The organism is Aeromonas sanarellii (genome assembly GCF_000820085.1).
Taxonomy (GTDB): domain Bacteria; phylum Pseudomonadota; class Gammaproteobacteria; order Enterobacterales; family Aeromonadaceae; genus Aeromonas; species Aeromonas sanarellii.
This window is the reverse complement of record NZ_CDBN01000077.1, coordinates 57,367-107,187: the sequence shown is the minus strand read 5'-3', so window position 1 is coordinate 107,187 and position 49,821 is coordinate 57,367. Positions and strand designations below refer to the sequence as shown.

Sequence of the window (49,821 nt, the reverse complement as noted above, 5' to 3'; positions counted from 1 at the left end):
GGGGAGGGGGCCTTGATGCGGCGCCAAGGGGGCAGCCTTTGTCGCAGCCGGCGAGGGCCCCCTCCGATGGGGGGCGTCCCCCATATGGAGGGATGGGGGCGCCGAGCTTCTGCTCTAGGGTGGATGAGCCCCAAAGAGGGCCACATGGAAGCAAACCGCCTGATGGCGCCACTCAATGAATGAGGAAACACGATGAAAGCGACTCCCATCGCCCTGCTGCTGGCAGGCTCCCTGATCTCTCCGCTCTGCGCCGCCGGGCTCGATGCCAGGCTCACCCTGGTGGAGGGCGGCACCGACGACGTGCGGGTCAACCTGACCCTGACCAACACGGGGGACAAGCCGGTGCGTCTGCTCAAGTGGCAGTTGCCTGGCAGCGAGGATGCCCCCCTGTTCCAGGTGGAGCGTGACGGTCAGCCGGTTGGCTACGAGGGGGCCCTGATCAAGCGGGCGGCCCCGACCGACAAGGACTTCCAGCTGCTCAAGGCCGGCCAGAGCCTGACGGTGCAGGCGGAGGTCTCAGGTCTCTACGACATGAGCGTCCAGGGGCAGTACAGCATCCGCTACCTGCTGCCGACCGTGGCGCAGGAGGGGAAAACCGCCAAGGCCAGGCAGGCCCGGGGGAGCGAATCCAATGCCGTGACCCTCTGGGTGGAAGGGGTAGCCGACGATAGGGTGCTGGCCAAGGCGGCCCTGGCCGAGCCCCAGGCGGTGACCGCCTCGGTCAGCTTCAGCGGCCGCTGCACCAACACCCAGAAGAGCGACATCCTGGCCGCGCTCGATGCCGCCAGCGGCATCACCAACAACTCCAGCAGCTATCTGGCGGTGGACAAGCCCGATGGCCAGCGCTATCGCAGCTGGTTCGGCGCCTATGACGCCGCCCGCTGGAACCAGGCCGAGGCGAACTTCAGCAAGATCAAGGATGCCATCGACAACAAGCCGCTCACCTTCGACTGTGGTTGCAAGCAGAGCTACTTCGCCTACGTCTATCCGGACCAGCCCTACAAGGTCTATCTGTGCAAGAGCTTCTGGACGGCACCCGTCACCGGGACCGATTCCCGCGCCGGCACCATAGTCCACGAGCTGAGCCACTTCAACGTGGTGGCGGGCACCGACGATCTGGGATACGGTCAGGCCAATGCCCGCAATCTGGCGAGCACGGATCCCCAGAAGGCGCTGAACAACGCCGACAACCACGAGTACTTTGCCGAGAATACCCCGAGCGAAAATTAATCCGTGAAGGGGCCGCGAGGCCCCTTCCCGTTGTTGAAGGAGCACCCATGATGACTCTCTTGCTCACCACCCTGGCGCTGGCCCCCCTGCAGTGCGAACTGTCGGTCAACGCCGAGAGCGGGGTGAACGAGCCCCTGCCCCTGGTGATGACCCTGACCAACCGGGGGGAGACCCCCCTTGAGGTATTGACCTGGTTCACCCCCTTCGAGGGGTGGTTTGCCGATGCCATCGACCTCACCCGCGATGGCCGGCCGCTGGCCTACCGGGGACCGCTGGCCAAGCGTGGTGAACCCGGAGATGGCGACTTCCTCCTGCTGGCACCGGGGGAACATAGCCAGGCCGATGCGGATCTGGCGCAGGCCTACGATCTGTCGCAGCCGGGCAGCTACCGGCTCAGCTATCGTGCCCAGCCCCTGGCGCTGACCCGGGGCGTGGTGCCAAGCTGCCCCGCCATCGACTTTACCCGGGTGGCGGCGCCCTAGGAGGTCGGTGGCTTGCTCTTCGCATCCAGCAGCCCGACGGCGCGGGCGGCCACCACCAGATAGCGCTTCGCCAGGCGGGGTGACGCTTTCCCTTCCCGCCAGCAGCAGTGCACCAGCTTGATCACGTGGTCGTCCAGGCTGACGAGGGCTCGCGACAGCACCGGATCCCAATCCCATCCCGCCGCATCCGGCCAGTGTTGAGCATGCAGCGCGGGTGCCCCGACCGTGACATAGGCGGCGGCCACCGCCTGCCACATAAGGTTCTGCCAGGGGGCTTTCAGCTCATCCGGCAGGTGGCGGGCGACGATGGCGGCGGCCCGGCTGCCGGTCACCAGGTGCAGCACGGTGAAGTTGCGGGTCTGCCAATAGAGGGGCAGGGCGGCCTCGGCCAGCTGTGCCAGCACATCGTCTCCGCCAGCCAGGCTGCGCGGCAGCGAGATCGGCCAGTCGGGATCCGCCGCCACCCGCCGCAGGCGGGCGGTGATCCACTCTCCCTGCCAGCGTGAACCTTCCTCTACAACCCGGAGGACAGGGCTGCCGCCCGGGGAAGCGGCCCTCGCTATCTGCTGGGGGACGAGCCGCCGCAGGATGACAGGGTGAAGACATGATGAAGAGATGGGGACGGGCCACGCCGTGCGCCAGGCCGCCCCTTGATACCGCCAAGGAGGCAAGATGGTACTGGAATCATTGAAACGGGAGCTGGAGCGCTTTGGCGAGCAGCACGACGAGGCCCAGCCGTCCCGTGACGGCAAGATGCTCAATATCACCCGGGACACAGGTGAACTGCTGGCGCTGCTGGTACAGACGCGAGGGGCGGCGGATGTGCTGGAGATTGGTACCTCCAACGGCTATTCCACCCTCTGGCTGGCGGAGGCGGTGAAACGGCTGGGGGGCCGGGTCACCACCATAGAGCGGGATGCGGGCAAGCTGGCCATGGCCGCCGCCAACTTCCAGCGTGCCGGGCTCGGCCCCTGGATTGAACAGCTGGCGGGGGAGGCTGGCAGCTTGCTGCCTACCCTGCCGACGGCGGGTTATCAGCTGGTCTTCCTGGACTCCGATCGCCAGCAATATCAGCGCTGGTGGCCCGAGATCCGGCGCCTGCTCGCCCCTCGCGGCCTGCTGGTGGTGGACAACGCCATCTCTCACCGGGAGGAGATGAGCGACTGGATGGCGGAGGTGGTGCAGGATCCGGCCTTCATGACCGCCCTGGTGCCGGTGGGCAAGGGGGAGTGGCTGGTGGCGCGCCTGTGAGCCCATGGCTCTTGCCGCATGGGACGAGCACCATCCCGTGGTGCTCGCTCACCTCATGGGAGCCCCAGAGCCACTAGCTTTCCCGGAGCCGCCGTGCTCTCTTTCCTCATCTTCCGCCCCCTCGTTCTGCTCCCGCGGTCGGCTTGCTGCCATATCGGCAGCGCTGGCAGTGTCGCCCTCTTCTTGGCGTTATCCACTATTTCGCTAAATATCCCCGTATTTCATGGTTGGGAGAGGAAACGTCTCGCGATATGTTTTGTCCATGCCGATAGCCAGCCGAATTAATGTGTGGCACTGACGTGGAAATATTAATCGCTGTGCTGCGGCAGCAGGATTGGAAAATAACCATTGCATGGCGCCAACCTATTCTGGTTGGCAAGCGTTCCGGGTATTTATAAATATAACGAGGTGGTTCATGAAGAAAGTACGTTCGCTGTTGTTGCTGGCGGCATTGCCGCTGGCCCTGATGAACTCGGCCCAGGCCCAATCCAGCCTCGCCGCCATCCAGAGCGCCGGGGTGATCAAGATTGGCACCGAAGGGGCCTACCCCCCTTTTACCTACCACGACAAGAGCGGCAAGCTGGTGGGCTTTGACGTGGAGATTGGTGAACTTATCGCAAGCGGCCTCGGGGTGAAGCCCGAGTTCGTCGAGGGCAAGTGGGACGGCCTCATCGCCGGGGTGGACGCCAAACGCTACGATCTGGTGCTCAACGAGGTGGCCATCACGCCGGAGAGGCTGAAAAAGTATGATTTTTCAGATCCCTACATCACCTCCAAGGCGGTGGTCGTGGTGCACAGCGACAATGACAGCATCAAGAGCTTTGCGGATCTGAAGGGCAAGAAATCCTCCCAGTCCCTGACCAGCAACTTCGCCCAGCTGGCGAAGGCGTCGGGGGCCGAGGTGGTGGCCACCGAGGGCTTCAACCAGTCCCTGGAGCTGGTGCTGACCGGACGGGTGGATGCCACCATCAACGACAGCCTCTCCTTCCTGGATTTCAAGAAGCAGAAGCCGGACGCCAAGTTGAAGGTGGCAGCCACCGAGGCCAAGGGGGATCAATCCGCCGTGCTGCTGGCCAAGGGGCAACCGGAATTGCTGGCCGCCATCAATCAGGCGCTGCGCACGGCCAAGCAAGACGGCAGTTACCAGAAAATATCGGTCAAGTATTTCGGCACCGACGTCTCGAATTAATATTCAGGCCGAATAATAACAATAAAGGAGAATTAACGTGCCTCCCTGGTTGCAGTTAATGATCGACTCTTTTTGGCCCCTGCTCAGTGCGGGGCTTATTTTTACCGTGCCACTCACCCTTATCACCTTCGTGCTGGGAATATTGCTCGGCTTGCTGGTGGCCCTGGCCAGGCTCTATGGCCCGTCTCCCCTGGTGGCCCTGGCTCGCTTCTATGTGTGGCTTGTTCGGGGCACGCCGCTGCTGGTGCAGCTCTTTCTCATCTTCTACGGCTTGCCGAGCGCCGGCATAGTGCTGGATGCCTTCACCGCCGCCGTCATCGGCTTCACCCTCAACATCGGCGCCTACAGCTCGGAGACCATCCGCGCCACCCTGGCGGCGATCCCGAAAGGGCAGTGGGAGGCGGCTCACGCCATCGGCATGAACTGGCCCCAGGCCATGGGACGGGTGATCCTGCCGCAGGCGGCGCGCATCGCTGTACCGCCCCTCTCCAACACCTTCATCTCCCTGGTCAAAGACACCTCGCTGGCGGCGGCGGTGACTGTGCCCGAGCTGTTCCAGGCGGCCCAGCGCCTCGCCTCCGTCACCTATGAGCCGCTCATCCTCTATATCGAGACGGCCCTCATCTACCTGATGTTCAGCTCTGTGCTCAGCCTGTTGCAAGATCGGCTGGAGCGCAGATTGACCCACAAAGAGACCCGGGAGGTCGCCCTATGATCCGGTTGAGCGGTATCGAGAAGCAGTTTGGTGGCAGGCCCGTGCTCAAGGGGGTGGGGCTGGCGATGGCCGCCGGCACGGTGACGGCGCTGATCGGCCCCTCCGGCAGCGGCAAGAGCACCTTGCTGCGCTGCGTGAATCTGCTGGAGCGACCCGATGCAGGCCAGCTGGTGCTGGGGGGAAGCGAGCTCGACTTCTCCCATCACCTGTCACGGCAGCAGGTGCTGACTCTGCGCCAGCAGACCGGCATGGTGTTCCAGAACTTTCAGCTGTTCCCGCACATGACGGTGCTGGAGAACGTGATGGAGGGGCTGGTGACCGTCTTGAAGTGGCCCAGGGAGAAGGCGAGGGCGAGGGGCCTGGCCCTGCTGGACAAGGTGGGGCTCAGGCACAAGGCCGAGGCGGTGCCCGCCACCCTCTCCGGCGGCCAGCAGCAGCGGGTCGCCGTTGCCCGGGCGCTGGCGCCATCCCCCAAGGTGCTGCTCTGCGACGAGCCCACCTCGGCGCTGGATCCCGAGCTGGCGCTGGAGGTGCTGGCCGTGCTGCGCCAGCTGGCGCGCGAAGGTACCACCATGCTGATCGCCACCCACGACCTGCGCCTCGCGGCCCAGATAGCCCAGCAGGTGATCTTTCTGGAAGGGGGCGAGGTGGTGGAGGCGGGCAGCGCGCGCCAGATGTTCACGACCCCCAGGCGAGCCCGTACCTTCGAGTACATCTCCACCCTGACCGAACGGCAGCCGGAGAACTGGAGCATCTAGCCGCGACTGCCCACGAAGGCGAGATAAAGAAACAGCCCCGCACGAGCGGGGCTGTTTGCATGGCAGCTTGGTTGCGACGGCAGATCACACGGCCAGGTAGTCCATGATCCCTTCGGCGGCCTTGCGGCCCTCGTAGATGGCGGTCACCACCAGATCCGAGCCGCGCACAGCATCGCCACCGGCGAACACCTTGGGGTTGCTGGTCTGGAAGGCGTACTCCGCCTTCTCGGGGGCCTTGATGCGATCCCGGCTGTCGAGCTCGACACCGTGTTCCGCCATCCAGGGCTGGGGGTTGGGCTGGAAGCCGAACGCCATCACCACCGCATCGGCGGGCAGCACCTGCTCGGAGCCTTTGATGACTACCGGATTGCGGCGGCCGTTGGCATCGGGTTCGCCGAGCTCGGTGCTCACCACCTTGATGCCGCAGGTGCGGCCCTGGGCGTCCAGCTCCACCCCGACCGGCTGCAGGTTGAACATGAATTCCACCCCTTCCTCCTGGGCGTTCTTCACCTCCCGCTTGGAACCCGGCATGTTCTCGGCGTCGCGGCGGTAGGCGCAGATCACCCGATCGGCCCCCTGGCGGATGGCGGTGCGCACGCAGTCCATGGCGGTATCGCCCCCGCCGAGCACCACCACCTGCTTGCCGGCGAAGTCGATGTAATCGGCTTGCGCCTTCTCGAAGCCCAGCAAGCGATTGGCGTTGGAGATGAGGTAGGGCAGGGCGTCGTAGACCCCAGGCGCGCTCTCGTTCTCGAAGCCGCCCTTCATGTACTTGTAGGTGCCGACCCCGAGGAAGACCGCATCGAACTCGCCGAGCAGGTCTGCGAAGGTGACGTCACGGCCCACTTCGGTCTCGAGACGAAACTCCACCCCCATCCCCTCGAAGATCTCGCGGCGGCGCTGCATCACCTCCTTTTCCAGCTTGAAGGAGGGGATGCCGAAGGTCAGCAGGCCGCCGATCTCCGGGTACTTGTCGAACACCACAGGGGTCACGCCGTTGCGGGCCAGCACGTCGGCACAGGCAAGGCCGGCAGGGCCCGCGCCGATGACGGCGACCCGCTTGCCGGTCTTGACCACCTTGGAGAGATCCGGGCGCCAGCCCATCTCGAACGCCTTGTCGGTGATGTACTTTTCGATGTTGCCTATGGTCACGGCGCCGAAGCGATCGTTGAGGGTGCAGGCCCCCTCACACAGTCTGTCTTGCGGGCAGACGCGGCCGCACACCTCCGGCAGGCTGTTGGTCTGGTGGGAGAGCTCCACCGCCTCCAGGATGCGCCCCTCGTTGGCCAGTTTCAGCCAGTTGGGGATGTAGTTGTGGACCGGGCACTTCCACTCGCAATAGGGGTTGCCGCAGTCGAGGCAGCGATCCGCCTGCATGCCGACCTGGGCCTGGTTGAAGGGCTCGTAGATCTCCACAAACTGGATCTTGCGGATCTTGAGCGGCTTCTTGGGCGGGTCGACCCGCTGGACATCGATAAACTGGAATACGTTCTGGCTCATAGGGTTCCCTCCTTATTGCGCCTGGATTCTGAGTTCTGCACTGGAACGGCTGGTGTGGCCCAAGAGGGACTTGACGTCGCTGGACTTGGGTTTGATCAGCCTGAACTTGGGCACATAGGAGTCGAAGTTGGCCAGGATCTCCTCGGCGCGCGAGCTGCCTGTCTCGTTGAGGTGCGCCGTGATGATGCCGCGCAGGTGCTCCTGGTGGATGGCGAGATCCGCCACCTCCAGCAGTTCGACCAGCTCGGGGTTGGTGCGCTTGGCAAAGTTGCCGCACTCGTCGAGCACGTAGGCGAAGCCGCCTGTCATGCCCGCCGCGAAGTTGACGCCGGTCTTGCCGAGCACGGTGACGATGCCGCCTGTCATGTATTCACAGCCGTTGTCACCGATCCCCTCGACCACCGCCAGGGCCCCTGAGTTGCGCACCGCGAAACGCTCGCCGGCAGTGCCTGCGGCATAGAGCTTGCCGCCGGTGGCGCCGTAGAGGCAGGTGTTGCCGATGATGGCCGCCTCGTGGGATTTGAACGCCACGCCGACGTGGGGCTTGATCACCAGCTTGCCGCCGGTCATCCCCTTGCCCACGTAGTCGTTGGCGTCCCCGGTGAGGATCATCTCGAGGCCACCCGCGTTCCAGACGCCGAAGCTCTGACCGGCTGTGCCGTTGAAGTGCACCTTGACCGGATCGGCCGCCATGCCCTGGTTGCCGTGGCGTTTCACTATCTCGCCGGAGAGGCGCGCCCCCACGGAGCGGTCGGTGTTGCGGATGTCGTAGCGGAACTCGCCACCACTCATGTTCTCGACGGCATCCAGCAGGTCCTCCACCATCTTGAGGTTCAGCGGCCCCTTGTCGAAGGTGGGGTTGTGCTGCTGGCTGAACAGGCTGGAGCCTGCCGGTGCCACCGGGGTCGCCAGCACGCCGGACAAGTCCAGCTTGGCCTGACGGGCGGTGAGGCCGGGCAGGGCTTCCAGCAAGTCGGTGCGGCCGATAAGGTCGGTGAGCTGGGTGACGCCGAGCTCGGCCATCAGCTCGCGGGTCTCCTCGGCGATGAACTTGAAGTAGTTCATCACCATCTCCGGCAGGCCGGTGAAGTGTTCGCGGCGCAGCTTCTCATCCTGAGTGGCGACGCCGGTGGCGCAGTTGTTCAGGTGGCAGATACGCAGGTATTTGCAGCCGAGCGCCACCATGGGGCCGGTACCGAAGCCGAAGCTCTCGGCGCCGAGGATGGCCGCCTTGATGATGTCGAGACCGGTCTTGAGACCACCGTCCACCTGCAGCCGCACCTTGTGGCGCAGGCCGTTGGCGACCAGGGCCTGCTGGGTTTCGGCCAGCCCCAGCTCCCAGGGGGAACCGGCGTATTTGACCGAGGTGAGCGGGCTCGCGCCGGTGCCGCCGTCATAGCCGGAGACGGTGATGAAGTCCGCATAGGCCTTGGCCACGCCGCAGGCGATGGTGCCGACGCCGGGCTCGGAGACCAGTTTCACCGACACCAGGCAGTTCGGGTTGATCTGCTTGATGTCGAAGATGAGCTGGGCCAAGTCCTCGATGGAGTAGATGTCGTGGTGGGGCGGCGGCGAGATCAGGGTCACGCCGGGCACGGAGTAGCGCAGCTTGGCTATCTGGGCCGTCACCTTGTCACCGGGCAGCTGGCCACCCTCGCCGGGCTTGGCGCCCTGGGCCACCTTGATCTGCACCACGTCCGCGTTCATCAGGTAGTGGGGGGTGACCCCGAAGCGACCCGAGGCCACCTGCTTGATGCGCGAATTCTTCTCGGTGCCGAAGCGCTTGGGATCCTCGCCGCCTTCGCCGGAGTTGCTCTGACCGCCGAGGCGGTTCATGGCGATGGCCAGGGCCTCGTGGGCTTCAGGGCCGAGGGCGCCGATGGACATGGCGGCGGAGTCGAAGCGGGGGAACAGCTTGGCCGCAGGCTCGACCTGATCCAGCGCCACCGGGGTGGTCCCCTTCCTGAGCACCAGCAGGTCGCGCAGGGTCGCCACCGGGCGCTCGTTCACCAGGCGGGCGTACTCCTTGTATTCGGCGTAGTTGCCGGAGCGCACCGCCACTTGCAGGGTCTGCACCACGTCCGGGTTGTAGGTGTGGTACTCGCCGCCGTGGACGAATTTCAAGAGGCCACCCTGGGTCAGCGGCTTGCGTCCGAGCCAGGCCTGACGGGCCAGGTTCACCTGATCCTGCTGGATGTCGGCAAAGTCGGCCCCCTGGATGCGGCTCGACACGCCGCGGAAGCAGAGCTCCACCACGGAGCTGGACAGACCCACGGCCTCGAACAGCTGGGAGCAGCGGTAGCTCGCCACCGTGCTGATGCCCATCTTGGACATCACCTTGTAGAGGCCCTTGTTGATGCCGTTGCGGTAGTTCAGCATGGCCTGGCGCAGGCTCATCTTGAGCACGCCTTCTTCTACCTGCTTGGCGAGGGTCTCGTAGGCGAGATAGGGGTAGATGGCGGTGGCACCGAAGCCCAGCAGCACGGCGAAGTGATGCGGGTCGCGCACGCTCGCGGTTTCCACCAGGATGTTGGCGTCACAGCGCAGGTTGTTGTCCACCAGGGTACGCTGCACCGCCCCCACCGCCATGGCGGCCGGGATGGGCAGGGTATCCGGGCTGATGTCCCGGTCTGACAGTACCAGCAGCACGGTACCGCTGCGGGCCGCGGTCTTGGCCTCTTCGCACAGGCGCTCCAGGGCGGATTGCAGCCCCTCTTCGGGTTGGTAGTTGAGGCTCAGCACCGCATGGCGATAGTGCTCCCCTTCCAGGGCCAGCAGTTGGTGGAAGTCGGAGTAGAGCAGGATCGGCGACTGGAACAGCACCCGGTGGGCGTGACCGAAGGTCTCGTTGAACACGTTCTGCTCGCGGCCGATACAGGTGGCCAGGGACATGACGTGGTTTTCCCGCAGGGGATCGATGGGCGGGTTGGTCACCTGGGCGAACATCTGGCGGAAGTAGTCGTACAGGGTGCGCTGGCTGGAGGAGAGCACCGCCATGGGAGTGTCGTCCCCCATGGAGCCCACCGCCTCCTGGCCATTCTCGCCGAGCACGCGGATCACCTGGTCCAGTTCCTCATAGGAGTAGCCGAACAGCTTCTGATAGGTCTTGAGGCGGTCGTCCGGGAACTCGCGGGCACCGGTGCTGGCGTCGTCCATCTGCTCGAACGGCACCAGGCGCTTGCAGTGCTTGTCCATCCACTGCTTGTAGGTGTGGCGGCTCTTGAGGTCGTCGTCGATCTCGAAGCTGGTCCAGATCTTGCCGTTGCTGGTATCGACCACGAACAGCTCGCCCGGGCCGACCCGGCCCTTCTCCAGCACCTCGTCCGGGGTGTAGTCCCAGGTACCCACTTCGGAGGCGAGGGTGATGAACTTGTCCTTGGTGATGACGTAGCGGGCCGGACGCAGGCCGTTGCGGTCGAGCGCGCAGGTGGCGTAGCGGCCGTCGGTCATGACGATGCCGGCCGGGCCGTCCCAGGGCTCCATGTGCATGGAGTTGAAGTCGTAGAAGGCGCGCAGGTCGTCATCCATGTTCGGGTGCTTCTGCCACGCAGGCGGGATCAAGAGGCGCATGGCGCGGAACAGGTCCATGCCGCCGGCCAGGAAGAGATCCAGCATGTTGTCGAGACTGGAGGAATCCGATCCCGTGGTGTTGACGAAGGGGGCCGCCTCCTGCAGATCCGGGATCAGCGGGGTCGCGAACTTGTAGCTGCGCGCCTTGGCCCACTGGCGGTTGCCGGCGATGGTGTTGATCTCGCCGTTGTGGGCGAGGTAGCGGAACGGCTGCGCCAGCGGCCAGCGCGGGCTGGTGTTGGTGGAGAAACGCTGGTGGAACACGCAGATGGCCGCCTGCATGCGGATGTCGGCGAGATCCAGATAGAAGCGCGGCAAATCCACCGGCATGCACAGCCCTTTATAGACGGTGACCAGGTTGGAGAGGCTGACCACGTAGAAGTAGTCGTCGCTGATGCGCTTCTCGATGCGGCGGCGCACTATATAGAGGCGGCGCTCGAGATCCTTGTCGACCCAGCCCGGGGGGGCGTTGACAAAGACCTGTTCGATGCTGGGCAGGGAGGCCTTGGCGATGGTGCCGAGTACATTGGTATCGATGGGCACCTTGCGCCAACCGACCAGACTCAGGGTCTCTTTTTCCAGCTCCTCGTCGATGATGTCGCGGGTGGCCTGGGCCAGGACGGGGTCCGGGTTCAGGAACAGCATGCCGACCGCGTAGTTGCGGCCCAGGTGCCATCCCTTCTCTTCGGCGACGGCTCTGAAGAAGCTGTCGGGTTTTTGCAGCAACAGGCCGCAGCCGTCGCCGGTCTTGCCATCGGCGGAGATGCCGCCGCGGTGCTGCATGCGAGCCAAGGCTGACATCGCGAGACGGACAAGCTTGTGGCTGGCTTCCCCTTCCATGTGGGCCAACAGGCCGAAGCCACAGTTATCCCTCTCCAGCTTTGGATCATATAGTGACATTGCATTTCTCCCTTGCTCGGCCTTCCATCGCACTGTCATCAACAGATTGCATAAATTGCGATTGGCTCTTGTGGTTCCGTCCGCCTGAGGTGGCGAATCTCCAAACTAATGGGATTTTCGAGCAAGGTCAATTGGACATCCCGCCTGTTTGCAATGTTACATTGCCATAACAAAATGTGGGTTTTAGAGACTCAAACAGCATTTTTATGTATTTAATGCTGTGATATTTTTATTTATTAGTCATATATGCTGACGATGGTGACTTTGGTGGTTGACTGCATCGTGGCGCAGAACTGTAGTAATTTTACAAATTCCTTCTGCCTGGGCTTGGCGGGGATCACATTTCGAGATCCTGCATCTTGCATTTGCCCATATGCGAGCTAATCAAGATTTTTTCAGTGCTAACAGCCGGTTAGGGGAGTATGGTTTTCTCTTTTTTCCCGTTTTTCCTGGCAGGGGTGGTTTCCAAAAGTAGCCGCAAAAGCCTTTTGTTGGGTATTTATCGCACTCGACGTGAATATTTATATGATTTTAGGGAAGGGCCTGGCTTGATCCAGCTCAGCCTGCTCGGCGGTGCGTACCGCTAAAATGGCGCCTCATCTCGGAGGTGTCATGCAGTTACACGAACTCGTCAATACATTCGGCCAGGACCTCAAGCAGCGTCACGGCCAGAAGATCCACAAACTCTCCATTCACGGCGCCTTCACCTGCCCGAACCGGGACGGCACCCTGGGGCGCGGCGGCTGTACCTTCTGCAATGTCTCCTCCTTCGCCGACGAGTCGGCCCAGCAGCTCTCCGTGGTGCAGCAACTGCTGGCCCGCCGGGACGAAGTGACCCGCGCCAAGCGCTATCTCGCCTATTTTCAGGCCTATACCAGCACCTATGCCGAAGTGGAATATCTGCGGCGCATGTATGAAGAGGCGCTGTCGGTGAGCGACATGGTGGGACTCTGCGTCGGCACCCGCCCTGACTGCGTGCCGGATGCGGTGCTGGATCTGCTGGCGGACTACCAGGCCCGGGGTTACGAGGTATGGCTGGAGCTGGGGCTGCAGAGTGCCAACGACAAGACCCTGCAAAGGATCAACCGGGGACACGGTTACGCCGCCTATGCGGATGCGGTGCGGCGAGCCCATCTGCGCGGCATCAAGGTCTGCGCCCACCTTATCGTCGGTCTGCCGGGGGAGGCGGCCATGGAGAGCCTGGAAACCCTGCACCGCGTCGTGGAGACGGGGGTGGAGGGAATCAAGCTGCATCCGCTCCACGTGGTACAGGGCAGTACCCTCGGCAAGGCGTGGCAGGCGGGACGGCTGGATGTGCTCACTCTGGAGCAGTATGTGGCAGCGGCGGTCGCCATGATCCAGCACACGCCCCCCGAGGTGGTCTATCACCGCGTCTCGGCCTCGGCGCGCCGCCCGACCCTGTTGGCACCCGCCTGGTGCGAGAACCGCTGGACCGCCATGACCGAGATCGCCGCCGAACTGGCTCGCTTCGGTCCCCAGGGACAACGCCTGGGACGTCCCTTCTCTCTCCCGCTTTCAAATGAGCTGAGGCTCTAATTTCGTCAAAAAAACAGTGGGTTATTAGATGAAATTCAGTCTTTGCAGTATAGTTTCGTTCAAGTCACCTTGATAAGATGGTGGGCTTGAAAAAAGATATGTTTATCAATAACTCTTTGCGGTTTATGTACCGGGCGGGATCTCTTCGCACTGGGTGGCAGCTTCCCCGATGACACCGAGCGCCCTGCATGTCCATTCCTTCCCGGCATGACGATGTGGGAGTCTGGCCGTGGGCTGTGTGCCACTGCCCCGTGCGCTAATTGGGTTGTCGGTTTGTGGCGGGGTCGCTGCCTGCATTCATGAAACGCGCCAGATTCCGGGTGATGATGACCGACAACCTTCCGAATCATGTTTTGATGGGATGCTATGCAAGCAGAAACCAGCCATATAGATGAGCTATTGGAGTGCCTGGTCTTTTTGACCCGCTTTTATGGGGTGCCCAACAGCCAGGATGCCCTGACCACTGGCTTGCCGCTGGTCTCCGGTCGCCTGAGCACGGCACTCTTCAGCCGTGCCGCCGAGCGTGGCGGCCTCTCCGCCCGCGAGGTGATCCAGCCGCTCGATCAGATCTCCTCCCTGCTGTTGCCCTGCGTCCTGCAGACGCGTCATGGCGGCGCCTGCATCCTGCTGGAATGGAATGAAGACCGAAGCCAGGGCAAGGTGATCTTTCCCCAGGCCGGGGATGCAGCCCAGTGGGTCAGCACCGCCCAGCTGGGAGACGAGTACAGCGGTCGCCTGTTTTACGTCAAGCGGCAGTTCAAGTTCGACGAGCGCTCCCCCAAGGTGCTGGAAACCCGCGACGGTCACTGGTTCTGGAGCACGCTGTTCGAATCCCGGGGCATCTACCGAGACGTGCTGATCGCCTCCATCCTCATCAACCTGTTCGCGGTGGCCAGCCCCCTGTTCACCATGAACGTGTACGACAAGATAGTGCCGAATCTGGCATTCGATTCCCTCTGGGTATTGGCCGTCGGGGCCATGGTGGTATTTACCTTCGATTTCGTGATGCGCCAGCTGCGCAGCTACTTCATCGACATCGCCGGCAAGAAATCCGACGTGCTGCTGTCGGCCAAGATCTTCGCCAAGGTGATGGGGATGAAGATGGAATCCCGTCCTGCCTCGACCGGTGCCTTTGCCAAGCACCTCCAGGAGTTCGAGTCCGTGCGGGAGTTCTTCACGTCGGCCACCGTTTCCACCCTGATCGATCTGCCGTTCGCCATCTTCTTCCTGTTCATCATCTGGATCTTCGCCGGCGTCATGGTGGTGGTGCCCATCGTCGCCATCTTGATCCTGGTGGCGTACAGCTTCTATATCCAGGCACCGCTGAAGCAGTCCATCGAGGAGGGGTCACGCCTCGCCTCCCAGAAGAATGCCAACCTCATCGAGAGCATCTCTGGCCTCGAGACCGTGAAGATCTTCGGGGCCGAGAGCATGTTCCAGCATCGCTGGGAGCAGGCGGTATCCCATATTTCGACCTGGGGTGTGCAGACCCGGCGTATCACCAACTCCATGTCGTCGCTCGCGAGCTACATCCAGCAGGTGGTGACGGTGGGACTCGTCATCGTCGGCGTCTACCAGATCTCGGAAGGGCTGGTGACCATGGGGGGCATGATCGCGGCCGTGATGCTGTCGAGCCGCGCCATCGCCCCCATGGTACAGCTCTCCGTTCTCTCGACCCGCTATAACCAGGCCAAGTCTGCCCTGGAGATCCTGGAGAAGATCATGATGACGCCGGGCGAGCAGGAGGAGGGCAGGCAGTACATCCACCATCCTGTCATCCAGGGGCGCATCGAGTTCGAGAACGTCTCCTTCAAGTATCCGGGCATGGAGAGCAGCACCCTGCACAACATCAACCTGCGTATCGAGCCGGGCGAGAAGGTCGCCATCATAGGCCGGATAGGCGCGGGCAAGACCACCCTGGAGAAGTTGCTGATGGGGCTCTATCGCCCCACGGACGGGCTGGTGCGTCTCGACGGCTTCGAGCTGGATCAGCTGCCGCCGACCGCCATTCGCCGCAACATCGGCTGCGTACCGCAGGACGTGACCCTCTTCTTTGGCTCGGTGCGGGACAACATCATGCTGGGCAATCCCCTGGTGGACGACGCCCGTGTCCTGCGCGCGGCCAAGCGGGCCGGGGTGACCAACTTTACCAACCGGGATCCCAATGGCCTCGACAGGCAGATCGGCGAGGGGGGGCGTCAGCTCTCCGGCGGCCAGCGTCAGGCCATACTGCTGGCCCGGGCCCTGCTCAACGATCCCCCCATTCTGGTGATGGACGAACCGACGTCCAACATGGACAACCAGTCGGAGATGCACGTCAAGCAGGAGCTGGCGCGGCTGGGGCCCGAGACCACCCTGATCCTCATCACCCACAAGACCTCCATGCTGGACGTCGCCTCCCGGGTCATCGTCGTGGAGCAGGGCAAGATAGTGGCGGACGGCCCCAAAGAGGTGGTGCTGCAACAATTGAAGGAAGGCAAGGTGCGGGTGCAGGAGACGGCTCATGGCTAGCAACTGGTTCAAGAAGTCGGCTCCCGATACCGTCTTGCCCGCCCCCGAGCACCTGGAATACGTGGACGATGGCGCCGCGGCCGTCTTGCTGACGACGCCGACCCGCGCCAGGGTGCTGCTCTGGGCCTGCTTCCTGTTTTTCATGAGCGCCATCGTCTGGGCCGCCTGGGCCGAGCTTGACGAGGTCACCGTCGGCCAGGGCAAGGTGATCCCGTCTCGCCAGCTGCAGGTGATCCAGAACCTGGAAGGGGGGATCGTCAAGGAGATCTTCGTCAAGGAGGGGGACATCGTCGAGAAGGGGCAGCCTCTGCTGCGCATCGACGACACCCGCTTCAAGTCCGATTTTCGCGAACGGGAGCAGGAGCTGGTGACCCTGAAGGGGGACATCGCCCGTCTGCGTGCCGAGATCCGCAGCGTGGTGGTCAAGAGCGAGCCCAATCTGGGCTGGCGTGAGCAGGTGGTCATCGACAAGCAGCCCATCGAATTTCCCGAAGGGTACGAGAACGTGTTCGCCGAATATGCCGCCCGTGAAAAATCGGTGCAGGAGGCGAGGCTCAACAACCTCAAGAACCAGCTTTACATTCTGGGGCAGCAGATCGAGCAGAAAGAGCAGGAAACCATAGAGCTCAACGCCAAGATCAGGACGGTGGGCCGCAGCGTGGATCTCGCTCGTCAGGAGCTCAACATCAGCCGTCCCCTCGCAAAAGAGGGTATAGTTCCTCAAGTGGAGCTAATAAAGCTCGAGCGGCAGGTCAACGAGATGCAGGGTGAGCTGGAGGCGAACCGCCTGCTCATCCCCAAGCTCAACTCGGTGCTGCGGGAGACCATCTCCAAGCGCAACGATATCGCCCTGAAATTCAGAGCCGACTCCCAGACCGAGCTCAATGAGCGGCAGGGCAAGCTCAGTCAGTTGTCCGAGGGCCAGGTCGGCCTGCGGGACAGAGTCGATCGAACCAGTGTGATCGCGCCCCTCAAGGGCACCATCAAGAAACTCAAGATCAATACCCTGGGAGGCGTCGTCCAGCCCGGCATGGATCTGATGGAGATAGTACCGCTGGAAGATACCCTGCTGGTCGAAGCCAAGGTGTCGCCCAAGGATATCGCGTTCCTGAGACCCGGATTGGAGGCCGTGGTCAAGATAACCGCTTATGATTTCACTGTTTATGGAGGTTTACATGGAAAGGTTGAACAGATAAGCGCCGACTCGATCCAGGATGAGGAGGGCAACTCCTTCTATCTGGTGCGAGTACGAACCGAGAAGAGTTATCTGGGCGATGAGCTAAACGCACTTCCCATCATCCCCGGTATGTTAGCCAGTGCAGATATCATTACTGGTAAAAAAAGTGTCCTAGACTACTTGCTGAAACCCATCTTGAGGGCTAAGCAGTCGGCACTGAGAGAACGATAAGCCAACAATCTAAAAACAACATGACTGGAGATACCATGAAGAAGACGATTGTTGCCATGCTGGTTAGTGGCACCATACTGTTCCCGGGCCTGAGCCAGGCACAGACGCTGGAACAGTCAGTGGCACAGTCACTGGCTACCCATCCGAAAATCAAGGAAGCTTTTGATCTCTATCAGGCACGACTGTACCAGCATGATGGGGCCAAGGGCGGTTACTATCCCACCATCGATCTGCGTGGTGGCGTCGGTTACGAGAAGACCGACAGCCCCTCCACCCGCGCGGCGGGGGCCAACTCGCAGACGATCGATGACTCCATGACCCGTAAAGAGGCCGGGATCAGCCTGCGCCAGATGCTGTTTGACGGCTTCGATGTCAGCAGCAACGTGGCCCGGACCGATGCCGCTGCCCAGGCCCAGCGTCTCGCCCTGATCTCGGAGGCGGAAAACACGGCGTTGCGCGTGGCAGAGGTATACCTCAACATGCTGCGTCAGCAGGAGATCCTGGAGCTTTCCAAGCAGAACCTGGAAACCCACGAGCAGATCCGCAGCGACATCCAGAAGCGGACCGATTCCGGTCTGGGATCGACGGCGGATCAGACTCAGATCGACGGCCGGGTGGCGCGCGCCTACTCCAACCAGGCGGCGGCCGAGAACAACTATCGGGATGCCGAGAGCGAGTTCATCCGCGTCGTGAATGAGGTGCCCAAGGATCTCGTGCAGCCGGTGCCGAACGCCCAGCTTCTGCCAGCCACGCTGGAAGATGCGCTGAAGACGGCGACCGAGGTGCACCCGACCCTGCTTTCCTCCCTGCAAGACATCGAGGAGGCCAAGTACCAGCATGAGGGGTCCAAATCCGGGTTCTACCCGAACGTGGCCTTCGAGGTAGACCAGAACTGGAACGAGGACATCGATGCGGTCAAGGGGCGCAACGACGATCTCACCGCCATGGTCCGGATGCGTTACAACCTGTTCCGTGGCGGCTCCGATCTGGCCGAAAGCAAGGCCACCTCGGCACTCTATTCCCAGGCGAAAGACATTCACCTGAATGCCTTCCGTCAGGTGGAGGAGGGGACTCGTCTGGCCTGGAATGCCAAGGAGTCGCTGGCCAAGCAGAAAGTCTTCCTGAAAGAGCACGTGGACGCCAGCTATGACACCGTACAGGCGTACAAGAAACAGTTCGGTCTGGGCCAACGGACCTTGCTGGATGTGCTGAACACGGAAAACGAGCTGTTCGAGGCGCGTCGCAGCTACATCACGGCCGAGTATGACTCCCTGCTGGCGGATTATCGCATCCTCAATGCCACGGGTGGCCTGCTCAACGCCATGAATGTACAGCAGCCCGCCGAGTGGCAGGCCAACAACAACTGATGGCCATCGCGCTGATGCAATATCAGACAGGAGGAATGGCTGCAGCTTGCTGCAGTCATTCTTTTATGTGTTTGGCCCTGCGTTGAAGATTGCGATGGCATGCCACAGGGGAATCATGTGACATCGGTGGGCAAGAACGAGGGCCGTCTGTTGTGGCCTGCATGGCGCATTTGCTCGGCGCAGCGTTGGTTGCCTCGTCTGCTGTGGCTGGTGTTGCTCGCCATTCCCCTGTTGCTCAGCGCCAGTCAGCCCTTGTCATCGGAAGATCTCAAGCTGGTCAAGCGGGCGGAGGAAACTTATGGCCCTCGTGCAGGGAAACGGGTGACCAGCTGGCGTACCCTGGCGATGCAGAGCAGCGCCGCAGGTCTGACGGATCGACAGAAGCTGGAGAAGGTAAACCAGTTCTTCAACCAGATGCGTTTTATCGATGACATCAAGTTGTGGCACAAGAAGGATTATTGGGCGACGCCGCTGGAGTTTTTGGGGGCTGCGGGCGGAGACTGTGAAGACTTCAGCATTTCCAAGTATTTTACGCTGCTGGAGCTTGGCATTCCGGATGAAAAAATGCGAATGGTATATGTCAAGGCATTGGATTATAACCAGTTTCATATGGTCGTTGCCTATTATGAGACGCCTGCGTCAGTTCCTCTCATTCTGGACAATATTGTCGGAGCCATTCGTCCGGCCACGCAGCGTGCGGATCTGGTGCCAATTTACAGTTTTAACGGTAGTCACTTGTGGCTGATGAAAGCACGTGGTCAAGGGGAAATGGCCGGGCAGTCATCTCGCTTGGGATTATGGACGGATTTACGCAATCGCATGACGTCAGGGCGATTGGCTCGGCCTGCGGTGAATTTGGATGATTAACCTATGACGCTCTACAGACAACTATTGGCAACCATGCTGTTACTGTTCGGATTGCTGTTTGCCGCCACTTATTGGGTACAGTTCGATTCGACCCGCAGTTACCTGGCGCAGCAGCAGGAGACCACCGTCATCAATACCTCCACCGCGCTGGGTCTGGCATTGACGCCCTATCTGGAAAACGGTGACAAGGTGGGGGCCGAATCCGTCATCAAGGCGGTCTTTGACGGCGGCTACTACAAGCTGGTGCGCCTCGATCTGCTGGCATCCAAGAATGTCATCGAACTCGAGAACAGCAGCCAGATCGAGGGCGTTCCCCAGTGGTTCATCGGGCTGGACCTTTTTCCTGAGGTATCCAATGAATCCATCTTGACCTCGGGTTGGTTGCAACTGGGCAAGTTGAAGGTGGTGGGCCACCCGGGACAAGCCTACTACAAGCTTTGGCAGGGCATGAGCGAGCTGGCGACCTGGTTCCTGGTCGGATTCCTGATCACCACGCTCCTGTTGATGCGGGCGCTCAACTACCTGCTCAAGCCACTCAAGCTCATCTGCGAGCAGGCGGTCGAGATAGAGCTGCACCATTTCGGGCACGCCATTCCCGAACCCAGGACCCGTGAATTGAAGCAGGTGGTGCAGGCCATCAATACCCTCTCGAGCAAACTGGCGGTGCAATTCAAGGAGCAGGCGGACGAAGCCGAGAATCTGCGTGCCCGTGTCTATGTCGATGCCGTGTCCGGCCTCGGCAACCGCTCTTACTTCGTCGGGCAGGTCAATGCCTGGATTGCCGAGGCGGGCCAGGGGGGGGTCATGCTGGTGGCCGTCGACATGCTGGACGATCTCTATCGCGAAGAGGGCTTTGCCGCGCGAGACAACATGGTCAAGTCCATCGCCCAGGTGCTCAGGGAGCTGCTGGATGGTTGGAATGGGGCGGCCCTTGCCCGCATCTCAGCCACCGAATACGCCTTGCTCTGTCCGACCGACGAGCTGTCGCAGCTCAAGGATCTGGCGGAACTCATCAACAGCCGCATCGCCGATCTGGTGGTCAACCCCATGGGAGAACGAGGTGCACTTTCCGTGGTCGGTATCGCCGGTCGCGACGGGAGTGACGATCTCTCGGCTCTGCTGACCAAGGCGGACAATGCCCTTGGCAAGGCGCGCAACGAGCGGCGCGGTGCCGTCGTGATGGAAGGGGGAACAGAGCAGGGCCTGATGGGACGTCTGGCCTGGCGTGATCTGGTGCAGGACGCCATGGCCAGAAACCTCTGGCGCTTCAAGGCGCAGCCCGCCTGTCGCTTCGATGATGGCACGCGTCTGCATGCCGAGTTGTTTGCCGCCATCTCGCGAGACGGTACCGATTACTTCGCGGGCCAGTTCTTGCCGGCCATAGAGCAATTCAAGATGGGGGCCGAGTTTGACAAGGCGATACTGGACGCCTGCCTCCCCTTGTTCCAACAGCACTCCGATCTGGTGCTGGCGGTCAATATCACGGCTGGCTCTCTCTGTTCGGATGAGTTCCTGACCTGGCTGAAGGGCTATCTGGCGCAAAACGGCGAGCTGAAAGAGCGGCTGCTGTTCGAGATCCCTGAGGCGGCCATCATGAAACACAAAGAACAAGTGACCAGCCTGGCCGAGGTGCTTAGAGCACATGGATTCCTGTGGGGAGTCGATCATTATGGCCGCCACTTCCAATCCCTCGGCTACCTGGAGGAGCTGGCCCCCGCTTACGTCAAGGTGGACCATGGCTATACCAGCCAGGTGATGGAACCTGGTGCAGATACCTCCTTCCTGGCGGCGGTGTGTCGGGCTGCCCATAATGCGGGTGTGACGACGATTGCAACCCGGGTTGAAGATCAGCAACAGGTTGAGGTGTTGTCCAGCCTGCACATAGACGGTTATCAGGGCTTCGTTCATCCGGCCTTCCCACTGCCGTAAGTCACACAACGCGATAAAAACGGGCCCATTAAGGGCCCTTTTTTATATCTATTTAGAATATCTCAGTAGCCTTTGTGCGATGAAGAGACAAGAGAACGGAATGTGTAATTGTTACTTCATTGATTTATATGTGTAAAAAATATTCGTTCGATTTACTGCATCGGATGAAGCCAAAGAGATTCAATCCTGTACATTTTTGCAACGGAAGCAAGATGGGCGTGCATCTAGAGTGTAGGCATCAAGATCTGTCACCTTGGAGCAATGGATATGCGCACCCAAATCATCGACAAAACCGTCGTCGTCTCTTCCGTGGAAGGCAATGTTCAGATCCTGCTTGCCGATGGCAGCAGCCGTCCCCTCCAGCCTGGTGAGATATTGCAACCAGGCGCCAGGCTCAATATTGCCGATGATGCCAAGTTGATGCTGGCTCCCTACGATGACAGCCCGGCTCCGGCCAATGTCGCCCCTGCTGGTCCGGATGTTCCCGCCGATGGACAACCCTCCTCATCGGTTGCCACTCGTCAGCCGGGCTCGCCAGAGGTGTCGCCGGAAATTGCGGCACTGCAAGAATCCATCTTGCAAGGGGTCGACCCGACTCAGAACTTTGAAGCTGCGGCAGCTGGCGGAGCGCCCGCCGCAGGTGGTGGCGGTGGCATCGGCGGGGTGGCGGGAGCCAGTGGCAACGGTGGCTTTGTCGTCATCGATCGGACTGGTGATGCAACCATAGCGGCGGCCGGATTTGACACCAGCTATGCCACCCTGGCCCCACAAGATGTGCTGCAGGAAGATGACCTGCTGCCCGACAATGAGCTCGATGATCTGGATGAATCCTCCGTTACCCTGGAAGATCAGGCCGTCAGTGGCAACCTTCTGGACAACAGTACCAACCCGGACGGTCCCCTCGAGGCATCGATTGTCTCATATAGCTGGGGCAGCAACCTCGGCATCGAAGCGGGTGTCGAGAGCACACTGGATGGCATCGGCACACTCATCATCAATGCCGACGGCTCCTATACCTTTACGCCGGCCCCGAATTACTCAGGATCCGTGCCTCCGGTCAACTACGTTGTGACCGATGGTGCCGATACGGCTGTCTCCATATTGACGGTTACCATTACTCCCGTGGATGAGCCCGTTTCCCTAGAAGGGTTGCAAGTAGACGGTGGTGAGCTTGTCCTGGATGAGGCGGCATTGGCAGATGGCAGTAATCCCAATAGCTCGGCCCTGACCAAGAGCGGCACCTTCACCTTCAATGCGGCGGATGGCGTGCAAAGCCTGACGCTGGGCGGTGTGGTACTCGTCAACAACGGCCAGGTCATTACCGGCTTCCCTCAGACGATCCCCAGCCCGCTGGGCAACCAGCTGCTGGTCACCGGGATCAGCTACAACCCGGTCACCGGTATCGGCAGCGTGAGCTACAGCTATACCCTGAATGATAACGAAGTCCACAACCAGCCTGCCAATGACACGGCTCTGACAGAAAGCTTCAATGTCGTGTTGACGGACAGCGATGGCGACACGACCAGTGCTGGACTGGATGTGGTGTTCCTCGACGACGTGCCGACGGCGGTGAGCGACGTCAACCCGACGGCGGCGACGGAGAACAACCTGGTCCTCAATGGCAACGTCATGACCAACGACGTGCAGGGGGCGGACGGTGCGGCGGTGACCGCGGCCAACCTGAGCGGCACCTATGGCAGCCTGGTGCTCAATGCCGACGGCACCTACAGCTACACCCTCAACCCGAACGATGCGGACTTCAAGGCACTGACCGGGGGCGGGGTGGGCAGTGAAGTGTTCACCTACACCCTGACGGATGCGGACGGGGACGTGAGCACGGCGACCCTGACCCTGACCATCAGGAACGACGACGACGGGGTGACCATCACCAACCTGACGCCCAAGGGCGAGGGTGGGGATGCCATCGTGTACGAGGACGACCTGCTGGGCAATCGAGGCCTGAACGAATCGGCGGGGTCGGACAGCAGCAAGGAGTCGACCACGGTGACCGGCAGCTTCAACGTCAGTGCGCCGGACGGGGTGAAGAGCCTGAGCGTGGGTGGCATCAACCTGGTGGTGAACGGGGTGGTGGGGAGCTTCCCGCAGAGCGTGACGACACCGGAGGGGAATACCCTGACCATCACGGGGTACAACGCAGGCAGCGGGCTGGTGAGCTACAGCTACACCTTGCTGGACAACGAGGCGCACCCGACGGCGGGTGGCAACAACAGCGTGTACGAAGACTTCGCGGTGAGCCTGGTGGACAGCGATGGCGACTCGGCGACGAACACCCTGAGCGTGCAGATTGTGGATGACGTGCCTCTAGTGATGGCACCCGCCATGGGGGTCATGCTGAATCAATCTGGGGTAACCGGTACCTTCCTGCTGGATGGTGATGGCACTCTGTCCAACAACTATGGTGCTGATGGGGGGAACATCCGCTTTAACAGTGCACTAAATGGCAGCAACAGCGGGATGACATCGGGTGGCTTGCCCATTACCTATGTACTCTCTGCTGATGGCATCACCCTGACGGCCTCCACGGCCGCGGGAACTGTGTTCATCGCAACCTTGCAGCCGGGATCTGCCACCTACCAGATCCAGATGATAGGAGAGGTCGATGGCGGACAGACCACTATCGACTTCAATGGCGGCGGCTATAACTTCGTCGGTGGTAACGGGCCTTGGGCAGGCTTTACCTCGGTGGTGAATGACAGCAAGGATCTGTTACTGACGGCAATGACGGGCGGGGTGGATGGTGGCACCGTCAACACCACGGCCAATACAGGTGGGATCAGTGGTGGGGCATCGATTGGGCCTAATGAGGCGATGCGGATCGATTTCGTCGTCGACTTGACAGGCTCTCCGGGGAGTAGCGGGTCCTATGGCGATCCGGCCACTCATGCCTTCGAGGCACACTATGATGTTAATGGTGCTTCGGCCCTGTTTACCGCTATCAGTAGTGGTGGTTCCAGTGTGAAGATCATTGCCCGTCAGGATGTCGATAATGACAATGACATTGGCGATGGCAACAAAGAGTCGCTGACCGCAGTTGCTATCAGTTTCAATGGCGCGACTAGGATTGTCAGCATCGCAGCTGGCATGTCACAGACAGTCTCGGTAGGAGGGCGCAACTTTACGGTCAACTTTACCGATGATGATCCTGGCGCAGGAGTAGCCTATGTGGCGACCGTTGTGGGGGTTGTCTCAGACACCAAACTGGCTGCCTATACGGCCGATGGCTATAACAGCCTGGAATTCCATCATGCGGCAGGTAGTGACTTCAAAATTGGGGACTTTGGTTCCAGTGTTGCTACCCCCGGGATCCCGGTCAATCTGCAGTTGCCAATTACCTTGACCGACGGTGACGGGGATGCAGTTAACAGCAACATTAGCCTTAGTCTGTTGCCGGAGGCACCCTTAACTCTGGATTATGACTCCGCCGCCAGTGGCGTGGCTGTGACCTTCAACAGCACACAAGGACACGCCATAGGTTCAGACTTCGATGACAGCATCACGGGGAATAGCCTGGATAATATCTTGTCTGGTGGCTCTGGTGATGACCTGCTCTTCGGGTCGGATGGCAAGGATACCTTGGTCGGGGGAACCGGGAACGATCAGCTGAGTGGAGGTATTGGCAACGATACCCTGATCGGAGAGTCCGGCAACGACATCCTGCTGGGCGGTGATGACAACGATATTCTCGTAGGCGGAACGGGTAGTGATACTTTGACTGGTGGGGCCGGCAAGGACACCTTCAAGTGGCAGTCGGGTGAGTCTGGCGGTACCGACGTCATCAAGGATTTCACCACGGGCACCAATGGGGATGTGCTGGATCTGAGCGAACTGCTTAGTGGCGAGCATGCCAACGCAACCTCTCTGGATCAGTATCTGAACTTTGCCTCCGGTCCGGGAGCGAATAAATCGACCCTGACGATCGATCTGGATGGTTCGGCTGGGGGGACCACGACCCATACCATCTTCTTTGACAACGTGGATCTGACGGCCAATTCGACACGGACTGACCTGCAGATCATTCAGGACTTGTTGGACCAGGGCAATCTCAAGGTCGATCCTTAATCAAACCCAGGGGCCGGGCTTGCCCGGTCCCTGTTATTTGATGGAGAGGACGGCTAAGATAGCGGCAGTATCAGGAGAGCGTCACCATGCAGTCATTCAATTGGGTCGACATCGATGGCATTCGCTATAGCTGGGATGGGCAGGACAGCATCGTCTGCACCGGCCGTTTCGGCTATCAGGCCACGATGACGGGTGACAAGCTCAATGGTCTGGAGCTGGAAAGCGAGGATGGCGATCTGGCGGGTCTGCTCAATGTGGACTTCGCCGCCTCCAGCATCAGTTTCACACCGACAGAAGATGCTCCCTTGCCTCACATGGTGGTCTTGGTTGGCCATGAGTGGGGGCAGCAGGAGTATTCATTGCAGAGTCTGAGCGATACCTCTTTGCAGGGACTGCTCAGCCATGGGGAAGAGCTCGACTGGAGTGCCCTTGCCGTGGTGCCGGCTTCAGAGCCGGGCATGCCATCGCAAGGTCATGTTCTGTCGTGGGACTCATTTCATTTCGACGATGAGCCGCTGCTCGGGGCCGACGCTCCTCCGTCCGTGATCGCAAGTCATGACCACCTCTTTGGCGGCGAGATCAGCATCAACATCGACATGACCAATCAGGTACTGGATCAGATCCCCCCCTCGCACGATATATGAATCCCAATCGACGATGTGCATAATGACCTCCATCTAATCCTTGGAGGTTTTTTCTATGTGGCGTCCCCTTCTTACCCTGTCCGCACTGGTTGCCAGTGCCCCGCTGCTTGCCATCGAGGTGCCCCAGGCTCCCCATCTGGTGGTCAGCGGTTATGCCGAGCAGAAGGTCGAGCCCGACATGCTGACCCTTAATGTGGCGGTGACTGCACTGGAGAAACAGGGCATCAAGGCCAAGCAGAAGGTGGATACCAAGGTCGCCGCCTTCTTTGGCCAGCTGGAGGGACTCGGCATCAAGCGCAGCGATGTGGAGGCCGGCAACCTGGTGATCTCCCCCGAGTATCAGTATCCCCAGAACAAGCAGCCCGAGATGGTGGGTTATCGTGCCCAGCGCCAACTCTCCGTCAAACTCTATCAATTGGACAAGCTGAGTCAGCTGATGGATACCGCCCTCAAGGCGGGGCTGGAGTCCGTCTCCCAGATTGAATACGGTCTCAAGTCGCCGCAGACCATCAAGGAGCAGGCCCGTCTCGGTGCCGTGACCGATGCCACCAGCAAGGCGGAGTCTCTGGCCAAGGCGTTTGGCATGAAGCTTGGCAAGGTCTACAGCGTCGAGTATCGCAACAGCTCGCCGGTACCTGTCTACAGCCGGGCCATGAAGGCCGCCGCCCCTGCTGCCGACATGATGGAAAGCAGCTACCAGCAACAGCAGATCAGCATCACGGACAACGTGGAAGCCGTCTTCCTGCTGGAATAAGCCGCCGACCCCCATATCGTGTGCTTTCAAACCCGAGGCCAGGCCTCGGGTTTGTTGTTTTGGGGGAGAGGCATGGCTTTGCTCGGAGCAAGACAGCAACGGGGGGTTGATGATGCAAGCAGGAGCAGCACCGCAATGGAGGCCATATGGGGGCCGGTAAAAAGAAAAATGCCGGTCACAGACCGGCATTTTTTATGTCTACTTAATCCCATTAAATGCTACAAAACCGTTGACATATCAATGCATGGTGCCTAGCTTCAATCCAGTGAATTCCATCAAAATTGACCGTCATCCGGCGGGAAAGTGGGGGGATAAGTGGGGGGGTAGGATTTGTCCTCACTAGGCAGGAGAATAGGATGGGCAAGTTTGAACCTAATGAAGTAGGGCATTTGGTCGAACCAGGTACCTATGAAGATGGCGACGGTTTGCGGTTGGAGATCAAGGCGAGGGGCTCCAAATCCTGGACGTATCGCTATCAACTTAATGGCCGGCGTCGTGAGATGGGGCTGGGTAAATTCCCGACCGTGTCCCTGAAACATGCTCGTCTACTTGCCGCCGACGCGCGCAAGCAGTTGAGCATGGGAATCGACCCTTTAGCGGCCTGTGACACACAGCGCGCCGCTCAGCGCGAGGCGGAACGCCAAGCTGCAGCGCGTCGAATTAGCTTCCAACAAATAGCCTTAGACTATCATGCCGCCCATGGTGCTTCATGGTCCGACAAATGGCGCAAAGGCTGGCTGCGGAAGTTGGAGCTGCACGCCTTTCCCCTCATTGGCCACCTCTCAGCCGACGCTATCCAGACCGAGCATATCCTTAACGTGCTGCGCCCGATCTGGGCAATCAAGAACCGCACCGCTGACGAGGTCCGCGGGCAGATAGAGCAGATCCTGGATGCCGCCAAAACTCGTGGATTACGTGAGGGAGACAACCCCGCACGCTGGCGTGGCCACTTGTCAAATCTGCTGAGTAGGACGGAGAAAAAGAAAGCCCGGAAGCGCCAGCACTTCCCAGCCATGCACTGGTGCGATATTCCCAAACTCATGGCTGAATTGTCATTACTTACCAGCCGTGATGCTGTAGCGGCCCGTCTGTTGATCCTGACTGGCGCCCGCTCCAAAATGATCCGCTTCGCCCAGTGGTCAGAATTTAACTGGGAGACTAAAGTGTGGTCGCTATCCTCCAGCCGTATGAAGATGCGTGAGGCCTTTGTGATTCCCTTAGCGCGCGAAGTTATTACCCTGCTGCAGGGCATGGAACGAATGGAAGGAAGTCCCTATCTGTTTCCAGGCCAGGGTAAGAGTGGCGTGATGCATGCAAATGCCATCCGCACCTTATTGCACCGGATGGGTTACTCCAATATTACCCGGCACGGCTTTCGTTCCAGCTTCCGGGACTGGGCCAGCGATCTTACCGACTACCCGCGCGAAATTTGCGAGTTGGCACTGGACCACGATGAACGTGACGAGACTGAAAGTGCCTATTCCCGTTCAGTCCTTCTGGAAAAGCGCCGTCCGTTGATGGCGGACTGGGCACGCTATGCCACCACGGCACCCACCGATAACATTCTGCAGGGAGTATTCAAACGAGAATGAAGGGACGCGGTAAAAAACGAGTCGTGCGCGCATATCATCGCGGAGATTGGCTTACTCTCAATGAGGTCGCCACCCTACTGGCGCAACGCGACCAACGGTCGGGTGAAGAGCTGCGTCAGGGGAAAGACCGCTGGCGCAAACGAATCGAATACGCGGTGAAGGCTAATAAACTGATGAAGGTGGAGAAACTGTTCAAGATCGATGATTTGGCTGCTTGGGCACGGACGCTGAAAGTCAGTGGTGTGGACTGGTTAACCAAGCTTGATGATCTGCCTCGTCCCACACTGCGTGACAGTGTAGAGGAAATTGCTTCGGTCAACGATGAAGAGCAAGGTATTCGCCTTCCCGATAGTCTCGAGGATTGTCACGAAGAACTCCGAAGACTCCGTAGTGAGAATAGAGACCTGAAGCAAGAGATAGAACAATTGCGCGAACCGGCCGCAAAGTATGTGGCACTGTGTATCAACCATCAAGAGGCCGCACGCAAGCGCCAGAATTAGTTACTACTGCAAGACCGTTTCCCAAACTTCCCCTATCTCAGATGATCAATACCTCCGAGACGCTCTGACTGCATAGCCAGGGCGCTCTGCGCACGATTGGCAGACCGACTGTACCCATTCATCGGCTGGCCAGTTGTTCGTCGGTGTTGTCGGACTTTGCCCTTGCCTGCTCAATGACAAGCCAGGTGTGAACGCCACGGCTCATGTCCTCCTGCGATATCAACTGAGCCCCCCCAAAATCGGGCTGGTCTGGGAGGGTTGTTACCTGTTGGTATTAGAGAAGTGTGAGTACCCGTGTGCTGGATGCGCTACCACACATTCAGTTCGGATTACGTCGGTAGTTAGATAAAGAATGTAGAGAAACTAGCTTCACTTTGTAAGTGATTTTTCTCTACATATAATGAAAAAGCTAAGTCCACTCAGCCCTATCGGGCACCAAGGAGATTTAGCAATGTCTACTCATTCCCACACCCCCGAACGCCGCATCATGCGGCTTCCGCAGGTCAAAACCGCTACTGGTTTCGGTCGCGCCTGGATTTACGAGCTGATGAAGCGTGGCGAGTTCCCCCAGGCTCGCAAGATCGGCACCCGTGCCATTGGCTGGGATTCTGAGGAGATCCAGCAGTGGGTATCTCAGCGGTTGGATGGCGGGGCCAACTAGTATGCACCCCTGCCAATACATGCAACAGTGCAGCGAGGCTAACGACAGCCAGCGCTGCCTGTACCCACCACCCCACACCTGGTCTCTGAACAACTGGCAAGCCCAACGCAAGGCCACCAAAGACCATCACATCTTGATGTGTCACGCCTTGCTGCAGCATCGTACCCGGCTGGGCAAGGAAACCGCTGAACATCACTACATCAACGAGTCAAACATGATTAACCGTTTGGTGTTGGGGATGGAGAGCAAGCAATGGCTTACCGAGCAGGGACTGGAGGGGGAACTGCGCCGCCACCTGACGGCGTATCAGCTGGATCAACTCGCTTTTCTGGAGCGTAGCAATGTCATCCTCTTGGATGCTGATATGTCCTTCATTGAGCGCAAGGGACAGCTGACCGGGTTGTTAGTGCCCTGTACAGAGTTGGCACGTGATGTGCCTTTGAGCTCGCCCGATGCGGAGGCGTAAATCTGTCGCTGTGGTGGGGTCAGCCGATGATGGACTGGTTCCACCTACCTGCACACCTTACACCTCACACCTGCTCACCTGTACCCCGTTGTCCCCGTCCGACGTTGACCAATCCACCATAGCTAACCACTGCATGGTGGCCTCTATCGAATTCGCTCTCGCAATTAGCACGATTTGTGCTAATCCCGCCATGGTAATCCCGCCACAAAGAAAGGCAGGTTTCCAGCAATGGCGCGGGTTGACGGTGAGTGTTAATCATAAAAAAACAGCGGTTATTTATAATATCTATAAGGGGGTTATTAAGGTCTATTTCCACGAAGAAGCAGTAGTGCACGAATGGTATCTTTCTTGGTGGGCGGCACATGTCTGATGGCGATATGCTGCCGTCTGCAGTCGTAGCCAAGCTGACCGGTAGCCCCAAGCGCAAACAAGGCGAGCGCTATGACTATGTGACTCATCGGAATGCATACTCATTTGCCGGAAATCACTACCCGATCAACTCGGCCAAGTCAGGCTGCTATACCCTGATCTTGCGGCGAGCAATCGAGCAACTCACCACCATGGTCAGCATCTACCGGCGGGTGCTGTTTATCCGGCTTGATCTTCACCATCCCCAGCCAGCACCGACCAGCGAGCATGTCAGTGCGTTCATTGAGGCAGCACGCAAGCATGTCCTGCGCCGTTACCAAACGGAGCATATGGGGTTCCTGTGGGTGAGGGAGCAAGAGCATGTCCCGCGCCAGCATTACCACCTAGTCTTGATGCTGGATGGTGACAAGATAAGGCACACTGGCAAGTTGCTTAAGACGCTTGATGAGATCTGGGGACGAAAGGGGGGAACCACCTCAATACCCACGAAGCCATACCTCCTCATTAATCAACCTGAGTTGTTGGCTGAATCCGTCTACCGCGTCAGTTACCTCGCCAAGGCAAGGGGGAAGGGATTTCGGCCGAATGGTGCTCGTGATTTTGGCTGCTCGCGCATCAAATCAAGGGCTCCTTAGCAGACCTTAAAGAGCAATTACCCCTGTAGGTGCTGCGACGGAAACAATCTCTTGCGATGATGAGTGTGCCGGGATCAATACAGGTAATACGAGGCTATGAAGAATGCAGATCCAAACGTGTTCAATCCATTTTCTATCCAGAGAAAATTGGAAGTAGTCATCGGTACCGGACAAGACAGTCGAGAAAGTGGAGCAGTGAAGTTTGGGAGGATGCCCAATGAATTCGTTGATGAAAATGGGCACAAGCCCGCTGATGAACAGTGTGGAAATCGCTGAACTGACGGGTAAGCGGCATGACCATGTGCTGGTCGATATCCGCAAAATGCTGGCTGAAATACAATCTCCCGAAAAGTCGGGAGATTATAAAGACAAGATGGGGCGTATCCAGCCATGTCTGATGTTGGATAAAGAGGAGTCCCTTTGCCTAGTTGCGGGCTACAACGCTGACCTGCGGATGCGGATCATTCGCCGTTGGCAGCAGTTGGAGCAGTGGAGCCCCAAGGTCCCGCAGAACCTGCCCGATGCGTTGCGGTTAGCCGCTGAGCTGGCCGAGCAGAATATGGTACTTGAGCAGAAGTTGGCTGAAAATGTCCCCAAGGTGGAGTTCGCCGACATGGTTGCTGGGGTAGACAAGGGGATTCATCTCGGCAACTTTGCCAAGACGGTAGGCATCGGACCGAAGCGGATCTTCTCGCTGTTGCATGAGCTGGGGATCCTGATTAAGGGCGGCAACCGGCATAACTTGCCCTATCAGGAGTATCTGGAACGAGGCTATTTCACTGTGGTGGAGAGGCCTTATATGGTTTATGGGGAGATGCGATTAGGGTTTTCACCCTTGCTCACCGGCACAGGGCAGCAGTGGCTGGTCAAGAAATTGTTGGATAGCGGCTATCTGAAGGGGGTGGCAGCTTAACGCACAATTACAACCTGCATGCGGCGATTCGTGGCTGGGTTGCAGCTCTGCTTGCAATGCCACCGATTGTGTTCCACCACAGCACTATAGCGACAGTACACAAGCTCAAGGGGTAGAAAAGCGCGAGAAGCTGTCTGGGGGAAGATGGATTGATAGTCGCACATCTGTGCAACTATATCGTCCTCCCCCCTGTAGGGCTGGAACCAGTCTCCCCTCCTCGTAAATACTGGTCGCCTATGACCATTTCCCCTATGCCTACAACAGTTTCCCCCGACTGGCACCGCATCGAACTTGCATACTGTGCTGGCCGTCAGAGTGTGCGCCAAATAGCGATAGAGTACGGTGTTTCACATACCGCCATTAACAAGCGGGCCAAGACGCACGAATGGTCAAGAGTCACAAAACCAGGTAACGCGACCTCATCTTCAGGTATGCGTACGGCCCCTATAAGTGGCGCTGGTCATGTGAACGCCATAACTCAGGTTATGATCCCAGTTTTCGCTCCTCAGGTTTCCACTGTGGAAACCAATACGTCGAATACCAAATCGGTAACTAGAGGTCGTCGGAGTGCATACACGAACGAGTTGGGGGAGGCCATATGCAGCGCCATCGCTGATGGGGTCAGTCTACGAGCAGTGTTGGCTCGTCCGGGTATGCCGTCCAAATCCATGGTGATGCGTTGGTTGGCTGATGAACGCTACATGGCATTTAGGGACCAGTACGCGCGCGCGCGCGAGGATTTGGCCGACAAACTGGCCGACGAGATCCTCCAGATTGCCGATGACGGCAGCAATGACACCTTCCTCGACGCCAACGGGAACGTAAAAGTTAACCATGATGTGATTGCTCGAGCCCGCCTGCAGATCGATGCTCGTAAATGGCTGGCCTCAAAGCTGGCTCCAAAGAAGTACGGCGATGGGGGGCAGCGAGATAATTTGGGTGTTAACCACGGGAGCATGCAGGTGAAATCGATAGTCACGTTTGTGAATCCACCCAACTGGGACGAAGACGGCAAGGTTTTAAAGGATGACTGAATGTGCAAGAGTGAATGAAAGTTTAAGAGCCAGCGTTACAATCTCGTTCGGGACGAAGGAGTCGGAGGTTCGAATCCTCTCATACCGACCAAATTCAACAAGGGCTTAGCTTCGGCTAGGCCCTTGTGCTTTTCCGGTCCCCACAGTTCTGTGGGGCACTTGTGGGACATTTTTCTGGATACCCCTTTTGCGCCCTCATCTATGGCCAGCGCCAGGCCACTCACCAATAGCAGTTTTATCCCTCCGTTCAGCCGGAAAGGGTGTCACTTTTAGTTAACCCTCATAGTTGAAGCAACCCAGTCATCAGTGCCACTGCCTCATGCCATAAAGCGGCTAGCCAGCGGGCAGAGATTTCACGGGCTGGTCTGTGCTTGACGCACAACCGAGTTCTGTGTCGTTTCTGGGGTTGGTGGATCTGTATATTCGCTGGGGTCTGGATTGCTCACCCCTGCCTGAAATAGTGGCCAGAGGGCGAAAATCGCCCGAAAGCTGACCTCGCAAGCTCCGGCCCTCAAATGCCCCTCAATACGTCGCAAACTTTCAGCATGGAAACGCCCTGGTAGGGGTCGCAAAACGCGGCGCAGGCGGTTGATTTTCGACAGGGGGCTCGTTTTACCTAGTGAAGTCGGCCATTAAACATATAAGCGATTAGGCGATTATAGATTAGGGCGGGTTTCGGATCGCTTCAGCTCTGTTTTGAGATCCCCGAGGCACCCCGCTGGGGTCGCCTTCGGTACCATACAAGGCAGTATCCATAGGGAGATATCACAGTAATGAAAAAAGGGATGTTGGAACTGCTGATGATCGGGGCTTGTTTTTGGGAACCACTTCAGGCGCAAGAGTTGAAAGATGTTCCCATTGCCGAAGTGCTGAAGGTGGCAGAGCAGGGTGATGCCAATGTGCAATTCTACCTCGGCTGGAAATACGACAAGGGCGAAGGGGTGGCGCAGGACGAGAAACAGGCAGTGGCCTGGTACCGCAAGGCGGCCGAGCAAGGCGATGCCGATGCGCAGCTCATGCTTGGCTTGAAGTACGAATATGGCGAAGGGGTAGCGCAGGACCATAAACAGGCGGTGGCCTGGTACCGCAAGGCTGCCGAGCAAGGAAATGCCATGGCGCAAATCAACCTCAGCGTGATGTACGGTAATGGTCGTGGGGTAGCGCAGGACCATAAACAGGCGGTGGCCTGGATGCGCAAGGCCGCCGAGCAAGGCTTTGCCGATGCGCAATTCAGACTCGGTGCGACGTACGCGGATGGCCAAGACCATAAACAGGCGGTGGCCTGGATGCGCAAGGCCGCCGAACAGGGTCATGCCAAGGCGCAATTCTATCTCAGTCTGATGTACAGCCTAGGTCATGGGGTGGCGCAGGATGACAAGTTGGCTTACGTCTGGAGTTCTGTGGCAGCGGCCAATGGACTGGCCGAGGCAGTAAAAAAACGTGACACCTACGCAAAGCGTTTGCTGCCAGCGGCATTGGCAGAGGCACAGGCACTGGCTGGCCAATATTTTGAGCAGTACCAACCGAAGCAGTAACCTTTTGTATTAAAATCATCAATAAGGGGCGTGCAATATGCGCTCATGTCCAAAATGTAAATCTATCCAGCTCAATAAAGAGCTATGGCATCAGGTTGTTCCTAATGCGTTTGCTATCGGTGGTGGTGATGCCCATGGACAAGCGGGAGACTTGGTCTGTGATTTGTGTGGCTTTCGGGGTCTCCGAACAGCTTTGACGACGCAATTACGACAAAAAAACAAGATGAATAAATTCATTAGCTGATTACATCAGTCTGTGCATAAGGGGGGGGGTACGGTAAATCCGGCGCCCCTTTATGCTACCTGGCTCTTCAGTGTGGCTCATAGCTTCTGTTTTCAGCAATTTGAGCGTTGCCACTCACATTATTCCTTCGGTACAAGGATCACATACTCATATGGAGTTCTGTAGTAGCCTCTATTAATCTCGATTAGGCCTAATTCATGCAGAGTCATCGCCCATGGCATCATCTGTCTTCAAGTGCTCTTTCTGGCTTCAAGCCTTTTTGTTGCGTCGTGGTCTACAAGCACCAGATCAACGCGGGCTCTACGCCTATCACTGTAGCCATGAGGAATATGTTGCTCTGCGGGATTTGCTCCGCCAACTAGGGGGGGGCGATGCGATATTACAGGATAAGGCTGCCTGTGCTTGTTTGGTGCTTTATGGCTCGGAGTGGTATCGACGTGAGTACCGCAGCGAATATGCCTGGACTTGGGACCCAATCTGGAAAACTTTGGGATTTAACCTGTCGCCGGGAGGACTGAGTAAGGCCATCCCTAAAGGGCTGGAGGGGTATTGGAAACGTCCCCTTCATTTCTACGAAGCAGGTCATCGGGATTTTCTGGGGTCGCTGTTTGGCGAGGGGGGCTTGCCCTTTCAGGTATTGCGTGAGGGAGGTAGCCGCTTCCAGTCTCTGTTTGATCGTTTGCTAAGGCAGAATGACCAGTGGCACCTGTTGGGATTTAACACCCTCCAGCAGGTGGAGCAACAGCTGGAAAAGGCAAACCTTCCTCAGGTGTTTGCCTCACGTACGTCGGTCGAACTGATCGCGCGCATGCTTGATGAGCTTGTCGCTTTGGTCAGAAATTATAGGTTGGCGCAGGCGGATGAGCCTGTTGTCCACCTAGATGCCCTGAATCCCAAGTGGCGAGAATTGTTTCCTCTACCTCTGGATAACGAGACTGGCAGCGAACTCCTAAATGGTTTGTTAAAGACTGCGACTGTCGAGGGCAAAAGGCGACACCGGGATACTAGGGGATGGTCCTGTCGACACCTTTGGCATGAGGCGCAGCCGGATGTGTTCAAGGTTCAGATCTCAACGCCTGAGGAAGTTGTGATTCGTCTTACGGCACAACCATCCACCACTCGTTTTGAGCTGGTTATTGCCGAAGATGGGTTGGTGATTGCTGACCTTGGTCCCGGCTATGCGCTGGTGGAAAATGGTGTTGCGCGCATTCGCTTGCGCCTGCGAGAGGTGATTGGCAAGCGGCGGGATTGCACTATTCCTCTGAGCCTGGTGGCTATGGCTGGCGGTATGCAGATTGCTACCCTGCAGATAGAAGGTAGTGCGGTGGCGCTGGGTGAGGTTCCGTTAGGCTTTGAGCCAATGAACGACCGCTGCTGGCAGCTGTGCGGACAGGCCTCATTCAATATGGCCGGTGAAGAGTTGCTGCTGGTGTTGCCTGACGGTGGCAGTTTGAGCATACCTGACTATTGCGGAGAGGTCATTTACAGCGATATGCCCCCGACGCTCTCGCGTTGTACGGTCAAGGTGCAGGGTAAGGCGCAACTCCTGGTTGAGGGGGAAGAGTGTTACCGGATACGCACGGGCCATGTCGCCGGCATTGGGATTGGATTGGAGCTGACTGGTGCCCAGACCGGATGGTCGACCAAGCCTGCTATGACCTTTGTCGGCCTGCCTCGTGTGCAGTGGCCGACCGCTGCTGGAGAGCTGCAACAGCAAGGCAGTGACCTATATGTTGCTGGCAAGCAGCCAGGTACCGGCTTGCTGCAGGAGATGCTCGGTACTCAGTATGTATCGGTGCGCAACCGCGCCGGCGATACCTTGCTGCGCCGCAGGGTAGGCATCTTGCCGACGGATTTCCGTGTTGAGCTGCGTAGTGGTGAGGCACCGGGGATGGGCAGCATTCTGGTGTACTCCCGACAGCGCTGTCTGCTTCAGGTTGATGACGCAAGCCTACAGGTACAGCAGGTAAAGCATGAAGATCATACAGAGCTTAAGCTTTCGGCAAAGGGCTTCCCCCCGATCAGGGTCCGGCTTTCCGTTTTCCCGAGCTTGATGGCCGATCCGGTGGAAATTGATTTGCCATTTCCCAGTTCGGGTTGCTTGGCTTTTGACGGCAACGGGAAGCAGCTGAAACGTACTTTCAGTGTCGATGACCTACTTGGGGCCAGATTGTTTTTGTTTGGCCTATCCGATACACCCACTCGCTTTGGTATTGAGCTGACCCTCAGGGGCAGCGTGGCTAGGAATGCTTGTTACAGCTGGTGCTACACGGCTGCTGAGAAGCCGCTAGAGATCAGTCTGTTCAGTATCCGTGAGCAGATTTTTGATCTGCTGTCGCTTCAGTCAGGTATCGATCAGGTCGCCGAGTTACGGGTGTTTGGTAACGGTCAAGACGTCAGTTACCGCATCCGTAGGTATGCGGCGGAGATGCAGCTGGATCTCGATGGTCGGATGTTGTGTACTGCCAATCTGCACTATGACTCTGGCGATATCCCTAAGCCGGTATTGATGCTGTTGCATGACCCTATGCGTAGTCCCATCGAACTTACTTCCCGAACATCTGATGGTGTACCCACTGGCTACTTCGAGTTGCCGGCAGCCGTTGAGAGGGACGGTCCTTGGCTGGTACTGCCCAGAGCTGACTCATCGGTATCCTTCCGTCCGCTCTTTTTCGCAGGAGACTGGCAGCCTGTGGTGTCTGGCGAAGATATCCAGAGTCTGCAAAAGGCAGTGCTTACCTTCGATCATGCATCACCTGTCAGTTCTTTCGCGTCCGTACTGGATGCCATGGCGATAAACCCCATGCATAGCGGCTGGCAGTTTTTGCAGGCCTTGTATGAAGGATACGGCTATCTGCCGTTGGCTACCTTCGAGGTCTGGAAGGCTCTGGTGGGACATACCCACGCATTTGCGATGGCTCTATTCAAGTTTGAGATGGAGGCGAAATTTCTTGGCCGGTTGGAGGCTGAGTTCCCCCTTTTCTGGGAGTTTCTTCCCATCGCAGAAATCCATCTTGCGGCCAAGCGTTTTGCTGCATTCCTTAAGGTGAAGGGAGTTGCTGAAGAGGCTGCTGATACCCTGATCGGACGAATGTTTTCGAGATTGGGGGATACCTATCCATCCTACGGTCAGAGTGTGCAGCACTTCCTTTCAGGCAAGCCTGTTGGCCCGGAGATCAAGGTGCCTCTAGCGGTCCTGCATGGCTGGTACCTTGAGTTGATTCGCGAGCGCAGCGAGGCCCAGTGGCCGGAGTTCGGGGGCAAGCGCCTAGAGCGTTGGTACAGCAGCCAAAGCGACTCGGTAATCGCTTTTAAGCCGGATATGGATTACCGCAATGCAGTGCGCTATCTCCCGGTTTTTGCTGCTGCAGTCGCCTGTGGCAAAGCCCAGTTCACCGATGTATTTACGGACGGAGTGGAGGCGATTTTCTTCCTGCGCCAAGTCCGCGATTTCGATTCAAAATGGTTCAACTCAATCTACCAGTATTGCTTGTTGAACAGCGTCATGGAAATGAATAAGGCCGAGTTGTTAAATGGATAAGTATTTTTCTGGACTGGTCGAGCAGGCGCTTTCCCGCACCACTGAGTCCACCTTGAGCATCTTGAGTATCACCGATCCAGGCTTGCGTGAGCACCTCGGTAGTCTGATGCGTGCGGACTGCGGCAAAGATGGGGCATTCTTGGCGCCCCCGCTGTTCGAACAGACCTTCGGCTGGGAAGAGTCTTCGCTCACGATGGAGCAGCTGGCGAGTGATGAGCGCTTGCTGAGTAGGGAAATTGTTGCTTCGCTCGACGGCAAGTCAAATGGGCGTTATCGCTTTGGTGCTGGCTGGAAGCCATTTACCCACCAGTTGGCTAGCTGGCGCTCCTTACTGGATAAGAAACATTCGGTAGTTGTTACCAGTGGCACCGGCTCGGGCAAGACCGAATGCTTTATGGTGCCAGTGCTGGAGGATCTGTATCGGGAGTACCAAGATTTAGGACGCAAGCCGCTGGTCGGTGTTCGGGCGTTGTTCCTCTATCCACTTAACGCCCTGATTAATTCCCAGCGCGAGCGTTTGAATGCCTGGACTCAGAGCTTTGGAAGTGGCATCCGTTATTGCCTTTACAATGGCAATACACCGGAGTTGCAGGCCAAGGTGCGCAGTGAGCAGAGCCAAAAGCCTAACGAAATTCTGTCGCGCGAGCTGATGCGCTTGCAGCCGGCCCCCATTCTGGTCACCAACGGCACCATGCTCGAATACATGATGGTGCGCCAGGTTGATTCACCCATCGTAAGAATGTCCAGAGAGCAGAAGTCGCTGCGCTGGATCGTCTTGGATGAGGCTCACACCTATGTGGGGTCGCAGGCTGCCGAATTGGCATTGCAGTTGCGCAGGGTGATGACAGCCTTCGGCGTTACGCCCAAGGATGTCCGCTTTGTTGCGACCTCGGCGACGATTGCCGGTGAGGACGCTGTAGGACAGCTCAAGCAGTTCCTTTCTGATCTGTCGGGGGTGCCAGTTGCGCAGATTGATGTTTGGGGCGGGAGCCGCGTCATTCCTCCACTGGCACAGTGTAAACAAACGCCGGTTGCGCTCGATACGCTCGAATCCATGTCGGCGTTTAACGAGAACGATCCAGAAGTTCACCCCGATCGATACGAAGCGCTGGTGCACTCTCCACAAGCCCGCGCGCTGAGAAACCTGCTGGTTACCAGTCCTAAGCCATTGAAGTTGACTGAGATGGTTAGCTACATGCGTCAGGAAGGGGGGGGGGCGCTATCGCAAGGAGAAATACTGCGCTGGCTGGATGTGTGTTCGGGTACTCGTCCTACGGCTAGCGAACCTGCGTTTTTGAAATTGCGAGCGCACTTCTTTCAGCGTACTACACACGGATTGTGGGCATGTTTTGACAAAAACTGCTCGGCAAAGTCGCAAACGGCTCTGCAGCAAAGCTGGCCCTTTGGCTATGTCTACGCCAACCAAAGACAAACCTGTAACTGTGGCAGCCCGGTATTCGAGCTGGCGTTTTGCAATGATTGCAATGAGCCACATCTGCTCGCACGGGATAAGAACGGAAAGCTAATCCAGTGGGAAAGCTCCGGGGGGGATGAGTTTTCCCTCCAGGCTGAAACACCCGTTGAAGAGGATTCGGATGATGCTTCTGTCGGGCCGTTTTCGATCAGGACGCCGTTGGTGCTGTGTTCATTCGAAAATACCGGTAGCGTCTATATCCCCGTTGAGATTGATAAGTTCGCTGGTTCATTCGATGCGACTTCTTGTGAGCGCGTAAGCCTTGGGGTGAGGGATCTTGATGCTGTGTGCAGTCGCGCCAGTTGCGGCTTGAGCGGGCTGCACGGGGCGTCTCCATTCCGACGCGCCATGCTTGGCGGTCCCTTCTATGTGGCCAATGCCGTGCCGACAGTTCTTGAGTACTGTCAGGACTATCAGGAAGAAGATCAGAAGCCGGATTATGGTCCCCAGTCTCTGCCGGGTAGAGGCCGTCGGCTGATTACCTTTACGGACAGCAGGCAGGGCACGGCGCGTATGGCTGTTCGTATGCAGCAGGAGGCCGAGCGCAGCAGGTTGCGCGGACTTGTCTTGGAAATTCTGAGCTGGCACCAGCGGAGCCAGACCACCTCTTCGACTGATGCCAGCAGCCTCGACCCGTCGGTGTTACATCAACTTATTGCCAAGGCGAAAGCTGACGTGGAGTTGTACTGCAGCATTGGCATCAAGGAGGAAGCCAGAGCCGCAGAGGAAAAAGTCGCACGACTCTCGGCCATGCTAGCTGCAACTACTGGATCAAAAATTAGGCCAAAGCTGGTTTCTCTAGCCTGGCCGGAGCTCGTCAAAGAGCTTAAGCAGAAGGCTGATTTGAAAGGCTCTATGCTGCTCTACAACATGTATCAGAAGCCCGAGATCTTTAGGGAAGATGACGGCCCCTTCAAATTGGCGGAGATGTTGCTATTCCGTGAGTTCAGGCGCCGTCCAAAGCGACAAAATAGTCTGGAAACCCAAGGACTGGTCAGGGTCGATTACGTTGGCATGGATAAAGTCCATGAAGTCCCTATGTACTGGGAGCAGAAAGGCCTAACGCTGGATGATTGGCGTAATTTCCTGAAGGTGGCGTTAGACTTTTATGTACGTGAGAATAGCTATATCCAAGTCGATGAGGGCTGGCTGAGTTGGATTGGCAGTCGATTTTCCGCCAAGAGTCTTCGGCATCCGGAGTCGAAAGAGGCTGATGAGAGCCGGGTCAAACGTTGGCCTCAGATCCGTAACGGCAACTATTCCCAACGACTGATCAAGCTGTTGTTGCTTGGCGCAGGTCTGAGCCCGGCCAGCACGGCTGACGTTGATCTGGTCAATGCTTGGCTGCGGGCTGCCTGGGCTCAGTTGACCAAGCCGGGGGCGGCGCTCAAAGCGGACGAGAACAGATACTTCCTGCCCAGAGAGCACATGCTGCTCTCGTTGGTTGATCGTTGCTATGTCTGCCCGGTAACCAACAAGCTGTTGGATACGACCTTTAAAGGCCTTACCCCTTACCTGCCTACACATCTGGATTTCACTCGGCTGACTGATGAGCAGCGCAAAGGCTATCAAGCGGAGCAGGTAGAGCTGCCAGATCTGTGGGAGTTTGATCGCACGCAGGACGATTATGCGCCTGGGCTGGCACGTATAAGAAACCTGGTGGCGAATGATCCTTTGGTCAGCAATCTGCGATCGCGGAACCTGTGGACAGATATCAATGATCGGGCGGTGGAGGGTGGATACTATTACCGCACAGCAGAACACTCTGCCCAGCAGTCGTCCGAACGCCTCGACTCCTATGAGGACATGTTCAAAAAGGGGCAGCTCAACGTCTTGAATTGCTCCACCACCATGGAGATGGGGGTGGATATTGGCGGTATTTCTGCGGTGGTCATGAATAATGTACCGCCACACCCGGCAAACTATCTGCAGCGTGCTGGTCGTGCTGGGCGAAGCAAGGAGTCCAGGGCGCTTGCCTACACCCTTTGTAAAAACAACCCGCATGATCAACAGGTTTTCGCCAATCCGGGTTGGCCGTTTGAGACTAAGATCCCCGCGCCAGTAGTGGCGTTGAATTCCGAGCGACTCGTGCAACGGCACGTTAACTCACTACTGTTGGCGGACTTTCTCTGCAATGTGGTTGGTCCTACTCAGACAGAGAAAACCAGTTTGAATACCCAGTGGTTCTACGATGATGAGCACGGTGTTTCGCAGTGCGACCGGTTTATTGAGCGACTGGTGCAGGTTGTCTCTGATCTGGATGGTGCACTGAAGGACTTGGTGAGGGGCACGGCTCTGGCCGGTGTGGGCGCGGCTCAGCTGCGTCGTCGTGCAGTCGATGCAATCAAGCCATTGCAGAGTCGATGGTTGAAGAGCTATCGCTTCCTGCTTTCTGAGGAGAAGCAGGCGAAAGCCAACAGCCCTTATCTGAAGCGCCTTCAAATAGAAAAGACCCGCCATTGCAATGAGTACCTGTTGCGGGACCTTGCGGCGCGTACCTTCCTGCCCGGCTACGGCTTCCCCACCGATGTGGTTAACTTCGATAACTTCACGATAGAGGATTACGTTCGTGAGCGTAATGCTGGCAGCGCTCTCAAGCAGGACCGTGAGGACAATGTATCCCGATACAAGGGACTTCCTTCACGCAACCTGTCGATAGCCATTCGTGAGTACGCTCCGGGCGCAGAAATTGTTCTAGATGGTCGGGTGTTCAGATCTGCCGGTGTTTCCCTTCACTGGCATAACCTCAATGCAGACAGCAAAGAGGCTCAGAAATTGGATATCGCGTGGCGTTGTGATGTCTGCGGCACGGTGGATTATGAGGAGGCGCTGTTGAAGGCCGACGAGCTGACTTGCAGCAATGTCGACTGTCAGGCGCTGATTAAGCCCCAGAACCTTCGTAAGGTCCTGCGGCCCACCGGCTTTGTCACCGATGCCTATGTGTCGGCATCCAATGACATCCAGCATCAGAAATTCATCCCAGTTGAAACTGCCTGGGTTTTCGTAAATGCCAGCAAGACTCCGCTGCCAAATCCGGCAGTCGGGGCGATGACCTATGGTGCCGATGGGAAGGTCTTCCATCATAGCTCAGGTGAGCACGGAACAGGTTTTGCCTTGTGCATGAGTTGTGGCCGAGCGGAGTCCATGCAGCCGGATGGAACGTTTCCGCGAGACCTGTCTCCGTCCGGTGACCACTATCCGCCGCGCCCGACCAAAGAGGATAAGGACCAGAACAACAAGCGCCTCCCGTGCCAGGGAAGCGGGAGCATTCTTCCAAGCGTAAGCCTTGGTGCTGTGGCTACCACTGATGTGTTTGAGCTCATCTTGCATCATCCAGTACGCGGTGAGTTTATTTCAGACTCGGCGCAGGGCAGTGTAATTGCCATGACGCTCGCTGTAGCTCTGCGTGCCGCCCTGGCTGAGATATTGGGGGTATCTGCTTCCGAACTGGGCTATGCAACCCGCCCAAGCAAGCTGCCCAGCGGGCAGTCCATTCGCGTCCTTCAGCTTTTCGACGTCATCAGCGGTGGTGCGGGCTTTGCTACTAGCGCACCGTTGCATGTCGAACGACTGCTGCGCGGGATGGTGGAAAGGCTCCACTGCAAGCATTGTGAAACTGGCTGTAGTGAGTGCCTGCTGGACTCTCAAACGCGGTATGATCACGACAAGCTGGATCGCCAGGCAGCGCTCGACTGGCTAGGCTCGGACTTTATTCATCACGTGGGGTTGACCACCGAAAACAAACTCTCCTTTGCTGATGGCCAATATGCGCCTGGCAGCATTGAGAGCGTTCTGCGCCGGCTGATCAATGAGGGGGCTGAGAGGGTCACTCTGCTGACCTCTGGTGATATGGCGGAGTGGGATCTTCTTGCACCACAGTTTCGTAAGGCGATTCAGACCTATGTTCTGGCTGATGAGCTGACTGTTGATCTGCTCGTGCCAGCGGATATCAACGATGGGGAGCTCGTGCAGGATCTCGAGCGGCTGTCGAGCCTTGGAGTTAATGTCGGGAATGCCATTACTAAGCCAGGTGAGCATGTCGTTGCCCAAGCATTTATAGGGGGCGAGGTTATTACGCTGGCCTCGCGCAGCCTTGTGGCAACCGTCCCAGGCTGCAGCTGGCATCAAAGCGATGAGCTAGTCGTTCTCTCAAGAAGTCAGCCGGGTCTTGACTGGAAAGCGATGGACTTCTCCAGGGGGGCGAGTGGATCTTTTGGCGGGGTAGGGATCGTCGATATATCAATTCACGATGAGCTCAATGGGTCGCTGCTGCAGTTTGGTGAGCGTTTCTGGGAGCTGCTTGGCGCTAGAGATCAGCAAGTTGCTGATGTGATTGCGACTGCGAAGATCAACAGGCTGACCTACTCAGATCGTTACATTCAGAACCCCGCAGTCGTGACGATCCTGGGTGCGGTTCTGAATAATCTGAAGAGCCGCATTTCTGCCGACGCGGTTGTGCAGGTCAAGACCCTATTCAAATCAGGTCGGATGCAAGGGCGTAAGGCCTTTGATGACTGGGCCAGCCAGGACGATTTCGAGTTCTTTTCACGCAATTGGCTGTCGGCAATGGTTGGGCGTCAAGTTGAACTAATTGTGGAGTCGTCAAATCGTGAAATCCCTCATCACCGTAGGTTGGAGCTTGAGTTTGAAGACGGCAGGACGCTGAAAGTCCGGTTCGACCAAGGTGTCGCCTATTGGCAGGTTCGCTTTGGTTCGCACAGTGACATGTGGTTTGACTTTGCTCTGCCAGCTCAAGAGCAGCTCATGCACATGGCTAGGGTAGTTGAGGGGGCCCGGATACAAAACTCTGAGCAAAAGTGGGCAACAGATGTACTAGTCGAACTGAAGGTGGGCACTAATTAATAGTGGGCTCCGATTATTTCTTGATTCTCGATCGAGGCTATCGCCGGATGGTTGAACAGTTGTTGTGTTGACTTAGATGTAGAAGTTCAGACTTGATCTGGCAGTTGCTGGGGTTAGGCATGTCAGATCATGCGCCACTGGAAATCTGTCAAAGTTCACGGTTTCAACTCAGATGAAAATGTCGTCGCTAGTGACGACTGGTTCGAGTTGGAGTTTAATTATCGAATAATAATGGGTGGGACCGTTAGAAGTGGACAGTATTCAGCGGGGTATGGTTCTTCGGGTCAGCCGTCGGTTCTACGATCATTACGGTGTATATGTAGGCAACGATATGATCGTCCACTTCACCAGTCCTAACAGTGATAAAAGCGATGGCAATAGCATCATGCGGACAAACATGCGTCATTTTATCCGAGATGCGGATCGGTTCGATGTGATGGGCTTTGGTGAGAAAGAACAGGGTTTGTTGGGAAGGGTTATAACCTTCTTAACCAATTCAGATCTAGCTATCTTAGTTCCGGCTTTGTTGTTTTCATCGGGCGCTTCCAGCTTGTTCGCAAAGAGTCTTTATAATTGGTTCGCGACCAATGATTATCACATTTATTCGCGAGAAGAGTGCGCAAGTCGGGCTGAGCGATGTTTGGGCTTTGCTGAGTACAATCTGCTGCTTGCTAACTGCGAACATTTTGCTCTCTGGTGCAAGGTTGGCATCCATACCTCTACCCAAGTCAACAAACTGATCGAACTTAATATCGAAAAGAGCCGGACGATAAAAGCGAACAACTATGTTCCACTCTGAGTTCGTGAGGTGTCGCAGCCCTTCAACTAGTTACGTATAGAATCAGGGTGAGAGTACACTAACCTAAAAATAAGTAGGCAGAGCAAAATTGCATCAATCGGTATGAATATCGCTCACGCTGCGGAGTAATGCCGAGTGCTATTTACTCTTGGGTTGTGTGTTTAATGAGTAAAAATCGAGCTGGTTACTTGATTTAACGAGGTGTGCTCTCGCCCCGCGTAGAAAATGTCCACCCTAAGTCAGTGTGACTGGGGTAATTCTATGGTTACGTACAGTTAGTAAGGCGCATATCAGCGCTTTGCACAGGATGCTAAGTTGGCGTCTCACCAGCAGCTGTAGACCAAGCTGGTTATATTCATGCTTTCACCGCGGGGAGCTCGTTGATGCAGGTGGTATAGCGGGGGCTGAGCTGCTCCCGCTTCATCGTCCACTCTCTAGTATCACGGCCCCTGGCCGCGAAGTAGACCTTCCCCAGCCTTCCCTGATTGATCTGGTCAATCACCTTCATCAGTGCCTCGCTGCGGGGATCCTGCTGCCGATCAGCGAACAGGTCTCCCTGGTGCATGCTGGCCGGGGTGAAGTCGGCCAGCATGACCCCGCCCTTCATATAGCGGACATCATCCCGCCAGATACGGCGCAGCAGCGGTTCAACCAGGGCAAGCAGGTCCCGGGTGTCTGAGGTGGGGGTCTGCATCCGGGTCGATATCTGGTTGCTGTAATAGGTCTCTCGCTCCGAGAAGGGGCTGCTCCTTATAAAGAGGGTGACGTGCCGGCAGCACATGCCCTCTGCTCTGAGCTTTTCCACGGCCCGCTCCATGTAGCCGGCCAGCGCCTCCCGCATGGGGCCAAACGCCGTGATGCGTTCACCAAAACTCCGGCTGCAGATGATCTGCTGCTTGGCCTGGGCTGTCGGCTCCCGCTCGGCACAGGGGATCCCCCTCAGCTCCTGTACGGTGCGCTCGACGACGACCCCATACTGTCGGCGCAGACTCTTGGGGTCGGCACCCACCAGATCCGCCACGGTGTTGATGCCCTGTTTGTTGAGCTTGGCGGTCAGCTTGCGCCCTATCCCCCAGACTTCCTCAACCGGGGTGATGGCCATCAGCTTGGCGCGGCGCCCCTCATCACGCAGATCCACCACACCGCCGGTGGCAGGCCACTTCTTGGCGGCGTAGTTCGCCAGCTTGGCCAGGGTCTTGGTCGGCGCAATGCCCACCCCGACAGTGAGGCCGGTCCACTGCTGCACCCGTTCGCGGATCTGGCGGCCATAGGCCAGCAGGTCACCGGCCCAACTTTCGCTGAGCTCGATGAACGCTTCATCAATGCTGTAGACCTCGACGGTTGGGGCCATGCTCTCCAGGGTCGTCATCACCCGGTTCGACAGGTCGCCATAGAGGGCGTAGTTGGAGCTGAACCAGATGCCGCCCTGCTCTTCATAGAGCTCGCGGATCTGGAAGTAGGGAATCCCCATCTTGACCCCCAACCGCTTGGCCTCTGCCGATCTGGCCACGACACAGCCATCGTTGTTGGAGAGCACAACGATCGGCACCCCCTTGAGGTCGGGGCGAAACAGCCGCTCGCAAGAGGCGTAGAAGTTGTTCACGTCGACCAGGGCAATGGCGGTTGGCATGACTACCCTCGCCTAGTTTTGTGCAGAACGAAGGTGACGACGCCGAAGATATCCAGCTCCTGCCCTTCTTGCAGAATGATGGGGGAGAAATCCGGGTTGGACGGTAGTAGTGCGGGTGGGTCGGACTGCAAGATCTTGACGGTGAACTCACCATCCAGACAGGCCAGCACGATGTCGCCGTGGCGAGCTGTGACAGCACGGTCGATGATCAGCATATCGCCGTCATTGATACCTTCCCCGACCATGCTGTGTCCGCTGGCCCGTACATAGAAGGTGGCCGCCGGGTGGGGGACACAGTGTTGGTTGAGGTCGATGGACTGTTCCACATAGTCCTGAGCCGGGGAGGGAAACCCGCAGGCGGCAGGGGTGAGAAATAAAGGGAGCTCTATGATAGGTGCATCGGTTGCGTGGGGGAACATGGCAAAAGTCACTGTATGAACATACAGTGATTCTAACCGAGAGATCCGGAAAGATCACTGGTCGGCGTTCGGGTCTTGGCAGGGCAAGGGGGACGCGGCCAATTATGCTTGGCAGAGACTGATCTGGTGAGTTTGAGCTCTCATACGACGGAGGAGCTGCGCATGTGCATCAACTACATCCCGCCCACCAAGGCGGTGCTGGTGGAATACTTCGGGGTTGATGACCCCGGGTACGACTGGAAGGAGGAGGTGTGGCAGGACTACCAGGCCCCGATCCTGATCCAGCGAGACGGACGGCGGCAGGCGCTGATCGCCAGTTATGGAATGGTGCCGAAGAGGAAGGTGCAGCCAGGCAACAAGCACTACACCACGATGAACGCCAGGGCCGAGACGGTGGGTGAAAAGCCGACCTACCGCCACGCCTGGCAGCAGGGGCATCTCTGCCTGGTGTCAATGACCGGCTTCTTCGAGCCCTGCTACGAGAGCGGCAAGGCCGAGCGTTGGCGGATCAGCATGACCGACAGCATGCCCTTCGCAGTGGCCGGCATCTGGCGGGCATGGCAGGAGGAGCAGGGCTATACCTTCAGCTTCTCCCAGCTCACCATCAATGCCGACACCCACCCACTGCTGCGGCGAATGCACAAGCCAGGGGACGAGAAGCGTAGCCTGGTCATCGTGTCGCCGGATGACTACGACACCTGGCTGGGATGCAAGGACCCTGAACTGGCGCGAACCTACCTGGTACAGCAGCATGCTGAGCGGTTGATGGGAGGGCCGATGCCACTTGTATGCCAGGGCTGACGTTAGCCCAGTGTTAGCCAACCTCAAAAATGAATAAGGCTCGCATCGCTGCTAGCCTTGCTATATGTGGTGCCGGAAACAGGAGTCGAACCTGCGATCTTCGCATTACGAAATAAATGTGCGCGTATGCTTAGCATCATATGGTGGAATGATCTCTACATGAGACCTGACTTAACTCGGCGTATTTATCAGAATGGTTTCGATACTGGTGGTCCTGAGGTATTGCTACACATGCACTCTAAAGCTGCCTTTCACGATACCTCCACGTGAGGGTCCAGTAGTGCCTCGGCTAGAGGCCAGAATTTTACCATTAGAAAAACAAGTGGGGGGATAAATGGGGGGATTGAATCAGCGTTAAAAATAACAGTATGAATTATTGGCGTTTTTTAATTAGAAATGCCGGTCACAGACCGGCATTTGCATAGGAGGGGCGTGATGCTTAGCCCAGGGTGGTGGCTACCTTGCGCTGGCTCTTCTGCTTGAGCAGATAGCCGATGCCGAGCACTAGGACCCAGGCCGGGATCAGCTCGACCGAGATGCGGGTGCCGTCGTTCATGTACATGATCACCAGGATGGCGGCCATGAAGGCGAGGCAGAGGTAGTTGCCAAACGGGCTCCACAGTGCCTTGAACTTGGTGGTGACGCCTTCTGCGGCCTTGACCTTGCGGAACTTGAGGTGTGCCAGGCTGATCATGGCCCAGTTGATGACCAGGGCGGAGACCACCAGGGACATCAGCAGACCGAAGGCCTTGCCAGGGATCAGGTAGTTGATCAGCACGCACAGCAGGGTGGCTGCGGCCGAGATGGTGATGGCAGTCAGGGGTACGCCGCTCTTGTTGGTCTTGAGCAGGGCCTTGGGTCCGTTGCCCTGCTTGGCCAGGCCAAACAGCATGCGGCTGTTGCAGTAGACACAGCTGTTGTACACAGACAGCGCGGCGGTCAGCACCACCAGGTTCAGCACGTTGGCCACCAGGTTGCTGTCCAGGGCGTGGAAGATCATCACGAAGGGGCTGCCGCCTTCGACGACTTTACCCCAGGGGTAGAGGGAGAGCAGCACAGTCAGGGCGCCGATGTAGAATATCAGGATGCGGTAGATCACCTGATTGGTGGCTTTTGGGATGCTCTTCTCGGGATTGTCCGCTTCCGCCGCCGTGATGCCGACCAGCTCCAGGCCGCCGAAGGAGAACATGATGAAGGCCATGGCCATCACCAGCCCACCCACGCCATTCGGGAAGAAACCGCCCTGTGCCCAGAGGTTGCTGACCGTGGCCTCGGGGCCACCGGTGCCGGAGAACAGCAGATAACCGCCGAAGCCTATCATGCCGAGGATGGCGACCACCTTGATGATGGCGAACCAGAACTCCATCTCGCCAAACGCCTTGACGTTGGAGAGGTTGATGGCGTTGATCAGCACGAAGAAGAAGGCCGCCGACATCCAGGTCGGGATCTCGGGCCACCAGTACTGGACATAGATGCCGACCGCCGTCAGCTCCGCCATGCTCACCAGTACATAGAGCACCCAGTAGTTCCAGCCGGAGGCGAAGCCAGCGAAGTCGCCCCAGTACTTGTAGGCAAAGTGGCTGAAGGAGCCGGCAACCGGCTCTTCCACCACCATCTCACCGAGCTGGCGCAT

Annotated in this window: 32 protein-coding genes and 1 pseudogene (1 of these 33 only partly in view); 27 read left to right on the top strand and 6 right to left on the bottom strand. The window is 58.1% G+C overall.

From position 1 onward, the window contains the following. Positions 1 to 192: 192 nt before the first annotated feature. Together BN1132_RS15190 and BN1132_RS15185 are read left to right on the top strand one after the other, a co-directional pair. Positions 193 to 1,230, top strand: coding sequence for a M35 family metalloendopeptidase (locus tag BN1132_RS15190; RefSeq protein ID WP_042078582.1), 1,038 nt, complete (start codon positions 193 to 195; stop codon positions 1,228 to 1,230). Positions 1,231 to 1,277: 47 nt separating this feature from the next. Continuing rightward, entirely contained in the window at positions 1,278 to 1,712 is a 435-nt protein-coding gene (locus tag BN1132_RS15185; protein ID WP_042078580.1) for a hypothetical protein, read from the top strand. Here BN1132_RS15185 and BN1132_RS15180 read toward each other — a convergent pair. After that, positions 1,709 to 2,224: pseudogene (locus tag BN1132_RS15180) on the bottom strand (questin oxidase family protein); the annotation flags it as partial. The gene BN1132_RS15185 and the pseudogene BN1132_RS15180 sit on opposite strands and share 4 nt — an antisense overlap. Positions 2,225 to 2,384: 160 nt before the next feature. Between BN1132_RS15180 and BN1132_RS15175 the strand changes: the two are divergent. The 4 genes from BN1132_RS15175 (at position 2,385) to BN1132_RS15160 (ending at position 5,625) form a co-directional block, all read left to right on the top strand. Next, positions 2,385 to 2,963 (top strand): O-methyltransferase, encoded by a 579-nt coding sequence (locus BN1132_RS15175; protein ID WP_042078579.1) that lies wholly within the window; start codon positions 2,385 to 2,387, stop codon positions 2,961 to 2,963. Between the two features lie 415 nt (positions 2,964 to 3,378). Beyond that, entirely contained in the window at positions 3,379 to 4,152 is a 774-nt protein-coding gene (locus BN1132_RS15170) for an amino acid ABC transporter substrate-binding protein (protein WP_042078577.1), read from the top strand. Between the two features lie 58 nt (positions 4,153 to 4,210). Next, positions 4,211 to 4,867 (top strand): amino acid ABC transporter permease, encoded by a 657-nt coding sequence (locus tag BN1132_RS15165; protein WP_209428977.1) that lies wholly within the window; start codon positions 4,211 to 4,213, stop codon positions 4,865 to 4,867. Beyond that, positions 4,864 to 5,625 carry an amino acid ABC transporter ATP-binding protein gene (locus BN1132_RS15160; protein WP_042078573.1) on the top strand — a complete coding sequence of 254 codons (762 nt, stop codon included), beginning with the start codon at positions 4,864 to 4,866 and terminating at the stop codon, positions 5,623 to 5,625. Before BN1132_RS15165 ends, BN1132_RS15160 begins: the two co-directional genes overlap by 4 nt. Positions 5,626 to 5,709: 84 nt before the next feature. Here BN1132_RS15160 and BN1132_RS15155 read toward each other — a convergent pair whose 3' ends face one another. After that, positions 5,710 to 7,125: an FAD-dependent oxidoreductase gene (locus BN1132_RS15155; protein WP_042078572.1), complete on the bottom strand. Its 1,416-nt coding sequence runs from the start codon at positions 7,123 to 7,125 to the stop codon at positions 5,710 to 5,712. Between the two features lie 12 nt (positions 7,126 to 7,137). Next, positions 7,138 to 11,595, bottom strand: coding sequence for a glutamate synthase large subunit (gltB, locus tag BN1132_RS15150; RefSeq protein WP_042078571.1), 4,458 nt, complete (start codon positions 11,593 to 11,595; stop codon positions 7,138 to 7,140). Between the two features lie 612 nt (positions 11,596 to 12,207). Here gltB and BN1132_RS15145 point away from each other — a divergent pair. The 20 genes from BN1132_RS15145 (at position 12,208) to BN1132_RS15045 (ending at position 45,338) form a co-directional block, all read left to right on the top strand. Further along, positions 12,208 to 13,152, top strand: coding sequence for a tRNA modification radical SAM protein MnmL/YtqA (locus tag BN1132_RS15145; protein WP_042078570.1), 945 nt, complete (start codon positions 12,208 to 12,210; stop codon positions 13,150 to 13,152). A gap of 366 nt (positions 13,153 to 13,518) precedes the next feature. After that, on the top strand, positions 13,519 to 15,663 hold the full coding sequence (locus BN1132_RS15140; protein WP_042078568.1) for a type I secretion system permease/ATPase: 2,145 nt from the start codon (positions 13,519 to 13,521) through the stop codon (positions 15,661 to 15,663). Next, positions 15,656 to 17,071 carry an HlyD family type I secretion periplasmic adaptor subunit gene (locus BN1132_RS15135; RefSeq protein ID WP_042078567.1) on the top strand — a complete coding sequence of 472 codons (1,416 nt, stop codon included), beginning with the start codon at positions 15,656 to 15,658 and terminating at the stop codon, positions 17,069 to 17,071. The genes BN1132_RS15140 and BN1132_RS15135 overlap by 8 nt, the downstream gene beginning before the upstream one ends. 35 nt (positions 17,072 to 17,106) lie before the next feature. After that, positions 17,107 to 18,438 carry a TolC family outer membrane protein gene (locus BN1132_RS15130; protein WP_042078566.1) on the top strand — a complete coding sequence of 444 codons (1,332 nt, stop codon included), beginning with the start codon at positions 17,107 to 17,109 and terminating at the stop codon, positions 18,436 to 18,438. A gap of 126 nt (positions 18,439 to 18,564) precedes the next feature. Next, positions 18,565 to 19,305, top strand: coding sequence for a transglutaminase-like cysteine peptidase (locus BN1132_RS15125; RefSeq protein ID WP_408854803.1), 741 nt, complete (start codon positions 18,565 to 18,567; stop codon positions 19,303 to 19,305). A gap of 3 nt (positions 19,306 to 19,308) precedes the next feature. Beyond that, the gene (locus BN1132_RS15120; RefSeq protein ID WP_042078565.1) at positions 19,309 to 21,234 is read left to right on the top strand and encodes an EAL domain-containing protein; all 1,926 of its coding nucleotides are present in this window, start codon (positions 19,309 to 19,311) and stop codon (positions 21,232 to 21,234) included. A 267-nt stretch (positions 21,235 to 21,501) separates the two neighbouring features. Next, positions 21,502 to 25,314, top strand: coding sequence for a retention module-containing protein (locus BN1132_RS15110; RefSeq protein ID WP_244462951.1), 3,813 nt, complete (start codon positions 21,502 to 21,504; stop codon positions 25,312 to 25,314). 86 nt (positions 25,315 to 25,400) lie between these two features. Then, positions 25,401 to 25,958, top strand: a complete 558-nt coding sequence (locus BN1132_RS15105) for a hypothetical protein (RefSeq protein ID WP_042078563.1) — start codon at positions 25,401 to 25,403, stop codon at positions 25,956 to 25,958. Positions 25,959 to 26,013: 55 nt separating this feature from the next. Further along, entirely contained in the window at positions 26,014 to 26,712 is a 699-nt protein-coding gene (locus BN1132_RS15100; RefSeq protein ID WP_042078562.1) for an SIMPL domain-containing protein, read from the top strand. A gap of 356 nt (positions 26,713 to 27,068) precedes the next feature. Next, the gene (locus BN1132_RS15095) at positions 27,069 to 28,304 is read left to right on the top strand and encodes a tyrosine-type recombinase/integrase (RefSeq protein WP_042078561.1); all 1,236 of its coding nucleotides are present in this window, start codon (positions 27,069 to 27,071) and stop codon (positions 28,302 to 28,304) included. Then, a complete protein-coding gene (locus tag BN1132_RS20055) occupies positions 28,301 to 28,804 on the top strand; it encodes a hypothetical protein (RefSeq protein ID WP_157005465.1) in 504 nt (167 codons plus the stop codon). Before BN1132_RS15095 ends, BN1132_RS20055 begins: the two co-directional genes overlap by 4 nt. A 451-nt stretch (positions 28,805 to 29,255) precedes the next feature. Then, a complete protein-coding gene (locus BN1132_RS15085) occupies positions 29,256 to 29,465 on the top strand; it encodes a helix-turn-helix transcriptional regulator (RefSeq protein ID WP_042078559.1) in 210 nt (69 codons plus the stop codon). A gap of 19 nt (positions 29,466 to 29,484) precedes the next feature. Next, on the top strand, positions 29,485 to 29,931 hold the full coding sequence (locus BN1132_RS15080) for a hypothetical protein (RefSeq protein WP_157005461.1): 447 nt from the start codon (positions 29,485 to 29,487) through the stop codon (positions 29,929 to 29,931). Positions 29,932 to 30,293: 362 nt separating this feature from the next. Beyond that, positions 30,294 to 30,935, top strand: a complete 642-nt coding sequence (locus BN1132_RS15075) for a YagK/YfjJ domain-containing protein (RefSeq protein WP_042078558.1) — start codon at positions 30,294 to 30,296, stop codon at positions 30,933 to 30,935. Positions 30,936 to 31,152: 217 nt separating this feature from the next. Continuing rightward, entirely contained in the window at positions 31,153 to 31,848 is a 696-nt protein-coding gene (locus BN1132_RS15070) for a phage antirepressor KilAC domain-containing protein (RefSeq protein WP_042078557.1), read from the top strand. A gap of 236 nt (positions 31,849 to 32,084) precedes the next feature. Then, positions 32,085 to 32,882, top strand: a complete 798-nt coding sequence (locus BN1132_RS20470) for a terminase small subunit-like protein (RefSeq protein ID WP_339361505.1) — start codon at positions 32,085 to 32,087, stop codon at positions 32,880 to 32,882. Between the two features lie 785 nt (positions 32,883 to 33,667). Continuing rightward, positions 33,668 to 34,417, top strand: coding sequence for a tetratricopeptide repeat protein (locus BN1132_RS15060; protein ID WP_052447030.1), 750 nt, complete (start codon positions 33,668 to 33,670; stop codon positions 34,415 to 34,417). Positions 34,418 to 34,875: 458 nt separating this feature from the next. Continuing rightward, the gene (locus tag BN1132_RS15055; RefSeq protein ID WP_042078554.1) at positions 34,876 to 38,202 is read left to right on the top strand and encodes an STY4851/ECs_5259 family protein; all 3,327 of its coding nucleotides are present in this window, start codon (positions 34,876 to 34,878) and stop codon (positions 38,200 to 38,202) included. After that, the gene (locus BN1132_RS15050; protein WP_042078552.1) at positions 38,195 to 44,539 is read left to right on the top strand and encodes a DEAD/DEAH box helicase; all 6,345 of its coding nucleotides are present in this window, start codon (positions 38,195 to 38,197) and stop codon (positions 44,537 to 44,539) included. Before BN1132_RS15055 ends, BN1132_RS15050 begins: the two co-directional genes overlap by 8 nt. A 250-nt stretch (positions 44,540 to 44,789) precedes the next feature. Continuing rightward, on the top strand, positions 44,790 to 45,338 hold the full coding sequence (locus BN1132_RS15045) for a lecithin retinol acyltransferase family protein (protein ID WP_157005459.1): 549 nt from the start codon (positions 44,790 to 44,792) through the stop codon (positions 45,336 to 45,338). 355 nt (positions 45,339 to 45,693) lie between these two features. Here BN1132_RS15045 and umuC read toward each other — a convergent pair whose 3' ends face one another. Both umuC and umuD read right to left on the bottom strand, forming a co-directional pair. Beyond that, positions 45,694 to 46,968 carry a translesion error-prone DNA polymerase V subunit UmuC gene (gene umuC, locus BN1132_RS15040; RefSeq protein ID WP_042078550.1) on the bottom strand — a complete coding sequence of 425 codons (1,275 nt, stop codon included), beginning with the start codon at positions 46,966 to 46,968 and terminating at the stop codon, positions 45,694 to 45,696. A gap of 2 nt (positions 46,969 to 46,970) precedes the next feature. Beyond that, complete coding sequence (gene umuD, locus BN1132_RS15035; protein WP_042078549.1) at positions 46,971 to 47,387, bottom strand: translesion error-prone DNA polymerase V autoproteolytic subunit; 417 nt, start codon at positions 47,385 to 47,387, stop codon at positions 46,971 to 46,973. A 162-nt stretch (positions 47,388 to 47,549) separates the two neighbouring features. Between umuD and BN1132_RS15030 the strand changes: the two genes are divergently transcribed. Further along, positions 47,550 to 48,188: an SOS response-associated peptidase gene (locus BN1132_RS15030; RefSeq protein ID WP_042078548.1), complete on the top strand. Its 639-nt coding sequence runs from the start codon at positions 47,550 to 47,552 to the stop codon at positions 48,186 to 48,188. A gap of 439 nt (positions 48,189 to 48,627) precedes the next feature. Here the strand turns inward: BN1132_RS15030 and BN1132_RS15025 are convergent, their stop codons facing one another. Continuing rightward, positions 48,628 to 49,821: the 3' portion of an amino acid permease gene (locus BN1132_RS15025; protein ID WP_042078547.1), read on the bottom strand. Its footprint extends 183 nt past the window's final position; 1,194 of the gene's 1,377 nt are visible here — the last part of the coding sequence; the start codon falls outside the window, past its right edge; the stop codon is at positions 48,628 to 48,630.

Bases quoted from the DNA above. Each gene is read 5' to 3' on its own strand.
- BN1132_RS15135 (WP_042078567.1), top strand. From the start codon at position 15,656: ATGGCTAGCAACTGGTTCAAGAAGTCGGCTCCCGATACCGTCTTGCCC.
- BN1132_RS15175 (WP_042078579.1), top strand. From the start codon at position 2,385: ATGGTACTGGAATCATTGAAACGGGAGCTGGAGCGCTTTGGCGAGCAG.
- BN1132_RS15085 (WP_042078559.1), top strand. From the start codon at position 29,256: ATGTCTACTCATTCCCACACCCCCGAACGCCGCATCATGCGGCTTCCG.
- BN1132_RS20055 (WP_157005465.1), top strand. From the start codon at position 28,301: ATGAAGGGACGCGGTAAAAAACGAGTCGTGCGCGCATATCATCGCGGA.
- BN1132_RS15140 (WP_042078568.1), top strand. From the start codon at position 13,519: ATGCAAGCAGAAACCAGCCATATAGATGAGCTATTGGAGTGCCTGGTC.
- BN1132_RS15070 (WP_042078557.1), top strand. From the start codon at position 31,153: ATGAATTCGTTGATGAAAATGGGCACAAGCCCGCTGATGAACAGTGTG.
- BN1132_RS15110 (WP_244462951.1), top strand. From the start codon at position 21,502: ATGCGCACCCAAATCATCGACAAAACCGTCGTCGTCTCTTCCGTGGAA.
- BN1132_RS15060 (WP_052447030.1), top strand. From the start codon at position 33,668: ATGTTGGAACTGCTGATGATCGGGGCTTGTTTTTGGGAACCACTTCAG.
- gltB (WP_042078571.1), bottom strand. From the start codon at position 11,595: ATGTCACTATATGATCCAAAGCTGGAGAGGGATAACTGTGGCTTCGGC.
- BN1132_RS15170 (WP_042078577.1), top strand. From the start codon at position 3,379: ATGAAGAAAGTACGTTCGCTGTTGTTGCTGGCGGCATTGCCGCTGGCC.
- BN1132_RS15155 (WP_042078572.1), bottom strand. From the start codon at position 7,125: ATGAGCCAGAACGTATTCCAGTTTATCGATGTCCAGCGGGTCGACCCG.
- BN1132_RS15165 (WP_209428977.1), top strand. From the start codon at position 4,211: ATGATCGACTCTTTTTGGCCCCTGCTCAGTGCGGGGCTTATTTTTACC.
- BN1132_RS15095 (WP_042078561.1), top strand. From the start codon at position 27,069: ATGGGCAAGTTTGAACCTAATGAAGTAGGGCATTTGGTCGAACCAGGT.
- BN1132_RS15030 (WP_042078548.1), top strand. From the start codon at position 47,550: ATGTGCATCAACTACATCCCGCCCACCAAGGCGGTGCTGGTGGAATAC.
- umuD (WP_042078549.1), bottom strand. From the start codon at position 47,387: ATGTTCCCCCACGCAACCGATGCACCTATCATAGAGCTCCCTTTATTT.
- BN1132_RS20470 (WP_339361505.1), top strand. From the start codon at position 32,085: ATGACCATTTCCCCTATGCCTACAACAGTTTCCCCCGACTGGCACCGC.
- BN1132_RS15190 (WP_042078582.1), top strand. From the start codon at position 193: ATGAAAGCGACTCCCATCGCCCTGCTGCTGGCAGGCTCCCTGATCTCT.
- BN1132_RS15130 (WP_042078566.1), top strand. From the start codon at position 17,107: ATGAAGAAGACGATTGTTGCCATGCTGGTTAGTGGCACCATACTGTTC.
- BN1132_RS15050 (WP_042078552.1), top strand. From the start codon at position 38,195: ATGGATAAGTATTTTTCTGGACTGGTCGAGCAGGCGCTTTCCCGCACC.
- BN1132_RS15120 (WP_042078565.1), top strand. From the start codon at position 19,309: ATGACGCTCTACAGACAACTATTGGCAACCATGCTGTTACTGTTCGGA.
- BN1132_RS15145 (WP_042078570.1), top strand. From the start codon at position 12,208: ATGCAGTTACACGAACTCGTCAATACATTCGGCCAGGACCTCAAGCAG.
- BN1132_RS15100 (WP_042078562.1), top strand. From the start codon at position 26,014: ATGTGGCGTCCCCTTCTTACCCTGTCCGCACTGGTTGCCAGTGCCCCG.
- BN1132_RS15080 (WP_157005461.1), top strand. From the start codon at position 29,485: ATGCAACAGTGCAGCGAGGCTAACGACAGCCAGCGCTGCCTGTACCCA.
- BN1132_RS15160 (WP_042078573.1), top strand. From the start codon at position 4,864: ATGATCCGGTTGAGCGGTATCGAGAAGCAGTTTGGTGGCAGGCCCGTG.
- BN1132_RS15055 (WP_042078554.1), top strand. From the start codon at position 34,876: ATGGCATCATCTGTCTTCAAGTGCTCTTTCTGGCTTCAAGCCTTTTTG.
- BN1132_RS15105 (WP_042078563.1), top strand. From the start codon at position 25,401: ATGCAGTCATTCAATTGGGTCGACATCGATGGCATTCGCTATAGCTGG.
- BN1132_RS15075 (WP_042078558.1), top strand. From the start codon at position 30,294: ATGTCTGATGGCGATATGCTGCCGTCTGCAGTCGTAGCCAAGCTGACC.
- umuC (WP_042078550.1), bottom strand. From the start codon at position 46,968: ATGCCAACCGCCATTGCCCTGGTCGACGTGAACAACTTCTACGCCTCT.
- BN1132_RS15185 (WP_042078580.1), top strand. From the start codon at position 1,278: ATGATGACTCTCTTGCTCACCACCCTGGCGCTGGCCCCCCTGCAGTGC.